Here is a 57,056-nt window from a genome sequence, read left to right as displayed (position 1 = left end):
AACGTTCGAAAGGAGAAATCAACATTTAATCGAGAAGAATTAACGTTCAAAAGAATAAATCAACACTTAATCGAGAAGAATCAACGTTCAAAAGAATAAATCAACACTTAATGAAGAAGAATCGACGTTCAAAAGAAGTTATCGACACTTAATGAAGAAGAATCAACGTTCAAAAGGATAAATCAACACTTAGTGAAGAAGAATCAACGTTTGAAAGAATAAATCAACACTTAATAGAGAAGAATCAACGTTCAAAAGGAAAAATCAACATTTAATAGAGAAGAATCGACGTTCAAAAGGATAAATCAACATTTAATGGAGAAGAATCAACGTTCAAAAGAAGTTATCAACACTTAATGAAGAAGAATCAACGTTCAAAAGAAGTTATCAACACTTAATGAAGAAGAATCAACGTTCAAAAGGATAAATCAACACCTATTAGAGAACAATCAACCCTCATAAGGATAAATCAACACTTAATCCAACTAATCGCCCCGCCCCAACAAAAAGATAAACCTGAACTGCCTCTTCTGGCACTAAAACACGGTGTCTTTCTTTGTTAAAAACTCCCATTGGTTTACCATAGAATTTCGCCTATAATTTTTATTGTATAAGTATATGGCAAAAAGTTTCTGAAAATAATGTATTGTAAGTATGCTTTTACTTCATTGTTAGTTTTTAGTATAGTTATAGTATAAATGTCCGAAATATCGGATTTATTAACAATCAATTGAAGGAGCGAAAATATGGTACAAGATACAGTAGTATATAATGGTAAGATTGAAAAAGTACTTGAAAATATTAATAAAGTCATGATCGGAAAAGAAGAAGTATCTACGTTAAGTTTAGTTGCTTTATTAGCGGAAGGTCATGTGCTCCTAGAAGATGTTCCGGGTGTGGGAAAAACAATGCTTGTTCGTACCCTAGCTAAGTCATTAGATTGTGATTTTAAACGGATTCAGTTCACCCCGGATTTATTACCATCAGATGTTACAGGTATCTCCATCTATAATCCAAAGGAACTAGAATTTGAATTTCGTGGTGGTCCTATTTTAGGGAATATTGTTCTAGCCGATGAGATTAATCGTACTTCTCCAAAGACACAATCATCACTTCTTGAAGGAATGGAAGAACACAGTGTCACTGTCGATGGAAGAACCATCCAATTACAAAAACCATTCTTTGTAATGGCTACACAAAATCCTATTGAATACGAAGGTACGTACCCGTTACCAGAAGCCCAATTAGACCGATTTATTCTTAAACTTAATATGGGATATCCTTCGATGGATGAAGAATTAATTATGTTAGATCGTACGTCAAAGGAACATCCAATTGAAACCATTGAACCAGTCATGACAAAAGAAGAATTGGTTAACATACAACAGGATGTAAAAGAGGTTTATATTGATCAAAATGTTCAACAATATATTGTGAATCTAGTAAGAGAAACAAGAAATCATGAATCTATCTTTCTAGGAGTTAGTCCTCGTGGATCGATTGCGCTAATGAAGGCTGCTAAATCATTTGCATTTATTAAAGGACGGGATTATGTTTTACCAGATGATGTGAAGTACCTGGCACCATATGTCCTTTCACATCGGGTTATTTTAAACTCTGAAGCTAGGTATGATGGAATGACGAGTCGTGAGCTGATTGATTCTATTGTGAAAAACACCTACATCCCCATTCGAAAGGAATTTCGTTAATGAAAGAAGTAATGCGATTTTTAGGTAAATTCATTTTCATATTTACCTTGCTTGCACTCCTTTTTTCCTATGCAATGTTTCAAGGTGGTTTCACAAGTTGGTTTTTATTCTATAGCTTTCTACCAATCTTTCTTTATACGTTAGGTTTGCTATTATATCCGATAAAGAACTGGAAGGTTTCCAGACAGCTTTCCCATCATGTGATGCGTGCGGGAGATGGTGTTTCCATAACAATTATGATTGATCGTAAAACAGCGTTTCCTCTCTATTATTGCGTTGTGGAGGAGGCTTTTCCTAAAACATTAAATAAAGTAGATAATCGTCAGGGTAAATACAAATATCTAGATCAACCGAATAAATTACATGTCAATCGTGGGATTAAAAAGATTGTTTTTCCTGGATTTAAACGTTCGATTCAAATTCCTTATCGGATGGAAAATATTCCACGAGGGGAGCATCAATTACGTGCGATTCGTATTCGTACGAGCGATGTATTTGGATTAATAAAAAAGGAGCATATTTTTCAAGTTTCAAGTGAGCTAATTGCGTATCCGAGTGAACGACCAATTCATTTAGAAGAAAAAAGTAGCAGTTTTGAGCAAGGGTCTGTTTCTTCTTTTTCGATGAATTTGAAAAATACAAATGTTGCTTCAGGAATTAGAGAATACATGCCTGGAGATCGATTCTCTTGGATTGACTGGAAGCAAACCGCTAAAAAAAATGATGTGATGACAAAGGAATTTGAACAAGAAAAAAGTACAGATACGTTGATTGTGCTAGACGCATGTTATGTTGATGGGTTAAATGTATTAGCATTTGAGGCATTAATCGAAGTTGGAGTTTCTATGATGGAAACATTACGTAGGCATGCTTCACAAGTAGGCTTATTGTCGATTGGGGAGGAAGTTACCTGGTTTCCTGTTCAACATGATCCAACGAAACATGAATGGGTACGGAAACATCTAACTAGATTACAACCTACTAAAACACAGCCTTTTTCTCTGAAGTTAAAAGAGGAAATGTTAAAAGTGACGAATAACTTTTTCGTTTTGTTAATTGTTAATCGATTCGATGAACCATTAAAGGATACGGTTCAACAGATTAAACTGCGAAAAAAGCATGTTTCGATCCTTTTTATTCAAGCTGAGAAGCGAATTTCTAAAGAAGAACATCAATTATTAAGGCAATTACAACAAGAAGGAGTCGGAATAACCGTACTAACAGAAAAAGAGCTAATTAAAAATCCTATTGAGGTGAGTGGACTGTGAGGCGATCGAAACAAAATCAAATACCAATAATCTATACCTCAATATTGTATATTCTTGGCTTGCTCTTGTTTTTGGAATGGCTCTATCCAATCGAGGAAGTTACCGATACAACAAATCTAAGTGTTTTCATTATTTATACGATGTTTTGTTTTATTATTACCTTGTTAAAAGTAAATTGGTGGATTTCCTTTTCATTAAAGGGATTTGGTTTACTATTTATTATTAATGGATTGTTTTCCGAGTATAGCATATTTAGCAAGCTATGGATCCAACAACTAGTTGCAGAAGTCAATATTAATATCCAAGCACTGCTATCGCAGCAATGGGATGATTTATCCGGAATGTTCCGAAGTATCCTATTTTTATTCATTATTTGGTTAATGAGCTATTTAATTCATTACTGGTTTGTACAAATGAAGCGAATCTTTGCATTTGTCATCCTAACATTTATATATCTTACGGTGTTAGACACGTTTACGGTATATGACGGTAGTTTTCCAATCATACGTACATTCGCAATGGCTTTTATTGGGTTGGGTATGGCGAACTTCTTTAAGGAAATCCAAATGGAACGAATAACCTTTACATGGGCTAGGCAAAATCCGATATGGATTATCCCGTTAATCCTAATTGTTTTGTTCTCCACTGCAGTAGGATATGCTGCACCAAAGTTTGAACCACAATGGCCAGATCCGGTTCCTTTTATTCAGAGTGCTACTGGAGGTTCTGGTGGTTCAGGAGGCATACGGAAAGTTGGATATGGTGAAGATGATTCAAGGCTAGGAGGGTCATTTGTCCAAGACGATACAACGGTCTTTCAGGCAGCATCCCAAGAAAAGCATTACTGGCGTATTGAGTCAAAAGACGTATATACCGGTAAGGGATGGATAAACTCTGATGACGAGGATTATGCTATGCAGCAGCCAGATGAATTAGGATTACAGCCTTATGCCGATTACAATGAAACCGAGGAGCTAGAGACATTTCTTGAGTTTCAAGGGAATTCACAAATTCCTAAGCTAGTTTATCCTTATGGTACAAAAAAAGTAGACACGAATGAACAGGCACAGTTCCTCTTATATCCAATTAGTGGAGCAGTGCGAACGGAGTGGAATGGGGATGACGTTTCTTTGAGTGAATACAGTCTTACCTATGATTATCCATCATTTTCACTAGATAAGATGCGAGAGGCTGAAACGATTCGTTCAGGAGAATTCTTAGATCATTACACACAACTACCATCAGATTTGCCTGAAAGGGTGAACGAATTAGCTGATGAAATAACCGAATCATTTGATTCACAGTATGACAAAGTAAAAGCGGTGGAAAGTTATTTTGCTCGTAATGGATTTGAATACCAAACAAGTAATGTGCCTACCCCTGGGGAAGAGCAAGATTATGTCGATCAATTTTTGTTTGATTCGAAGATCGGATATTGTGATAACTTTTCCACATCCATGGTAGTGTTGCTACGTTCATTAGATATTCCTGCTAGGTGGGTTAAAGGTTTCACAAGTGGTGAACCAATGGAAGAGAGCTTTGATGGTGATAGTTCCTATACGATGTATGAGGTCACCAATTCGAACGCTCACTCTTGGGTGGAGGTATATTTTGAAGAGATAGGATGGGTTCCATTTGAGCCAACTCAAGGATTTACGAACTTAACAGATTTCTATACAGAAACAGACAGCGATTCAGAACGTGATGAATTAGAAGCACCTGAACGAGAACTAGAAGATACGGAGGAACCAGATCCGTTAGAACAAGAAGAGGATGAGGAAGCAGTAGATGCAATGCAACCTGCTGATCCATCCAATGGTTCAACTGGATTTGAGTTAAAGTGGTGGCATATCACAATAGGGGGAGTAATTCTATTAATCGCATTAGTGCTACTATATTTAAGGAGATTTCAAATGCAAACGTATCTCTTAGAAAGAAAATGGGATAAAAATAAAGACTCACAAACCTACCAAGATGCCTATCATTTTGTATTGAAAGTCTTGAAACATCAAGGATTTACGAAAGACCGAGATCAAACGTTACGAGAGTATGCCACTCGGGTGGATACGTGGTACCATACCGATACAATGGGACGACTTACGGCTGCATATGAAAAAATGATTTATAAGAACGATCCAACGGCATTTTCTGTTTCAGAAATGAGAGATTTGTGGAAAAATTTAATCAAACAGATTTTGGGTTGACCAAGGTGTTATTCACTAGTAAAATAAGCTTAACTTATACAAATAAATTAAATAAAATAACGTACTTCGTATATCCTCGATAATATGGTTCGAAAGTTTCTACCGGAGCACCGTAAATGCTCTGACTATGAAGGCGGATTATCTTTGATGTTTTATTAAAAACCTGGATTTTCTGCCTTTTTGTAGTTTATATACGAAAAGCAGAGGTCTAGGTTTTTTTCTTTTTCGTATATGTCCTGAGCGTAACTGGATTAAAGTCTCGCTTAGACCAGTGAAGAGCCCGAAGTAATACAAATAGCAACCACAGTTAGGAGCGTACACATGAATAATAGTGAAATGATTTTAGTGCTAGATTTCGGAAGCCAATACAATCAGTTAATTACGAGACGAATTCGTGAATTTGGAGTATACAGTGAACTTCATTCTCATAAACTATCTGTTGAAGAAATTAAGCAGATGAATCCTAAAGGAATCATATTATCAGGCGGCCCGCATAGTGTTTATGATGAAAATAGCTTTCGTCCAAACGAGGAAATCTTTGATTTAGGTATTCCAGTATTAGGGATTTGTTATGGGATGCAGCTAATGGCACTGCATTTTGGTGGAAAAGTGGAGAAAGCAAAGAACCGTGAATATGGAAAAGCAATGATTAACATAAAAGATAACCCAGCTTTATTCCAAGAATCACCGGATCATCAGACCGTTTGGATGAGTCATGGCGATAAAGTTGTGGAGGCTCCGAAAGAATTCCAAGTGGATGCAACAAGTGCTTCCACACCAATTGCTGCAATGAGTAATGATGAAGCCCAATTATACGGTGTACAGTACCATCCAGAAGTACGTCATTCAGAGTATGGGAATCAGTTATTAAAGCAGTTTGTTTTCAAAGTTTGTTCTTGTACAGGTGATTGGACCATTGAAAACTTTATTGATATGGAAGTAGAAAAGATTCAAAACCAAGTTGGCGACAAGAAGGTTCTTTGTGCCTTGAGTGGGGGAGTTGATTCCTCTGTAGTTGCTGCTTTAATTCATAAAGCAATTGGGGATCAATTAACATGTATTTTTGTTGATCATGGCTTGCTTCGGAAAAATGAAGCGGATGATGTGATGAAAGTATTTGCTGATGATTTTAACATGAATATTATTAAAATCGATGCAGCGGAACGTTTTCTTACGAAGCTAAAAGGGGTAGATGACCCAGAGAAAAAGCGGAAAATAATCGGCAATGAATTCATCTATGTATTTGACGATGAAGCTGCAAAATTAAAAGAGATTGATTATTTAGCACAAGGAACGCTTTATACAGATATTATTGAAAGTGGAACGGAGACAGCACAAACGATTAAGTCACATCATAATGTCGGTGGGTTGCCGGAGAATATGCAGTTTGAATTAATCGAACCATTAAATACTTTATTTAAAGATGAGGTTCGTGAGCTAGGAACACAGCTTGGTTTACCAGATCGAGTTGTATGGCGCCAACCATTCCCGGGACCGGGGCTGGCTATACGCGTGTTAGGAGAAGTAACCGAGGAAAAATTAGCGATTGTTCGTGAGTCTGATGCAATATTACGTGAAGAGATTGCTGCAGCCGGATTGGATCGTGATATTTGGCAATACTTTACGGTACTTCCTGATATACGTAGTGTTGGTGTGATGGGAGATGCACGCACGTATGATTATACAATAGGAATACGAGCGGTAACTTCAATCGACGGGATGACCTCGGATTGGGCACGTATCCCATGGGATGTGCTAGAAAAGATCTCCACACGTATTGTGAATGATGTCGCACATATCAATCGTGTAGTGTATGATGTTACAAGTAAACCACCTGCAACAATTGAGTGGGAATAAACAAAGGCGAACCTTTAGACGAGAAAAATAACAATTGTTCGGCTTTTGTTGACAACTATCTAAGAATATAGTATTCTATTCCTAGAAATCATTTAAAAACTTTATATTTTATTGCGTATAATTTAGGGGATATGGCCCAAAGTCTCTACCAGACTACCGTAAATGGTCTGACTACGCAGGTGAAGTAATTCTTTTATGGAAAGCTCTTTTAATAATGAAGTGTTTTCTATCTCATTACTTTTTCTTGCATAGTTATTGGTAGCACTCTTGGGAATCAAGAGTGCTTTTCTTATTCTCTATAAAAACAGGGAGGAAATAACGTGAAGAAGTATTTTCAATTTGAAGAATTAGGAACGAATTACCGTACCGAATTTACAGCAGGTTTAACAACATTTTTAGCGATGGCTTATATCCTGTTTGTTAATCCAGATTTATTAGGTGCAACCGGAATGGATGAGGGTGCTGTATTTGCAGCTACCGCAATTGCCGCGGCAGTTGGTTCGTTATTTATGGGGATCATTGCAAAATATCCAATCGCACTTGCACCGGGAATGGGCTTGAATGCATTTTTTGCTTTTTCTGTTGTTATTGGAAGTGGTATTCCATGGGAAACAGCACTAGCTGGTGTGTTAGCTTCTGGACTTATTTTTATTGTTTTAACACTTACTGGGGTTCGTGAAAAAATTATAAATGCCATTCCAGCTAATTTGAAAAAAGCGGTTGGAGCAGGTATCGGGCTATTTATCGCATTTATTGGACTTCAAAGTGCGGGAATTGTTGTAGGTGACCCAGACACACTGCTAGCATTAGGGAATCTTACTTCAGCAGGTGTATTGTTAGCTATATTTGGCCTTGTAGTATCGGTTGTTTTGCTAACGCTTGGCATACGGGCTGGTATTTTTTACGGAATGATCTTAACAACCATTGCAGGAATTATATTTGGATTTACGGAATTGAATGGGGTAGTAGGTAGTATCCCAAGCGTAGCACCAACTTTCGGTCAGGCGTTTGCGCATTTTGGTGAAATATTTACATTAGAAATGCTTGTCGTTATCTTGACGTTTTTATTTGTTGACTTTTTCGATACAGCTGGAACTCTTGTGGCAGTGGCGTCACAGGCTGGTCTGGTTAAAAATAATAAACTACCACGTGCTGGGAAGGCATTGTTTGCTGATTCAGCTGCGACAGTAGTTGGTGCGGCTGTTGGTACATCGACTACTACTTCATATGTTGAGTCTACAGCAGGTGTAGGTGTAGGCGGTCGCTCTGGTTTCACTGCCGTGGTAACTGCAGGATTCTTTATTTTAGCTCTGTTTTTCTCACCATTACTAAGTGTGGTAACTTCGGAAGTAACGGCTCCGGCATTAATTATTGTAGGTGTGTTGATGGCAAGCGCATTAAAAGATATTGAATGGGATCAATTTGAGATTGCAGTTCCTGCCTTTTTAACGGTTTTAACAATGCCGTTAACATACAGCATTGCCACAGGTATTGCGATAGGATTTATTTTCTATCCGATTACGATGGTGATCAAAGGACGTGCGAAAGAAATTCATCCTATAATGTATGGATTGTTTGTTATCTTTGTTTTATATTTTATGTTCTTAAGTTAAAGACAAGCGAAGCCACCTTCGGGATGACTTCGCTTTTTCTTTTATTGTTGGGAAATGATAAGCCACGTGAATTTTCAATGAAGTTGGCTTTTGGAAATATTGTAGAGATATATGATTAAACTAATAACTTGTATTCTAGTATTCGGCTGACGTTGAACACTAATCCGTCATTGAAAAAAACAAGTTTCATCGAACAACCATTGGGTCCGAATAGCGGAATGAGTGATCCTGATCAATTGCGAAGTGGAACCTCATTCCGCTAAATGGCTGAAATAAGACACCAGATGCATGTTTTTGGAACCTCATTCCTTTATTTAGCTTTTCCAGTAAAATTTTCACTGATTTATGTCTAATAGAGGAATGAGAATCCTCGAACTGCTTGTTTGAGTCGTTTTTTGGTCATTTAAAGGAACCACGATCCTCATCAATTACAAAGTGGAACCTCATTCCTTTATTTCCTTGGCTGAGGCCGTGCCCTCGGAAAGCGTAGCATTCTGCGTAGCGTATATCCATTAGATCTGGAAAGTCGAAATAAAAAGTTACCTCGCATTTATATACATAACGATGCGAATGCGGTGTATCGTGATCAAATAGTTATGCGAATTATTCACCAGGTTGTGTGGTTTTTTTCCCGTACGGCAATACATGATAAATCGTCATACTAATTGTTCCAATGACAGCCATGCAACCCATTACGAAATAAAGTGTTCCTCCACCATAAGAATCCATTAATGCACCACCCATTAATGAACCAATAATGCCGGAGACGCCAAAGAAGGTTGCGAAAAATACAAGATGCCCTGTAGACTGCAACAGTTTTGGAATTAGTCGAGAAACATAGTCGAAGGCTGCTAGATAAAACACACCAAATGTTAAGCCATGCAAAAATTGAAGCGCAATGACATACATAGGATCGTTCGCATATGCGTATAGGAACCACCGCATACTATAAAGCACACCAGCAATAATGACAAAAACTAATGGATGAAACTTTTTAAACCAACGACCAGCAAAAAAGAACACAGCTGCCTCACTAATCACCCCGACAAACCAAGCGACGCCAACTAACCTCTCATTTCCGCCAAGTTGTTCAATGTATAAACCAATGAAACTATCACTTGTTCGATGTGTAATGGTAATAAACAACATTAGAACTAAAAAGATAAGAAATGGCTTATTTTGGATAAGCTTTTTTAAGTCTTGAAGCTTAACCGGGTCCGATTCCACTTTTACATCCTTTAAACGAAAGACAATGAGTAAAGCAATTGTTCCAAAAAATAAGTATGGCCAGATCATGTATTGAACACCGTATTCAGTTAGTAATGCACCAATCGCTAATGAGGAAGTAGCGAAGCCGATGGATCCCCATGTTCGAATGGAACCAAAGGAGGCGCCTATTTCCTCTGCTCGTCGTTGCGCTAAGCTATCACCAAGTGCGCCAATGGGAGTTGCAAAAAAGTAAAACACAGCCCCCATGAGCAGAATGGTGGATAATGTATCCATCTGAAAAAAGATTGTACTTCCAATTAATAACCCTAAAATACAAACGATTAATATTTTCTTTACGGTTTTATATTTATCACTTAAATACCCCCATATTGGTTGAGCAAAAATCGATGCAAGAGGTCCGATTGCAAGTACATACCCTATCTCTGAACCTTCTAATCCTTTGTATTTTAAATACAGTGGGAGGTAACTCAATATAATGGTATTTGTTGCATGAAAGCTAAATAATAGCATCTTCAATGGTACTAATGATTCTGTTTTTGACAAGATGTCCGCTCCTAATCTGTTTCATAATGTAAAGGCAATTATACTACTATCCTTGTAAAAGAAAAAGGGGATAGAATGATAGGGAATCCCATATCATTCTATCCACCAAAAGAAAAACACCCATAAGCGGGTGTTTATTTCCAGGTTTCTTCAATAAATTCGTCGCGACCAGACTTTGCTCGGTCTTCCTGGTATTCTTCTTCATTTTTTTTATAAAAATCCTGGTGGTAATCTTCTGCTGGATAAAATGTAGTCGCAGGTAAGATTTCGGTAACAATTGGTTTGGAAAATTTTCCACTATTACCGAGCTCTTGCTTGGAATCTTCAGCTTGTTCTTTCTGCTTTTCATCATGGTAAAATATCGCCGTTCGATATTGGTCACCACGATCATGGAACTGACCACCATCATCTGTAGGGTCAATTTGTCTCCAATAGAGATCCAGTATTGTTTGATAGTCAATGATGTTTGGGTCATAAGTGATCTCTACAGCCTCATAATGACCAGTTGTTCCTGTTTTTACATCTTCGTAACTAGGTTTTTCAACATGTCCGCCTGTATATCCAGATATCACACTGTGAACTCCATCCCACTGATCGAATGGTTTTACCATACACCAAAAACAGCCGCCAGCAAACGTTGCTTTACTATGTTTATTTGTCATAAGGAATCCCCCTATTAGGTATCTTAAATTCTGAAAATAACAACAAAAGTGTTATAATGATAGATATTTAATTACTATACCATAAATTACTGGAAGTGATCATATGAAAAGACCACAGATACATAAACTACTAACAGGGAAAGTAAAACAGGTTGGCAATCCAAATGCCGAAAAACCAATGGAGAAGCAGTGGGAAAGTGGAATGTTTAAAAATGAGCGAAGTGGTAGTGTTTGGCTCGGTAAGACAGGATTACAGGGGGATGAAGTAGCTGATAAAAAGAACCATGGTGGCCCGGAGAAAGCGGTATTTACCTATCCTGTTCACCACTATGAATACTGGAAAAAGGATTTAGCTCTCGAGACGATTGGGATTGGCGCAAATGGAGAGAACTTAGCGGTATTCCATATGGATGAATCATCTGTATGTATTGGCGACATATATAAACTAGGAGATGCTATGATTCAAGTATCTCAACCAAGGCAACCATGCTGGAAGCCAGCCAGGCGATTTGGAGTGATGGAATTTGCATTACGGATTCAAAAAACAGGTAGAACTGGTTGGTATTTTCGTGTGCTTCAAGAAGGGAATATTGAGTCTGGACTTGAGCTGGAATTGGTTGAACGCCCATTTCCACAGTGGACAATTTCTGCTTGTAATGAAGTCATGCATGTACAAAAAGACGATCTAGAGCCAGCGAAGGAATTAGTCTCATGTGACTTGCTCGCTGAAAGTTGGAAGAAAACGTTATACAAAAGGTTAAATGGGACAACATCTTCTATTGAAAAACGGGTATTTGGTCCAAATAAATAAAGGATTCCCCTCGCTTCCCTATCCGTAATGGTAAGGGAAAGGGGGACCCATTCCTATTCATCCTCCAACAATCGAACATTGACTCGATTCTTTCGACCAGAATCAGAAATAAATCGGTGTAGTTGAATATATACAAGGCCATTTTTATACGTGGCTTTGATTTTATCCGAACGCACTGGGAATGGTAAAGACACACTTCGGTCAAATACGCCTTGTAGAATTTCATCTTTTAGAACGGTTCCCCCTTCATGGCCAATGTCGATTACACCTCTTAATTCTAATGTTGCATAATCTACATAAATATCTAATTTGTCCAGATCCTGCAATCCAGGAACATTAACAATACATAAAAGTTCGTGGTCTGTTTGGTAAATATTGATTTGGGGAATATTAGGTTTAACAATACCTTCAAATTGATCCCAGAATTTTTCACCAAAAAATTGATCCATGTTATTTTTCCATTCGTTCATATGCTGAAATGGATCCATGAGTAACACCCCATTTGGAATAATAGATGCTACTATTTTATGCATTCAATAAGATATAGGTGATTCGCCTAAGCGTGTAGGGTTTCATATCATGATCATTTGTTGTATTCTAGATGGGCAAGAATGAGGAGGTTTTATGTTTGCTAAGTAATATATTTGTCATGGTGACAATCATTTTTATTATAAATGTTGTCTATGTATCCTTCCTAACCATTCGTATGATCCTAACCTTGAAGGGGCGACGTTATATTGCCGGATTGGTAGGAATGGTTGAAATTGTCGTGTATGTCATTGGTCTAGGACTTGTATTAGATAATCTTGACCAAATCCAAAATGTAATTGCCTATGCATTAGGTTACGGAGTTGGTGTCGTCGTTGGTTCGATTATTGAAGAAAAGCTAGCACTTGGTTACATAACCGTAAATGTCATTTCTGGTAATCCAGATCTTGATTTTACCAAAAAACTTCGGCAAAAAGGCTATGGGGTCACTAGTTGGTCTGCATATGGTATGGACGGTGATCGCTTAACCATGCAAATTTTAACACCGCGAAAATATGAACTAAAACTATATGAAGAAATTAAAACAATCGACCCTAAGGCATTTATTATTTCATATGAGCCTAAACAGATTCATGGAGGCTTCTGGGTAAAGCAGGTTAGAAAAGGTCGCTTACTCAACCCTAAGAAAAAAAGCGGTGCAGATCCAAAAACGAATCCACCAACAGAAACGAATCAAAACTTCCCAAGCTCCAAGCCACCAAAATAAAATCTGAAACCGTGTGCGGAAATTTGAGGGAGGGAAGCGGAGTAGAATGTCGATGTTCAGACAGAGAAATCAACTTTTGACACCAGGGAATCGACGTTCAACCGTAGAAATCAACGTTCGGCGCGAGGGAATCGACGTTCAAACGCATAAATCAACGTTCGCCCCCAGGGAATCGACGTTCAACGGTAGGAATCAACGTTCGGCGCAAGGAATCGACGCTCAACCGTAGAAATCAACGTTCGCCCCCGGGGAATCGACGCTTGAACGTAGGAATCAACGTTCGGCGCGAGGGAATCGACGTTCAACCGTAGAAATCAACGTTCGGCGCCAAGAAATCGACGTTCAAAAGCAGAAATCAACGTTCGACGCGAGGAAATCGACGCTCAACCGTAGAAATCAACGTTCAGCACGAGGGAATCGACGCTTGAACGTAGAAATCAACGTTCGACCCTAGGAAATCAACGTTCAAACGCATAAATCAACGTTCGCCCCCAGGGAATCAACGTTCAGCCCAGATAAATCAACGTTCATCCCTAAGGAACCCTCATCCTACCAATAGCTTTAATAAATGAGGATCCGACTATGTACACTCAACGTATGATCAACGGAAAGAGGAACCAATTATCCTTGGATATGGTTTTTCTTTCCGTTATTAATTTTTCTAGATGATGTGCCAACCTCTATTTTCCACACCATGTTACCGAAACGATGCAGTTATCCCCAAATCTGAACATTTCCCCATAGTCACGAATATAGTGCCATATATGTGTTATTTCCAACTAGAGGGGGTAAGAACATGTATTATCAAAGAAATCATCAAATGGATTATACGCATGAATTGGAAAACATTCCACCGCAGCATCAGCCGCAGCAACCGGGAATTGAACCCTTAATGGTTCCTAGACCTATGGTTGAAGATCCGAATTATAAAGGATCAGGAAAGCTTAAAAATAAAGTTGCTATTATTTCTGGTGGAGATAGTGGAATTGGCGCAGCTACGGCTATTGCGTTTGCTAAGGAGGGCGCAGATGTCGTTATCCCTTATTATTATGAATATGAAAATGAAGATGCCTTTCGGACGAAGCATCGAATAGAATCCCTTGGACGTCGCTGTCTTTTAATCGTAGGTGACTTAAAAGACCCCAAGCATTGCCAAAACGTTGTGGAACAAACAATGAACCACTTTGGTAAATTAAATATATTAGTAAATAACCATGCTGTTCAATTTGTTCAAGATAGCCTAATGGATATTTCCTTGGAACAATGGGATGTGACATTTCAGACCAACATTTACTCGTTCTTTTACATGACTAAAGCTGCATTGCCTTATTTGGGAGAGGGAGATACGATTATTAATACAGCTTCGATTGTGGCATATGAAGGTAATGAAAAATTAATTGATTATAGTGCAACAAAAGGAGCGATTGTTGGGTTCACTCGTGCTCTGTCACAGAATTTAATGGAGGAAGGAATCCGAGTGAATGCAGTTGCGCCAGGGCCAATATGGACGCCGCTTATTCCAGCGAGCTTTTCATCAGACTATATAAGTGAGAAATTTGGCAAGGATGTTCCGATGAAGCGAGCAGGTCAACCATATGAACTGGCTCCTGCGTATGTTTATTTAGCTTCCGAGGACTCCTCATATGTATCTGGTCAGGTCATCCATGTGAATGGAGGGAAAATGGTAAGTTCATAAAAATGAGTGAAAACCGAACGTTTGTAAAAATATATATAATAACGTTCGATATTTTATTGCATTTTGGCTTTTCTTTTGTTATGCTTAAATCGTCAATTAAATACGGATCCTCATATATTTCTTGGGATATGGCCTTGAAGTCTCTACCTGGCACCGTAAATGCTGGACTATGAGGGAAGATGAATCATTGTGGAGAACAATGATCTATTTTTCGATACGTTAGAAAGGGGAAATCCTTTCTAATAGGTATGAAAATATCGGTTTTTGAAAGCTGAAATTTTCGAATGCATGTTAGTGGTCTATTCATCTTCTCTCAATCAATCTTTGAGGGAGACGAGTAGACTTTTTTGTTTTTATTTTAATGGAAGGGGGAGGATTCCATGGCTAAAGTTGGCGTTATAATGGGAAGTATTTCGGATTGGGAAACAATGCAGCATACCTGTAATGTATTGGATGAACTGCAAATTGCTTATGAAAAAGAAGTTATTTCCGCGCACCGGGCCCCAGATGAAATGTTTACCTATGCCAAAGAGGCACGGGGAAAAGGGATTAAAATAATCATTGCAGGTGCTGGTGGGGCTGCCCATCTACCAGGGATGGTAGCTTCTCAAACAACGTTACCTATAATAGGGGTGCCTGTTCAAAGTAAAGCACTTAACGGAATGGATTCCTTATTATCGATTGTGCAGATGCCAGGTGGTGTTCCAACTGCAACAGTTGCAATCGGAAAATCCGGAGCAACAAATGCGGGTATACTGGCTGCTGAAATGATAGGGGCTTTTGATGATTTTATAGCGGCGAAACTGGATACATATCGAGAACAAATGAAAGAAAAAGTAAAAGAAATGAGGGAAGAACTTGCAAACAAGTAAAACCATCCTTCCAAACCAGACAATTGGAATTATTGGTGGCGGTCAATTGGGAAGAATGATGGCCATTGCTGCAAAATATATGGGATATCGAGTAGTGGTCTTGGATCCAACACCGAATGGTCCGGCGGCTCAAGTTTCTGACCAACAACTCACGGCAGCTTATCATGACATGGAGGCCATAGAAGCGTTAACAGAGGCTAGTGATGTCGTTACCTACGAATTTGAAAATGTTGATTTAAAAGCAGCATCCTATATAGAACAGCAAGGGAAATTGCCTCAAGGGTCCTATGCTTTAGAAGTAACCCAAAACCGTGAAAAAGAAAAGCAACTGATGCGTAAGTTGAATTTGCCCATTCCAAATTTTCAGATTGTAAAAAGTGGCGAGGAGTGTAGGCAGGCGATCCAAAACGTTTCATTCCCGGCAGTGATTAAGACATGTCGAGGTGGTTACGACGGAAAGGGACAATTAAAGCTCCCTTCGCGTAACGCGATTCCTGCCGCAATAGATTTTGCTGAAAAGCATTCCTACTGCATTATCGAAGAATGGATTCCGTTTGAGAAAGAAATATCTGTAATTTTTACTAGATCACAAGCAGGGGGAATGGAATTTTTTCCAATTGCAGAAAATGAGCATAAGGACCATATTTTATATCGGTCAATTGTTCCGGCACGAACCTCCGATCAAGTAGAAAAACAGGCATTGGAGGCTGCTGCTCTGATTGCCGAGGAGATGAATATTGTTGGTACATTTGCTATTGAAATGTTTGTAGATGGAGATTCCATTTTCATTAATGAAATGGCGCCACGACCTCATAATTCAGGACATTATACGATAGAGGCATGCTCCGTTTCTCAATTTTCGCAGCATATTCGAGCGATATGTGGTCTTCCGTTTATTCCGGTTCAGTTGTGGGAGCATGCGACAATGGTTAATATTTTAGGAGAAGATATCGAAACAATACAAAAAACAATAGCTACATCTTCCCAAGGGTTTATTCATTTATACGGCAAAGATGAAGCGAAACCAAAACGGAAAATGGGGCATATTACTTATGTCGGTAATAAAATAACCAAACAGTTGGAACAACTTGAGGAGGCAAAACAATGATTGATCGTTACACCAGAGAAGAAATGGGATCCATTTGGACAGAGGAAAATAAATTTAATGCTTGGCTAGAGGTGGAAATTTTAGCATGTGAGGCCTGGAGTGAGCTTGGAGTTATTCCGAAAGAGGATGTAACAAAAATCCGTGAAAGGGCATCATTCGATATCAACCGAATTTACGAGATTGAACAACAAACAAGGCATGATGTTGTCGCATTCACACGTGCTGTTTCGGAAACACTTGGTGAGGAAAGGAAATGGGTGCACTATGGATTAACGTCTACAGATGTTGTGGATACGGCACTTTCCTATTTATTAAAGCAAGCAAATGAAATAATCCGTAAAGATCTTTTAAATTTTATTGAAATCCTAAAAGATAAAGCAAACGAACATAAACATACGGTGATGATGGGGAGAACGCATGGTGTTCATGCAGAACCAACTACATTTGGGTTAAAGCTTGCCTTATGGTATGAAGAAATGAAGCGGAATGTAGAACGTTTTGAACTGGCAGCAGACAATATTGAATTTGGTAAGCTGTCTGGAGCTGTCGGTACATATGCCAATATTGATCCATTTGTAGAAAGCTATGTTTGTAAAAATTTAGGGCTTTCACCAGCACCGGTTTCGACACAAACCTTACAACGCGACCGCCATGCTGCATATGTATCAACGCTTGCACTAATTGCAACATCCATTGAGAAAATGGCAACAGAAATTCGTGGACTGCAAAAGACGGAAACACGTGAAGTAGAGGAATTTTTTGCAAAAGGACAAAAAGGTTCTTCAGCGATGCCGCATAAGCGAAATCCAATTGGCTCGGAAAATATGACTGGTATGGCACGGGTGATCCGAGGACATATGGTAACTGCTTATGAAAATGTTTCCTTATGGCATGAACGTGACATTTCCCATTCTTCTGCAGAACGGGTTATCTTGCCAGATGCGACAATTGCACTAAATTATATGCTTAACCGATTTGCAAGCATCGTAAAAAATCTCACGGTATTCCCAGAAAATATGAAACGAAATATCGACAAAACGCACGGGGTTATCTTCTCGCAGCGTGTCCTACTAACATTAATTGATAAAGGGATGTCAAGAGAAACCGCGTATGACATCGTCCAACCAAAAGCAATGCGAGCATGGGAGACAGAAACCCATTTTAAACAATTAGTTGAAGCAGATGAGCAAATTACCAATCTGCTAACAAAAGAAGAGATAGATGATTGTTTCGATTACACGTACCACTTAAAAAATGTTGATGCTATCTTTGACCGCATTGGCTTAAGCTGAGGTGAAATGGATGAAAGCAGAGCTATTGTATGAGGGCAAGGCGAAGAAAGTATATCGTGCAGAAACAGCATCGAATCAACTTGTATTATCTTACAAAAATGATGCTACCGCCTTTAATGGGAAAAAGAAGGAAAGTTTTAAGGGAAAAGGACGCTTAAATAATGAAATTTCTGCACGGATTTTTCCTTACTTGCAACAAAACAGGATTCCTAGCCATTTTATTGAACGATTAAATGAAACCGAGCAACTCGTATATGAGACCGAAATAATCCCGCTTGAAGTTGTCGTGCGAAATGTAGCGACTGGTAGTATTGTCAAACGGCTTGGTTTTCAGGAAAAAGTAGCTTTTCGTGCCCCATTGATTGAGTTGTTTTTGAAAAATGACGACTTGGATGATCCGTTAATCAATGATGACCATGCTCTGCTTTTAACGGATCTCTCCTATGCTGAATTAAACGAAATAAAGGCTAAAGCATTGGAAATAAATACTGCTCTACTGGAGTTGTTTGAATCTATTGATCTTGACTTGATAGATTTCAAACTGGAATTTGGGCGTTTGGTTGATGGGACGATTGTGTTGTCAGATGAAATTTCACCAGATACATGTCGGTTATGGGATAGACAATCCGGTGAGAAAATGGATAAAGATGTTTTCCGGCAGGGGACTGGAGATTTACTGAAAGTTTATGAGGAAATATTACAACGACTGGAGGCAAGATCATGAGAAACGTAACAGTTTACATTACATTGAAGCAAGGTGTATTGGATCCGCAAGGGAAAGCAATTCAAGAGTCATTAAATTCCTTAGGCTATGATGAGGTGAAGGACGCACGTGTTGGGAAGTATTTGGAACTGCAAGTGGAAGATGGGCCGAATCTAGAAGAACGTGTGAAAGTGATGTGTGACAAATTGTTAGCTAATCCAGTCATTGAGGATTACCGCTTTGATGTAGAGGAGGCTGTTCGCTCGTGAAGTTTGCCGTCATTGTTTTTCCAGGATCAAACTGTGACCGTGATATGTACCACGCCGTTAAGGAAGTGCTAGGAGAAGAAGCAGAACTCGTTTGGTATGAAAATAGCAATCTAGCAGATTATGATGGAATATTATTACCTGGAGGATTTTCCTATGGGGATTACCTCCGTTCTGGCGCTGTTGCTGCGACGTCCACTGTCATTCAACAAGTTGTTGAGCATGCTGCAAAAGGAAAACCTGTATTAGGTGTGTGTAATGGATTCCAAGTGTTAACCGAAGCAGGGTTATTACCTGGCGCATTAATGCGCAATGAAAAGTTATCGTTTATGTGCCATCAAGAAGATATAGTTGTCGACAATAATCAAACCATGTTCACCACCAATTATTTGCAAGGGGAAGTTGTTCGGTTTCCCATTGCACATGGTGAGGGGAATTATTTTTGTGATGAAGAGACATTAGCGAACCTAAAAACGAATAACCAAATCGTTTTTACATATAAAGATAATCCCAATGGTTCGGTTGCCAACATTGCCGGGATTATCAACAAGGAAGGTAATGTCTTAGGGATGATGCCACATCCAGAACGCGCGGTAGAATCATTGCTTGGAAGTGATGATGGAGTAAAGTTATTTCAGTCAATCATCCAGAACTGGAGGGAAGCCTACGATGTTGCAAGCGTATGAAATTAGTCCAGAAGAAATTGAGCGTACCAAGATATATCAAGAGATGGGATTAAGTGACCAGGAATTTCAAGCGATCGAGAGAATTCTAGGGCGGCTCCCAAATTTCACCGAGACAGGAATATTCTCTGTCATGTGGTCGGAGCACTGTAGTTACAAAACATCCAAGCCACTACTAAAAAAATTCCCAACCAAAGCACCACATGTGTTACAAGGTCCTGGGGAAGGTGCTGGAATTATTGATATTGGAGACAATCAAGCAGTTGTATTTAAAATCGAGAGTCATAACCATCCTTCTGCAGTTGAACCATACCAAGGTGCCGCAACAGGTGTAGGTGGAATTATACGTGACGTGTTTTCAATGGGGGCTCGTCCAATTGCTTTAATGAATTCATTACGGTTTGGAAATTTAACGAACGAGCGTGTGAAATATTTATTTTCTGAAGTGGTAAATGGAATTGCTGGCTACGGGAACTGTGTTGGCGTCCCAACAGTGGGTGGAGAAGTACAGTTTGATGAGAGCTATGAGGATAATCCACTTGTCAATGCAATGTGTATTGGCTTGATTAACCATGATGAGATTCAAAAAGGAATCGCATCTGGAATTGGGAATACCGTATTGTATGCTGGAGCTCCAACAGGGCGAGATGGGATTCACGGTGCCACGTTTGCTTCGGATGATTTAGCTGAGGATTCCGATAAGGACCGTCCTGCGGTGCAAGTCGGTGATCCGTTTATGGAAAAACTTTTAATAGAAGCTTGCTTAGAAGTAATTCATTCCGATGCTTTAGTAGGGATGCAAGATATGGGAGCTGCTGGTTTAACGTCATCCGCTAGTGAAATGGCAAGTAAAGCAGGTACAGGTATGGAAATGGATTTAGATAGCGTTCCACAACGGGAACAGAATATGAATGCCTACGAATTAATGCTATCCGAATCCCAAGAACGGATGCTAATGGTCGTTAAAAAAGGTCGTGAACAAGAGATTATCGATGTGTTTGAAAAATATGGCCTCCAAGCAGTAGCGGTAGGGCAGGTTGTCGAGGAAAAGTTTTTTCGCATTAAACAGCATGGAGAAGTTCAGGCGGAAATTCCCGTTGATGCGTTAGCTGAAGAGGCACCAGTGTACCATATGCCATCCGTCGAGGCACGTTACTTCCAGGAATTTCAGAGCCTGGAAACGGAAATTCCATACGTAGAAAACCATGCGGATATGCTGAAACGGCTTTTACAGCAACCAACCATTGCAAGTAAGGAATGGGTTTATGATCAGTACGATTCCATGGTACAAACGAATACAATTGTCACACCAGGATCTGATGCAGCGGTATTGCGGGTTAAAGGAACCGATAAAGCATTGGCGATTACAACGGATTGTAATTCGCGTTACATTTATTTAGATCCGGAAACAGGTGGAAAAATAGCTGTTGCTGAAGCGGCACGTAATCTAGTTTGCTCTGGTGCGCGTCCCTTAGGACTGACAGATGGTCTTAACTTTGGTAATCCAACGAATCCAGAAGTGTTTTGGCAAATGGAAAAAAGCATCGAAGGAATGCGTGCAGCATGTACTGCACTGGGTACGCCTGTCATTAGTGGGAATGTTTCATTGTATAACCAATCGAAAGGAAAGGCGATTTTTCCAACACCAATTGTCGGGATGGTAGGACTACATGAATCAGTAGAGCATATTACACCAAGTCACTTCCAGCAAGCTGGTGATTGCATCTATGTCATTGGGGAGACAAAGGCAGAATTTGCAGGAAGTGAATTGCAAAACATCACCGAAGGAACGTATCGAGGAAAAGCGCCAGCGATAGATTTAGAAGTTGAGGCGACACGACAACAGCAATTATTAGAAGCGATTCAACGTGGGCTTGTTTCATCAGCACATGATGTAGCAGAGGGTGGATTAGCTGTTGCGCTAGCAGAGAGTGTATTCAATGGAAAAGGTCTTGGTATAGATGTGGAGGTTCAAGGTGATAGAACGGTAGCGTTGTTTAGTGAAACGCAATCTCGCTTTCTAGTATCTGTGAAACCGGAACATAGCGTAGCATTTGAAGAATTAGTAACAGATGCAGTTCCAATTGGAATGGTTACAGAGGATGATAGGTTAAGCCTAAAAGCTTCAGGTACTCGTGTCATAGAAGAAAAAGTGGAAGACTTACGCAAACTTTGGAAAGGGGCTATCCCATGCTTGCTGAAATCAGAGGCTTAAACGAAGAATGTGGTGTGTTTGGTATTTGGGGGCACGAGAAAGCAGCGGAAATAACCTATTACGGTCTTCATGCACTTCAGCATCGTGGTCAAGAAGGTGCTGGTGTCGTAACAACAGATGGGAATACATTAAAGCTTCATAAAAAGCAAGGTCTTGTAAATGACGTGTTTAAAAATGTCGATTTCTCGACCTTAAGGGGGCATGCCGCCATCGGTCATGTTCGCTACGCAACGCAAGGGGAAAGGTCAATTGACAATGTGCAACCACTTTTGTTTCGTTCCCAAAAAGGAAGCATGGCACTAGCACATAATGGAAATATCATGAATGCCTATTCGTTACGTGGGGAGCTAGAATCAGCTGGTAGTATACTACAAACTTCTTCCGATACAGAAGTATTGGCGCATTTAATTAAACGAAGTGAGAAAAACAATATCGAAGTAGCATTGAAGGATGCCTTAAAACGATTAGTAGGGGCTTATGCCTTTATTCTACTAGATGAGCATAAAATGTATGTTGCTTTAGATCCAAGGGGATTACGTCCGCTATCTATTGGTAGGTTAGGAAGTGCCTATGTCGTTGCTTCGGAAACATGTGCGTTTGATATTATTGGTGCCACTTATGAACGAGAGGTATATCCAGGGGAATTAATTACAATTAGCGAGCAAGGTATGGATACAACAAGGTTTGCGGAATTAGAACAACGAAATCTTTGTGCAATGGAATATGTTTACTTCTCCAGACCAGACAGTGATTTAAATCATGTGAATGTTCATGCTTCACGTAAAAAAATGGGAATTGAATTGGCGAAAGAGGCGCCAGTAAATGCAGATATTGTTACGGGTGTTCCAGATTCTAGTATATCCGCTGCCATTGGCTATGCCGAGCAAAGTGGGATTCCTTATGAAATTGGACTTATAAAAAATAGATATACCGGTAGAACATTTATTCAACCCTCACAGGAGCTGCGTGAACAAGGGGTGAAAATGAAACTATCTCCAGTACGAGGGATTGTCGAGGGGAAGCGTGTCATTATGATTGACGACTCAATCGTAAGGGGGACAACGAGCCGTCGAATTGTACGGATGCTAAAGGACGCTGGGGCAAAAGAGGTTCATGTACGTATTGCTTCACCAGCTATCCAGAACCCATGTTTTTACGGGATTGATATGTCCACCAAGCAAGAATTGATCGCAGCAAACCACTCCATTGATGAAATATGTGCATTAGTTGGAGCAGATAGTGTAGCTTATTTATCTGCTTCAGGACTGGAGCACGCGATCGTGAAGGAAGAATCGATGAACCAAGGAGTTTGTATGGCATGCATGACTGGAAAGTATCCAGTGACCGAAAAAGACCAAACGGAAATTGCCTATACTAGATGTTAAAAAGAGGGTGTCAACGTGTCAAACGTGTATAAAGAAGCCGGAGTAGATGTTGAAAAAGGCTATGAAGCAGTAGAACGTATGAAAAAGCATATTGCCAAAACGGGTCGTTCCGAGGTGTTAGGTGGCATTGGTGCGTTTGCTGGGTTATTTGAGTTATCTTCGTTTAACTATAAAGAGCCTGTTTTAGTATCAGGAACAGATGGTGTTGGTACAAAGCTGCGGTTGGCTTTCGAGTTAGGAAAACATGATTCAGTAGGCATCGATCTTGTTGCTATGTGTGTCAATGATATTGTAGCCCAAGGTGCTCAACCCTTGTTTTTTCTTGACTATATCGCCTGCGGAAAAAATGACCCAGCGATGATTGAACAGGTTGTTGCAGGAATTTCGAATGGGTGTGTGGAAGCCGGCACTGCTTTAATCGGTGGAGAAACAGCTGAAATGCCTGGTATGTATGAGGAAAATGAGTATGACCTTGCCGGTTTTGTGGTTGGTATCGCGGAAAAATCTAATCTGATAACAGGTGAAACGATTCAGGCCGGAGATGTCGTGATTGGATTGCCTTCAAGTGGGATTCATTCTAATGGATACTCGCTAGTACGAAAACTAGTAAAAGGGTATGATTTAGGCCATAGCTATGCTCGTTTATCTAGGCCGCTTGGTGAAGCGTTACTAGCGCCAACTAGAATATACGCCAAACCTATTGGCGCTGCTCTAAAAAAAGTACATGTAAAGGGGATCGCGCATATTACTGGTGGTGGTTTCTATGAAAATATTCCACGGATGTTGCCAAACGGATTAGGAGTGGATATCGATCGGTCGGCTTGGAAGGTACCAGAGATTTTTACTTTTTTACAAGAATTGGGTGAGATTCCTGATGATGAAATGTACGGTGTTTTTAATATGGGAATTGGGATGACGCTTGTTGTTTCCGAAGCGGATGCAGAATTAACGCAAATAGTATTACGTCAGAATGGAGAGCATCCGGTGCAAATAGGAAAAGTAGTAGCTGATGAAGGAGTGCATTTCTAACCATGAGTAAAATAAGAGTTGCCGTATTTGCTTCCGGGGATGGAAGTAATTTTCAAGCATTGTTAGATAATGAGGATCTCGTTTGTGAGATTGTATTATTGGTTTGTGATAATCCCGGAGCCAAAGTGATCGAGCGGGCTGAAAATGCTGGAATACCAACCTATGTATTTGATCCAAACGAATATAAATCGAAACTAGAATATGAACTCCATTTATTAAAGGCTTTAGTTAATGCAGAAGTAAGGTGGATGTTTTTAGCTGGATATATGCGGATTCTTAGCCCTTTGCTGGTGGAAGTAGGAGAGGATCGGATTCTGAACATACATCCTTCCTTATTACCTGCGTTTCCAGGGAAAGACGCGATTAAACAAGCATTGGAAGCAGGAGTAGAAAAAACTGGAGTGACAGTTCATTATGTTGATGAAGGAATTGATACGGGGAGGATTGTTGCACAAGAAGAAGTAGAGATTCTACCAAACGATACGGAAAAAACGTTAAAGGAACGGATTCAACGAGTAGAACATCGTTTGTATCCACAGGTTATTAATGACGTTTTAATAGAGTTTAGCAAGTACGATAAAGGAATCTAGTAGAGTTAATGGATGAAGTTAGAGAGTATCGGGGGGAGAGAAGGGGAATCGGTGAGAGCCAGAAAACAACAGACGATAGCACGAATACATCGGAAGTGAATCCGAAAACATCAGACAAAATCTCTAAACATAGCCACTGCTCTTACAGATTCGTATATGTAACACATAATAATATAGTAAGGAGTCATGACATGCATAAACGAGCGTTAATCAGTGTTTCAGATAAACAGAATATTGTAGCGTTTGCTCAAGGCCTTGTGGAACTAGATTATGAAGTGGTTTCTACGGGAGGAACCTTGAAAAAACTAAAGGAAGCAGGTGTGCCTGCCGTTGCGATTGATCATGTTACCGGATTTCCAGAAATACTAGACGGGCGTGTGAAGACGTTACATCCATCGGTTCATGGAGGACTGCTGGCGAAGCGGGATAAAGAAGAACATCAAAAACAACTAGTTGAAAATAACATCGCTCCAATAGATGTTGTTGTTGTCAATTTGTATCCGTTTAAGCAAACCTTGGAAAAACAAGATGCTTCCCATGAGGATATTATCGAGAATATTGATATTGGCGGACCTACCATGCTACGTGCAGCCGCCAAGAACTATAAAGATGTTACCGTTGTTGTTGATCCTGCAGATTATCCAACGATTTTACAGGCATTACGTTCCGGTGACCTTGATGAAACAACTAGAAAGGAATTAGCTGCTAAGGTATTCCGTCATACAGCTCATTATGATGCGCTGATTGCTAGTTATTTTACCGAGCAAACAGAAGAAGCTTTTCCAGAAAATTATACAATTACATATGAAAAGGTCCAATCCCTTCGTTATGGGGAAAATCCACACCAGGAAGCGGCATTCTATAAAAATCCACTGGAAAAAGGATTGAGTTTGGCTACAGCCAAGCAATTACATGGAAAAGAACTTTCGTATAACAATATTCAAGATGCTAATGCTGCATTAGAAATTTTATCAGAGTATAACGAACCGACTGCGGTTGCGGTTAAACATATGAATCCCTGTGGCATCGGCGTAAGGGATACGATAGAGGAAGCTTTCCAAACAGCATTTGACGCGGATCCAGTCTCTATCTTTGGTGGAATTGTTGCACTGAATAGAGAAATTGATGCTTCTACAGCGGAAAAATTAAGTGGGATCTTTTTGGAGATTATTATTGCACCACGTTTTTCAGAGCAAGCACTTGAAATTTTAACGAAAAAGAAAAATATTCGTTTGCTCGAGCTACAGATGGAAGGGAAAGATCATCCGCATCATAAAATTACAACGGTTGGTGGGGGAGCATTAATTCAAAGCAATGACCGTGGAAGCATACGTGAAACGGAGGTAACAGTTGCAACTGAGAGAGCGCCTTCTGAGCAAGAAATAAGAGATTTATTGTTTGCATGGAAGGCTGTCAAACATGTGAAATCAAACGCAATCGTACTAGCTAAGCATAGTCAAACCATAGGGGTGGGGGCAGGTCAGATGAATCGAGTAGGTGCCGCTCAAATCGCAATTGAACAGGCAGGCGATAAAACCCACAACGCGGTTATGGCATCGGATGCATTCTTTCCAATGCCAGACACAGTTGAGGCTGCTGCTAAAGCTGGGATTACGGCAATTATTCAACCAGGTGGATCGAAGCGAGATCAGGATTCCATTGATATGTGTAATAAACATGGGATTGCGATGGTATTTACAGAAATGCGTCATTTTAAACATTAAGGGGGCTTGCAAATGAACGTCTTAGTGATCGGACGTGGTGGTCGTGAGCATAGTATGGTGTTGAAATTGGCTGGAAGTGAACAAATCAATCAATTGTATGTTGCTCCTGGTAATGGAGGGATGGAGGAGGTTGCAACCTGCCTACCTATTGAAGAAACGGATATCGATCGTCTGGTTGATTTTGTAACGGAAAATGCGATTGATTTTACCGTGGTTGGCCCAGAAAACCCTTTACTAGAGGGAATTGCTAACCGATTTCATGAAGAAGGACTGGACATCTTTGCTCCGACAAAAGAAGCTGCATTAATTGAAGGGAGTAAGCAGTTTTCAAAGGCGTTTATGGAACGACATCATATTCCAACAGCAGCCTATGAATCGTTCACTAACGCGGAAGATGCGAAAAGCTACTTAGAGCAAAGAGGAGTCCCGATCGTTATCAAAGCGGATGGCCTCGCAGCTGGAAAAGGTGTAATTGTAGCCGAAACGAAGGAAGAAGCAATGCGAGCGATTGATGAGATGCTGGTTACAGGAACTTTTGCCGAAGCTGGCAAGTCAATTGTTATTGAAGAGTTTTTACAAGGGAGAGAATTTTCCCTGATGGCTTTTGTGAATGGAAAGAATGTGTACCCAATGATCCCTGCACGCGACCATAAACGAGCCTTTGAAAATGATGAAGGTCCGAACACTGGTGGGATGGGAGCATATGCCCCGGTGTCTGATATTACAGATGATGTATTAGCGTTTGCGACAGAAGCAATATTGCAAAAGGCAGCGGATGGATTAGTAGAGGAGAATCGATCCTTTACTGGAATTCTATATGCTGGATTAATGATGACTGAATCCGGACCAAAAGTTATTGAATTTAATGCACGGTTTGGGGATCCTGAAACACAGGTCGTATTGCCGTTATTGAAAAATGACTTGTTACAGGTGATGGTTGATGTCATGAATGGTAATGATCCTAGACTAGATTGGGAGTCCAAGTCATGTTTTGGAGTTGTGCTTGCATCTAAAGGGTATCCGGGAGCTTATCTTAAGAATGTTCCGGTTCCGGTCGTTGCACCTGACGATAAATCTTTTCCAGTTTATGCTGGTGTGAAAAATGGACCAAATGGTTATCTATCAGACGGCGGGAGAGTTTTGTTAATTGGGGCAAAGTCAGAAATGTTATCTGATGCTTCAGATGCTGTCTATCGTTCCTTGTCAAAAATGAGTGGAACAGATGAATTTTTTTACCGAAAAGATATAGGGAAGGTTGCAAAAGACACGTAGTAGGGCGTGTCTTTTTGCTTGGACAAAACCTCCTATATGATGTCAAAAAAAGTTCACTTTAATTAACGAAAACTTTACAGTAATAAAGGCGGAAATATGATACAATTAAGAAAATTAATCGCTACTGGAGAGTTTGCTTATGTTGGATAATGGACAATGGAGAAATTACATATTGCGAAAGCATGTAAAAGTTGTTGACGGGGAAATTGCACCAACACGTTTATTGAAAAATACAACCTACTTAAATGTATTTACGAAAAGATGGTTATCCGCACATATTTGGATCTATAAAGACCGTATTGTATATGTTGGAGAGAAGTTGCCAAGGATTGATTCAGATACAGAAGTAATTGACTGTAAAGGGAAATTTCTAGTTCCTGGATATATGGAGCCACATGCACATCCTTTTCAATTGTACAATCCAGAAGAGTTGGCAAATCATGCCGCAAAGTTTGGAACTACGACATTGATTAACGACAACATAACCTGGCTTTTTTTATTGAACAAAAAGAAAGCGTTTTCTATTCTGGAGGATTTTAATAAACACCCAGTTTCTATGTATTGGTGGTCCCGCTATGATCCGCAAACGGCATTGAAAGATGAAGGGAAATTATTTAATACAAGGGATATGCTGGACTGGTTATCTCATCCATCTGTGATGCAAGGAGGAGAATTAACGGCTTGGCCAAATTTACTCCATGGAGATGATCGATTATTATATTGGATACAAGAAACAAAACGCCAAGGAAAACCAGTCGAAGGCCATCTTCCAGGTGCTTCAGAAAGTACGTTAACAAAAATGAAATTATTAGGTGTTAGCGCTGATCATGAATCACTTTCTGGAGAAGATGTGATGCAGCGATTGCAACTGGGGTATCAGGTTGCATTAAGGTATTCATCCATTCGGCCAGATTTACCTGATCTATTAGATGATTTATTAAAAGCAGAACTAGCTACTTTCGATAATCTTACAATGACTACAGATGGAGGGACTCCTGGATTTTATAAAAAAGGATTGATGAATGTTTGTGTAGAAATTGCGATTGAAAAAGGAGTTCCAATCATCGAAGCTTATCGAATGGTTACCTACAATGTAGCGAAACATTTTCACTTAGATGAACAATTAGGAAGTATAGCACCAGGGAGATTAGCAAATATTAATATATTACAAGAAGCGGATAATCCTCACCCGGAAAGTGTCTTAGCAAAAGGGAATTGGATTGTAAAGGATGGAGTAGAGCAAGAGATTCCATCTGTAATTGATTGGGAGCAATTTGATATTAAACCCCTATCATTTGAGAGTGAATTAACAATGGGTGATTTACAGTTTTCCATTCCAATTGGTTTAGAAATGATTAATGATGTGATCATGAAACCATATGCTATCGAAACAGATATTACACCTGATGTATTACCCGGTAATCGGCAAGACGCTTTTCTCGTATTACTTGACCGAAATGGAAACTGGAGAGTCAATACAACGATTAAAGGATTCACCAATGGTCTTGGAGCCTTAGCTAGTTCTTTTTCACAGACAGGTGATCTGGTGTTAATCGGTAAGTCTAAACATGATATGCTATTGGCATGGAAGCGAATGAAAGAGCTTGGCGGTGGGATCGTCATTGTCCATCAAGGGGAAATTCTGTTAGAAATTCCACTTGCACTTAGTGGCAAGATGTTTTACGGTTCCATGGATGATCTGATTACAAAAGAAACACAATTAAAAGGTATATTACGTACCTTTGGTTATCCATTTCAAGATCCAATTTATAGCATATTGTTTTTATCTTCAACACATCTACCATATACTAGAATCACGCAAGAAGGGATAATTGATGTGAAGAAACGAGAAGTACTCTTCCCAGCTACCATGCGTTAGCTTATAATAGAACTAGCTGTAGTGGGAGTGGGGTTTCTAGTAATCGCCCTTCGATCATAGACTTATTAATAAAGGTGTTGGGAGAATTGAGACAGATTTTTATCCTGTTTCTAACTGGTATACTATTATTACTTGTCGCTTGTTCAGAGGATGTAGAGAACGCAAAGGAAGAGGAACAAGCGGAAAATGTAGTAGAGGAAGAAACAGAGGAAGCTGAAGAAGAAAAGGAAGCGGAAGTGTATGAAAATGTATATCCATTAACAGGGATTAAGACAAATGATGCAATCGATAATCGTATTGTTAGTGTGATGGTTAATAACCACACGAAAGCAAGACCACAAACTGGGCTATCTCAAGCAGATATTGTGTTTGAAATGTTAGCAGAAGGACCGATTACGCGTTTTCTAGCCTTATATCATAGTGAACAGCCTGAAGTAGTAGGGCCTGTTCGTAGTGCTCGTGAGTATTATTTTGATTTAGCGAATCGTTATAATGCTCTGTATATTTATCATGGAGCTGCAGGATTTATTGATGACATGATTGTGAACCGGGGAATCGACTTTTTGAATGGTGCCATATATGATAATGATGGACATTTATTTAAACGAGAGGATTTCCGTGTAGCACCACATAATTCTTATTTGTTATTTGATTCCGTGTATGAAGTTGCAGAAGGTAAAGGATATGAAGTAACGGCTGATTATGAAGCATTGCCATTTGTTACGGAAGAAGAAGCTGAAAATCTACCTGGTAATGATGCAACACATGTAAGTATTACTTATTCCAAAACTCCAATGGAGAAGGTCGAATATGAATACGATCCAACTACAGAAGCATACACAAGGTATAATGATGAAGAAAAAACAGTTGAGTTGGAAACAGAGGAACCAATTCAGGTTGATAATTTATTTATTGTAGAAACCGATCACGAAGTAATTGATGATGCTGGACGTCGCGCGATAGATTTCTATCAAGGTGGAAATGCTTATTTAATACAAAAAGGAAAGATCCAACAAGTCGAATGGGAAAATCGGGATGGTAAAATCATTCCAGTTAAAGATGGAGAAGTGATAGGGTTTGTTCCAGGTAAAACTTGGATTAATGTCGTGCCAACAAACCCTGGAATGGAAGAATCGGTTATTGTAACCAATCAATAGGGAGTGGAGGATGCATCGTGCAAATTGATAAATTACGGGGAAAACAATTAGATCAATTATTTGATGCAATTTTATCGTTAAAAGACCGTGAAGAATGTTATCGTTTCTTTGACGATATTGCGACAATGGGTGAAATTCAATCCTTAGCACAACGTTTACAGGTTGCCAAAATGTTAACAGAAGGGCAAACGTACAGTGCCATTGAAAAGGAAACGAAAGCATCAACAGCAACAATTTCACGTGTGCGTAGATGCATTAATTATGGAAGCGACGGTTATAATACCGTCCTTGAAAGAATGCTAAATAGCGAAGAAGCATAATGAAAGTCGTCATCTACTGAGGTGACGGCTTTTGCTTGTTAGTTGAGAAGAAGGTAGAATCAAGGTAACGTAATTAGCCATCTCTCGAGAGCAATCGTAATTTATATGAAGCGAGAGCATCAGACTAGAACCCTTGAATATTGGACGAGAGCCCCCAATCACCAAACAAAATTCCCCAGCCAACAATCATATTTTAACTTCACTTAAATCCCATTTAAAAATTTCACCATATAACTAAATTCATTCACCGATTTTTGCTATAATAGACTAATGGATTATGATAATGGAGGATTACTACCTTGTATACGAATTTTAAAGAATGGAAGCACATATTTAAACTAGATCCAGCCAAGGAAATATCCGATGAAGATCTTGAAAAAATTTGTGAATCGGGAACGGATGCAGTAATTGTTGGGGGAACGGATAACGTAACCTTAGATGGTGTATTGGATTTATTATCTCGCATTCGTCGGTATACGGTTCCTTGTATATTAGAAATATCAAACATGGATGCCATCACACCGGGCTTTGATTACTATTATATTCCAATGGTGATGAACAGTGCGGAGAAGAAATGGGTCATGGATGTTCAGCACGAAGCAATTAAGGAATTTAAAGATATAATGAATTGGAGCGAGATATTTTTCGAGGGGTATTGCATTGTAAATGAAGAAGCAAAAGCCTTTGAAAAGACGAACTGTACGTTACCTAGTGATGAGGATGTATTGGCATATGCTTATATGGCGGAGCGTGTTTTTCACCTGCCAATCTTTTATTTAGAATATAGTGGGAAATATGGCGATCCAGAGCTAGTAAAGCAAGTAAAGCAAGAGCTAAATGACACCGTCTTTTTCTATGGTGGTGGGATAGAGAACAGTTTTCAAGCTAGTGAAATGAAACAACATGCAGATGTTATTATTGTTGGCAACAGCATTTATACGGATATTAAAAAAGCATTAAAAACGGTAAAAGCAGTACAAGATAAATGATTTTAGGATGGTGTTTTATATGAGTCAAACGATGGGTGACTTAATAAAAGGATTGAATAAAGAGCAGCAAGAGGCAGTTAAACATACGGAAGGCCCGCTTTTAATCATGGCAGGTGCAGGAAGTGGAAAAACCCGCGTACTTACCCACCGAATCGCCTATTTAATGGATGAAAAAGAAGTGTCTCCAAGAAGTATCCTCGCCATTACATTTACAAATAAAGCAGCCAGAGAAATGAAGGAACGTGTTAGCCGATTGGTTGGTCCCGAGGGGCAATACATGTGGGTATCTACGTTCCACTCCATGTGCGTTCGGATCTTAAGAAGAGATATCGATCGCATTGGCTATAATAGCAATTTCAGTATTTTGGACAGTAGTGATCAGCTATCCGTCATCAAACAAATTTTAAAAGAATTTAACATTGATCCGAAAAAGTTTGACCCACGTGCCATGCTAGGGCAAATTAGTGCTGCTAAAAACGAGCTAATCACTCCAGAAAAATATAGCGAAAATGTTGCAGACTACTATAGTAGACAAGTATCACAGGTTTATACGGAATACCAAAAACGACTGCGGAAAAATCAATCATTGGACTTTGACGATTTAATCATGCAAACCATTCATTTATTCCAGCGTGTTCCGGAAGTATTGGAATATTATCAGCGTAGATTTCAATATATTCACGTGGATGAGTATCAGGATACCAACCATGCTCAATACTATTTAGTTAAGCAGCTAGCTAGTAGATTCCAAAACCTATGTGTGGTAGGAGATTCGGATCAGTCAATTTATCGTTGGCGTGGTGCAGATATTTCGAATATCCTGTCATTTGAAAAGGATTATCCAACAGCACGTACGGTATTTTTAGAGCAAAATTACCGTTCAACAAAATCAATATTAGAAGCAGCTAATAAAGTAATTGCACGCAACTCGGGTCGCAAGCCAAAAAATTTATGGACCGATAATCCAGATGGTCAAAAAATTAATTATTATCAAGGGTCTACCGAACAGGATGAGGCACTTTATGTAACCGATAAGATCCAAGAGTTAACACGTGATGGTTTTAATCTTGGAGATATCGCCATCTTATATCGTACAAATGCGCAGTCTCGTGCTGTCGAGGATACGTTAATGAAATCAAATATTGGCTACCAAATGGTCGGAGGAACGAAATTCTATGACCGTAAAGAAATAAAAGATATGGTTGCCTATTTACGACTAATTACGAACCCAGATGATGATTTAAGCTTTGAACGGGTTGTAAATGAGCCGAAACGTGGAATTGGAAAAACATCGGTAGACAAACTTAGAGCCTATGCAGCCAGTCATGATATATCTTTTTATCAAGCTGTAAAAGAAGTAGATTTTACAGGTGTATCCAAAAAAGCAGCCAATGCTTTAGCTGCATTTGGTGATTTAATAAAAACACTAAACCAACAGCAGGAGTTCCTAACCGCTACGGATATGGTTGAAGCGATTTTAGAGCGAACCGGCTATGAGCAAATGTTGAAAAATGAGCGCACAATTGAAGCACAGAGTCGTTTGGAAAACTTAGAAGAGTTTATGACGGTTACGCAAGATTTTGAAAAAACAAGTGAGGACAAAACATTACTTGCCTTTTTAACGGACTTAGCGTTAATCGCAGATATAGATAAAGTAGACGAGGAAGATCCAGAGAATGATGAAAAGGTTACGCTCATGACATTGCATGCAGCGAAAGGATTAGAATTTCCGGTCGTCTTTTTAATTGGTATGGAGGAAAATGTATTTCCACACAGCAGGTCTATGATGGATGATGAAGAGATGGAAGAAGAACGTCGACTTGCATATGTGGGGATCACACGTGCCGAAAAACAACTATATTTAACACATGCAAAGATGCGTACGTTATTTGGTAAAACCAATATGAACCCGATTAGCCGATTCATCAATGAAATTCCGGAAGAATTGGTTGAAGGCATGGAGCAGGCAAAGCAGTCCATGTTTGGAGCCACTCCATTTGGCCAACCAATAAGACAAGCGCAGACGCCAAGCCAACCGGCACCGAAAAAACGGAAAGCAGAGCGAATGCAGCAAACATCTGGTGCTGAAAATGAAATGTGGAAGCCTGGTGATAAGGCAAGTCATAAAAAATGGGGAGTCGGCACGGTTGTGAAGGTTCAAGGAGAAGGTGAAGCGTTAGAACTTGATGTTGCCTTCCCAGCCCCAACAGGAGTAAAACGATTACTAGCGAAATTTGCACCAATTACGAAAGAATAAGGAGTGCTTACGGTGGATAAAAATCAAGCACAAGAAAAAGTGAATGAATTACGAGAAATTTTAAATAAATATGCGCATGAATATTATGTTTTAGATAAACCCTCTGTACCTGATTCGGAGTACGATCAAAAGCTTCAGGAACTTAGAAAATTAGAAGAAGCATATCCAGAGTTAATCACGGCTGATTCCCCTACCCAACGTGTAGGGGGAGAGCCATTAGAGGGATTTACGAAAGTACAACATGAAATTCCAATGCTTAGTTTATCCAATGCTTTTAATGAACAAGATCTACGGGACTTTGCGCGTCGTGCCAGTCAAGGAACAGATAAGCCGTTAGCATTTGTGTGCGAATTAAAAATAGATGGTCTGGCGATCTCCTTGACCTATGAGAATGGTAAGTTTGTTCGAGGAGCAACTCGTGGAGATGGTACTACTGGTGAAGATATAACTAGCAACTTGCGAACCATTCGAAGCATTCCTTTATCGATAAAAGAACAGCGGAAAATTGAAGTTCGTGGGGAAGCGTTCATGCCACATAAATCATTTCTTGCTTTAAATGAGCAGAAAGAAAAAAATGGGGAAGAGCCTTTTGCCAATCCGCGAAACGCAGCAGCAGGATCATTAAGACAACTTGATCCAAGAATTGCGGCATCACGTAACCTAGATGTATTTTTATATGGAGTTGGTGAATGGGAAGCGGAAGAAATTAATTCCCATAGTGGGCGATTGGAATATATGAAAGAACAAGGCTTTAAAACGAATCCAGAATGGAAAAGATGCGATTCAATTGAAGAAGTATTGGAATATGTTGAATACTGGACAACAGAACGCCCAAACTTACGTTATGAAATAGATGGAATTGTTATTAAAGTCGATGATTTGGACATTCAGGAAGAATTAGGGTATACAGCGAAGAGTCCGCGTTGGGCGATTGCGTATAAATTCCCTGCAGAAGAAGTAGTAACAACCTTAACAGATATTGAATTAAGTGTTGGGAGAACTGGAGTTATTACACCGACAGCAATTTTAGATCCAGTTCGAGTTGCTGGCACTACTGTTCAGCGCGCTTCCCTACATAACGAAGACTTGATTCGTTCGAAGGATATACGAATTGGAGATACAGTTGTGATTAAAAAGGCAGGAGATATCATACCAGAAGTTGTCCGTGTGATTACCGAGAAGCGAACCGGCCATGAGGAAGAATTTTTCATGCCTGAGGAATGCCCTGCCTGTGGTAGTGAATTGGTTCGTTTGGAAGAGGAAGTTGCTTTACGATGTATGAACCCGAATTGTCCTGCACAATTGCAGGAAGGGTTGATTCACTTTGTTTCTCGTAATGCAATGAACATAGATGGGCTCGGGGAAAAAGTGATCAATCAACTATTCCGAGAAAAACTGATCCATACGATTGCCGACCTGTATCGCTTACAGCGAGACGATTTATTAAAGCTAGAACGAATGGGAGAAAAGTCAGTTGATAACCTATTACAGGCCATTGAAGTGTCGAAGGAAAATTCTTTGGAAAAATTATTATTTGGATTAGGAATTCGTTTTATCGGTTCCAAAGCTGCCAAGACGATTGCTTACGAATTTGAAACAATGGAAAACTTACAGAATGCATCCTATGATGAACTAATTGCGATTGATGAAATCGGTGATAAAATGGCTGATGCAATTGTACAGTATTTTTCGGAAGAGAAAGTAATCGATTTGCTTAACGAGCTTCGAGAACTAGGCATTAACATGGAATATAAAGGATCAAAACGGACGGAAGCAACCAGTGTGGAAAGCCCATTTGCTGATAAGACAGTGGTGTTAACTGGTAAAATGGAGAAATTCACACGTAACGAAGCGAAAGAGCAAATTGAAGCCTTGGGTGGAAAGATAACCGGTAGTGTTAGTAAAAAAACAGATATTTTAATCGCTGGAGAAGATGCTGGCTCCAAATATGATAAAGCTGTGAAGCTCGGAATTACAATTTGGGATGAAGATAAGCTAGTAGAAACATTGGCGAAATAAGGGGTGATAGCATGAAAAGAGTTGCATTGTTGTTCGTCTGCACCCTCCTGGTCATGACAAGCTGTACACCAAAATTAAGCGAGGACGAGGAGGTGCTGCCAAATGATGAAGAGTCACAAGGGCAGCCATCGATCGTACCAAGCAATAGCCTTTCAGATCAAAATTATCGTATCATTTTACCTTACCGTACGAGTGAGGCACGGGGAGTTATTGTTAACCAAATAGCGAACCGTTTGGATATTGATGAGATGGAAGTTGGTTTACGGAGGCATTCCAAGGAATATTTTGATCCTAAAAAATATTTTTTCGAGGAAGGTCAGTACTTAGATGAAGATACCGTTTATGATTGGCTTGGAAGAGATTTAACAGATGAGCAATTAGAACAAGCAGTGGAAGATCGAATTGCTGAGTTAGAGTACCATGGAATGACAGTGAATGAAGACCGAATTCGTGAAGAGCTTACATTAGGTCTAAACCCTGCCATTGAGGATGATGAAGATGAAGATCAATTACGGGAGAAACCACGCTATCTATCTCATATTCTAGAGCATAATTTTCTCGTGAAGAACGAAGATAAGACGGTTGATTTAAGAGGTGTATCCATAGGAGTTGCCTTAAAGTCTGTTTATCGTTTTAAAGCTGATCCAGATGGGCCAGATTATTACGAAGATATTCCCGAAAGTGAAATGGTAGAAAAAGGGAAGGAAATCGCACAAACGATTCTAGAGCGTGCGCGTGAGATTGAAGGATTAGAAGAAGTGCCGATTATGATTGCTTTGTATCGAGAAGAGGCACAAGGCTCAACTATTCCTGGAAACTTTGTCACCAAGACACTCGTTCCCAAGGGAGAAAACACGATTAAGGAATGGAATGATATTAATGAAGAATACATCCTATTTCCTTCAAATGAAGCAGAGAAAAAATATTATGATGATGCTCAAATTGTAAAAAGTTTCGGGAATGATATAGCCAAATTCTTTCCAAATTATGTTGGTGTAATCGGTGAAGGATTCTACGTTAATGAGGAAATGCAAAAGCTAACATTAGAGGTACCAATTGAGTTTCATGGTGAAGGGGAAGTGTTAGGTTTTGCTCAATACGCATATGATCTCGTCAAAGAAATGTTTCCAGATTACTATGATCTGGAAGTAAAAATTACATCAAGTGATCAAATAGAAGGTGTCATTTATCGTGAGGCAGGTCAAAGTGACCCCGATGTACGTATTTTTCATTAAATAAATCAAGAATGTTTGAAGACTTGTCGCTTTTAAGTTAGAATAGGGGGTGGATATATTCCACTCCGTTTTTTTTATGGGGAATTTTTATAAAATTTATACGATTAAATCATTTGTTGCGAGGTAGGAAACAAATACGTTCTTATCTTGCATGGAGAACGAAGGTAACAGAAGTTCTCTACTATTTTCCTTAGAAATTAAAGCGGATACATGGAATAAATTGGAATATTTAAGGAGGTTTTATCATGGTAGTACCATACAAGCATGAACCATTTACTGACTTTACTGTAGAGGAAAACAGACAGTTAATGCAGGAAGCGTTAAAAAAGGTGGAAGCAGATCTTGGAAAAGAGTACCCACTAATTATTGGTGGCGAAAGGATTACAACAGAGGAAAAGATTGTTTCTGTTAATCCAGCTGATAGAAATGAAGTAATCGGATATGTGTCAAAAGCAAATAAAGAGCTTGCTGAAAAGGCAATGAAGGTTGCAGATGAAACCTTTGAAACGTATTGGAGAAAATCAGACCCGAAATTTCGTGCTGACATCTTGTTCCGCGCTGCAGCAATTGTAAGACGTCGTAAGCATGAGTTTTCTGCACACTTGGTAAAAGAAGGCGGTAAGCCTTGGAAGGAAGCAGATGCTGATACGGCAGAAGCGATTGATTTCCTTGAATATTATGGACGTCAAATGCTTAAAATCAAAGATGGTGCTGAAGTAAATAGCCGTCCAATTGAGTATAATCAATTTAATTACATACCATTGGGTGTGGGCTTGGTTATTTCACCATGGAACTTCTTATTTGCGATTATGGCAGGAACAACCGTAGCAGCGATGGTTACCGGTAACACGGTTTTACTAAAACCAGCAAGTGCTACACCGGTTATTGCATATAAATTTATGGAAGTATTAGAAGAAGCTGGACTTCCAGCTGGAGTGATCAACTATATTCCTGGACCAGGAAGTGAAGTAGGGGACTACTTAGTAGACCATCCACGCACTCGTTTTGTAAGCTTCACTGGGTCACGTGAAGTCGGTACACGTATATTTGAACGTGCAGCAGTTGTTCAAGAAGGACAAAAATGGTTAAAACGTACGATTATTGAAATGGGTGGTAAGGATACGATCGTTGTTGATAATGAATCTGACTTAGAATTAGCTGCTCAATCGATCGTACAATCTGCATTTGGTTTTTCTGGACAAAAATGTTCTGCTTGTTCACGCGCAGTAATCCATGAAGATGTTTATGATCAAGTAAAAGATCGTGTTGTAGAGTTAACAAATGAATTATCTGCTGGTGATCCAAAAGATAACTCCCACTTCATGGGGCCTGTAATTGACCAAGGTGCATATGATAAGATCATGAATTATATTGAAATTGGTAAACAAGAAGGAGAATTACTAGCTGGTGGAACTGGTGACGACTCAACTGGTTGGTTCGTAAATCCAACGGTATTCGGTGACGTCGATCCGGATGCGCGACTAATGCAAGAAGAGATCTTTGGTCCAGTTGTTGGTCTAACGAAAGCAAAAGATTTTGATCATGCAATCGAAATTGCGAACAACACGGAATACGGCTTGACAGGTGCTGTTATTACAAATAACCGTACTCATCTAGAGCAAGCACGTAGAGACTTCCATGTTGGTAACCTTTACTTCAACCGAGGATGTACAGCAGCAATCGTTGGATATCAACCATTTGGTGGATTTAATATGTCTGGAACTGATTCCAAAGCAGGAGGACCAGATTACTTAATCCAGCATATGCAAGGTAAAACAACATCTGAAATGCTATAAAAATTGAAAAAAACCTCTTTCGATGGAAAGGGGTTTTTCTTATGATGAAAGTTAGGAAAATATGATAGATTTATAGTTGAATTTTGTAGGGACAACAGACAACCTATACTAATTTCTGTAAAAACTTTCCCACTTTCATCAATTTAGGAAAGTAGGAAAGTTTTTATGGGGTTAAACGGTACTTTTCTACTACAACTTTCCCAATATGAATATTCAAAATATATGTTATTATATAAATAAGCAAATAGTAATAGAAACAAGTGAACGGGAGGAGTACTAATGGAAATTGGTTCCTTTATCAAATTGCAACGCGTCAAACAAGGAATGACACAAGAAGAACTAGCCGACGGAATTGTTTCTATGTCCTATTTGTCCAAGATTGAAAATCAGCGAACGGAAGCGAGTCCAGAAGTCATTAGCATGTTGTGTACACGACTCGGCATCGAATTAGATGGTGAAAAAGATATCACGATCAAAGAGAAATGCGAAAACTGGTTCAACATGTTATTTGAAGTAAACGACAAAGAAGAGATTATCGAAGCTTATAAGGAACTAAGTGAATTATTAGCGATAGTCCGTTCTGATAGTTTAATGATGTTCGAGATTCATAAGATAAGATATTTTCTTATTTTAGGTGAATACGACAACGCATTAGAGCAGATTAATAAGTTAAATGAAGTCTCTGGCTCGTTTGATAGCTTGCATTTGTTTTATTGGTATAAGTTTAAGGGGAATTATAGTACAGCTAATAATGAATTCAACCAAGCAATGAGAATGTATAAAGTTGCTGAAGATAAACTAAACCAAATTAAACTAAAAGATGAACAAGTTGCTGATCTTCAATATACTATTGCAGTTACGCATAGTAAACTTCGAAACACACTGGAATCTATAGAATACTCAAACAAGGCAATTGATACATTCCAAAGAGAGTACAATTTTATTCGATGTGCACAATGTCATATTTTATTAGGCATATCTTATAGAAGAATTAAGATGTATGAAAAAGCAATAAAGCATTACAATTTAGCTAGACGTTTAGGTGAACTTAATAAAAATAAACAAGTAATTCAGTTAACTAATCAGAACCTTGGATATTTATATTCTTCAATAGGTGATTCAAAAGAAGCCATTAAGCATTTTGTTGAAGTTGTTGAAGATGAAATGTTACAAATAAACGAAAGATTGCTTGGGATTACCAATTTAATTAAAGAATATTATAAAATACATAATTTTGAAAAGGCACATCAAGCAATCGAAAAAGCGAATGAATTACTAGAATTATCAAAAGAAAATGTTAATTATAGTTTATATAACTATATTATTCATACTTTTAAATTCGCTATAAATGAGCAAAGTGATCAATTTATTTCATTAGTAAAGGAGGAATTCATACCTTACCTACAAAAGCGTAAAGATTATGGCAATTTGATAGAATACTCAAATATGTTAGCTAAGCATTTTGAAAAACTAGGTAGGTATAAGGACTCCGTTAAATACTATAAACTTGCTAACCTCACATATGAGGAAGTAGTTAATTTATAAAGGAGGGGAGACGATGAAAAAAATGATTGCAGCTGTAGCATTAGGTACTCTTTTAGTAGGTGGATTTTTATTCACGCAAGATAACCAACCAACTGATTTAGCTACTGGAGAGTCTGAACCAAGTGTATTTAGTAAAATGAGTTTAACTAGTTTAAAGTTTTAATTTAATCAAGTGTGAATTTTGTCTTTAAATCTTAATTTTTACCCTATTACTTATATGATAGATTGCCTGAAATAGCGTGGAACCTATTTCGGGCTTTTTTTATTATAAAACAGTTCACAATGGACAATTTCGATAAAAGACCGAAAAAATGTATTGGAAAACAATATTATTGCCAAGTTTTCTAAGTAGTAATGATGAGATCTATACTAGTGAAAAAAAGCGTGAATTTGCGATTTTTCCATGAAAAAATGAGGTATAGTAAATTAATAGATTAACATTACCGAATTTTTTATGCAAGAATTTACGGTTATTCGGAAAATGCGGTGGATATTTAAATTCAGTATGTTATGCTAATAACAGGAAAGGCGAATTCTTAATTTTTAAAATATTTACATTAAATAATTTAGATTGGATTTCGCTTTTTCGAGTTTGGTTTGGGCAGAAATAGAGATAGAGAGGGGTTCATGTATGGAGATAGAAGGAATTACGTGGTTTTGGCTGTTCGTACCAATGCCGTTGTTGATTATTTTAGCGGCTGCATCACTGATTAAAAATAGGGGGAATTAACAAGTAATGGATACAACTGTATTAATAACATTTATTTTCTATCTAGTTGCCATGCTAGCAATTGGACTATTCATGTATTACCGAACGAGTAATTTATCGGATTATGTATTAGGTGGACGTAAACTTGGACCAGGTGTCGCAGCATTAAGTGCTGGTGCGTCAGATATGAGTGGTTGGTTACTACTAGGTTTACCTGGTGCTGTATATGCTTCTGGTTTTGGTGGAGCATATGGAGGTTGGATGGCTATTGGTTTAGCCGTTGGTGCTTATTTAAACTGGCAGTTCGTTGCCAAGCGACTGCGTATTTATACGGAGGTATCGAACAATTCGATTACCATCCCAGATTTCTTAGAAAATCGATTTAAAGACAATTCACATGTTCTACGTGTCATTTCTGCATTAGTGATCTTACTATTTTTCACCTTTTATACTTCATCAGGAATGGTTGCCGGAGCAACACTGTTTGAAGCTTCATTTGGATTTTCCTATCAAACAGCACTATGGATTGGTGCACTCGTCGTTGTTTCCTACACGTTTCTTGGAGGATTTCTTGCCGTTGTATGGACGGACTTTTTCCAAGGAGTACTAATGCTACTCGCATTAATCGTTGTACCTATTGTGGCAATCAATGAACTTGGTGGCTGGAATGCTGCCGTTCAAGCAGTAGGAGAAATTAATCCTGAGCACTTAGATATGTTAGCAGGTGTTGGTACCTTTGCTGGTACAATTGCCATTATCTCAGGAGCAGCGTGGGGCTTGGGATATTTCGGTCAACCCCATATTATTGTTCGCTTTATGGCATTACGCTCACCGAAGGATGTTCCGAAAGCTCGTTTTATTGGAACAACTTGGATGATTCTAGGTTTATATGGAGCAATGTTTACCGGTTTTGTCGGACTAGCATACATTAGTTCACAAGATGTATCGATTTTAAGTAATGTTGGCATAGACGTCGTTACGGAGAATGGTGTGCAAATGCTTGATAACTCAGAAGTAATCTTTATTGCATTTTCACAGCTGCTTTTCCATCCAATAATTGCCGGTATTCTATTAGCAGCTATTTTATCCGCAATCATGAGTACGGTTGACTCACAGTTGCTTGTATCATCTTCAGCAGTTGCAGAGGATTTCTATAAAGCTATTTTCCGTAGAGAAGCAACGGATAAAGAGCTAGTGTGGGTTGGTCGTATTGCAACGATAATAATTGCCTTAGTTGCTACAATTATTGCAATGGATCCAGAAGCATCTGTACTAGAGTTAGTAAGTTATGCTTGGGCAGGTTTTGGTGCGGCGTTTGGACCGATCATCATTCTATCGCTATTTTGGAAGCGAATCACCCGCGCCGGTGCCGTAATGGGTATCCTGGTTGGTGCTGCAACAGTTGTTGTATGGGGTGAATTCTTATCTGGAGGAATCTTTGATTTGTATGAAATTGTTCCAGGGTTCGCACTTAACTTAGTTGTTACGATTCTAGTTAGTTTACTTGGTAGACCAACAAATGAAATGGAAAACGAATTTGATGAAACTATTTCCAAATTAAACGAATAATAACCTGAAAGTCACTCCTCTTTTTGAAAGAGCGAGTGACTTTTTCTTCCTCAATACCCTGTTTTTGTTGATTTCTTGATTATCACTGCTAAATTCTGCTATGATCAATAGTATTGTAGCAGTTTTTATTGGTTAAAATTAGCAAGTTATGACTAAAATTTAAGATATAATAGGATAAATGTGGAGGTGCAGGAAATGGCTGAAATATCAAAGGATCAAGTAAAGCACGTAGCAAACCTTGCTAGACTTGAAATGAATGATCAAGAGGCAGAGATGTTCACCGAACAATTAAGTTCCATTATTACCTTTGCTGAACAATTAAATGAGCTTGATACAGAAGGGGTAGACCCGACGACACATGTACTAGAATTGAAAAATGTCATGAGAAAAGATGAGCCAAGAAAGTGGATTACAAAAGAAGAAGCAATGAAAAATGCCCCAGACCAAGAAAATGGTCAATACCGGGTGCCATCGATTCTATCGGATGGTAAGGAATAAGTATATAACTGGTTATTGCCTACAAAGCTTGGCAAATAGACTTTACCCAAGAATATGGAGGAGGGTTCCCAACGATGTCATTATTTGATCATTCTATAAAAGAGATAGAAGAGAAATTACATAATAACGAAATAACCGTAGCAGAACTTGTTGAAACTTCTTACAACCGTATAAAAGAAGTGGATGACGAAGTTCACGCATTTTTAACATTAGATGAAGAAAATGCAATCGAAAAAGCAAGAGAATTGGATCGTGAAACAAATAAAAGCAACAAACTGTTTGGAATTCCAAGTGGTATTAAAGATAATATTGTAACAAAAGCATTGCGCACAACATGTGGTAGTCAATTTTTACGAAACTTTGAAGATCCACTGTATAACGCAACCGTTGTTGAAAAATTAAACGCAGAAAATGCTGTTACGATTGGAAAATTAAACATGGATGAATTTGCAATGGGTTCTTCTAATGAAAATTCTAGCTATACACCAACTCGTAATCCATGGAACACGGACTATGTTCCAGGTGGATCCAGTGGTGGTTCTGCAGCAGCAGTTGCGGCAGGAGAAGTTTTATTTTCATTAGGTTCAGATACGGGGGGATCGATTCGCCAACCAGCAGCCTTTTGTGGTGTTGTCGGTTTGAAACCAACTTACGGGCTAGTATCTCGTTTTGGTTTAGTTGCCTTTGCTTCATCCCTCGATCAGATTGGACCACTAACTCGTAGTGTAGAGGATAATGCGCGTGTATTAGAAGTAATCGCGGGACATGACAAAATGGACTCTACTAGTGCGAATGTAGATATTCCTGAATATACCAAATCCCTAACAGGTGATGTGAAAGGCTTAAAAATAGCTGTACCAAAGGAATATCTTGCAGAGGGGGTTAACCCTGAGGTAAGAGAAGCAGTCATGCGTGCATTAAAGGTATATGAATCATTAGGTGCAACATGGGAGGAAGTTTCCTTGCCACATTCAAAATATGCCGTTGCTACCTATTATTTAATTTCTTCATCCGAAGCATCCGCAAACCTAGCACGTTTTGATGGGGTACGATATGGTGTTCGCTCGGAGAATGCGGATAACATGATGGACATGTTTAAGAAGTCTCGTAGCGAAGGCTTTGGTGAAGAAGTGAAGCGTCGTATTATGCTCGGAACCTTTGCATTAAGCTCTGGTTACTATGATGCCTATTATAAAAAAGCACAACAAGTACGTACATTGATTAAAAATGATTTCGATAAAATCTTTGAAAACTACGATGTTGTTATTGGACCAACAACACCTACTCCAGCATTTAAAGTAGGAGAGAAAATTGATGATCCATTAACAATGTATGCGAATGATATTTTAACAATCCCAGTTAACTTAGCTGGTGTACCAGGAATTTCCGTGCCTTGTGGTCTTTCTGAAGAAGGGCTACCAATTGGCTTACAAATCATCGGAAAACATTTTGATGAAGGAACAGTATATCGTACTGCTCATGCTTTTGAACAAGCAACCGATCATCATACGAAAAAACCTCAACTTGGAGGTGCGAAATAATGAATTTTGAAACAATAATTGGTCTTGAAGTCCATGTCGAACTAAAAACCCAATCTAAAATATTTAGTCCAAGTCCAAATGCGTTTGGAAATGAACCAAACACAAATGTAAACCCTATTGATTTAGGGTATCCAGGTGTATTACCGGTCTTAAATGAAGAAGCGGTTAACTTCGCAATGAAAGCAGCAATGGCCTTAAATTGCGAAATTGCTACGGATACGAAATTTGATCGTAAGAATTATTTCTATCCAGATAATCCAAAGGCATATCAAATTTCTCAATTCGATAAACCAATTGGCGAGAATGGCTGGATTGAAATTGAAGTAAATGGCAAGAAAAAACGAATCGGTATTACTCGACTACACTTAGAGGAAGATGCCGGGAAATTAACCCATGGTGATGATGGCTATTCCTATGTTGATTTTAACCGTCAAGGCACGCCATTAATCGAAATTGTTTCGGAGCCAGATATGCGTTCTCCAGAAGAGGCATATGCTTATCTTGAGAAATTAAAAACGATTATTCAATACACTGGTGTATCTGATGTGAAAATGCAGGAAGGATCCCTTCGCTGTGACGCCAACATTTCCCTTCGTCCAATTGGACAGGAGAAGTTTGGTACAAAAGCAGAATTAAAGAATTTAAACTCCTTTACGTTTGTCCAAAAAGGATTAGAGTTTGAGGAAAAGCGTCAGGAAAAAGTCTTGCTATCTGGTGGAGAAATTTTACAAGAGACTCGCAGGTATGATGAAAAGTCAAAAGAGACAATCTTAATGCGTGTTAAAGAAGGATCGGATGATTATCGTTACTTCCCTGAACCAGACTTAGTACCACTATATATAGATGAAGCATGGAAAGAACGGATTCGTAATGAGATCCCTGAATTACCTGGGGCTAGAAAACAGCGCTATATTAGTGAATTGGAACTTCCAGAGTATGATGCAGAAGTATTAACGAGCTCAAAAGAAATGAGTGATTTCTTCGAGGAAACCATCGCGAACGGGGCAGATATGAAACAAGCTTCGAATTGGTTAATGGGAGAAGTTTCTGCATACATGAATAAGCATTATAAGGAACTTAGCGATTTAGCGATCACTCCTGAAGCATTAGGGAAAATGATTAAACTAATTGAAGATGGAACAATATCCTCCAAAATTGCAAAAAAAGTTTTCGCGGAGTTAGTCGAAAACGGAGGCGATCCGGAAAAGATCGTAAAAGAAAAAGGACTAGTACAAATTTCTGATGAAGGTCAATTAAAAGAAATCATTGGAAAAATCCTTGATGAAAACGAGCAGTCCATTATTGATTATAAGAACGGGAAAGGCCGTGCGCTTGGCTTCTTAGTTGGGCAAGTAATGAAAGCAACCAAAGGTCAAGCAAATCCACCAATGGTTAATAAAATCTTAAAAGAAGAAATGGATAACCGTTAGTACAAAAGGCTAGACTACTCCTAAAGGCCGTAGTCTAGCCTTTTAATATGAAATACTTCTCAAATGAGTGAAAAAGCGCTATGATAGGGATTGAGTTATAAACGAGGGAAATATATCCAGTATACAAATAGATTGCTTGCATATTGTTATCAATGGGAGGGGACAGAATGAAGAGGGCCCGAATCATTTATAATCCAACATCTGGTCGGGAGGCATTTAAACGAGAGCTTCCGACAGTTTTAGAACGGCTTGAAATAGCAGGATATGAGACATCTGCCCATGCGACAACTGGTGAAGGAGATGCGATTGAGGCAGCACGGACGGCTGTCGAACGAAAGTATGATATCGTTATTGCTGCTGGTGGAGATGGAACGATTAATGAAGTAATCAATGGACTAGCAGAACAAGATTATCGTCCGAAGTTAGGGATAATTCCGGTTGGAACGACCAATGATTTTGCGAGAGCACTTCGAATCCCAAAAGGAATTCAGAAAGCAGTAGATGTTATTTTGGAGGATCATGCATCACCACTTGATATTGGAAAAGTAAATGACCATTATTTTATCAACATTGCTGGTGGTGGGAAGTTAACCGAGTTAACCTATGATGTACCTAGTAAATTAAAAACGATGATTGGTCAGTTGGCATATTACATGAAAGGCATCGAGATGTTACCTTCCTTAAAACCAGCCAGAGCCAAAATAGAATATGATGGCAATATAATAGATGAAGATATTATGTTATTTCTCGTATCCAATTCAAATTCTGTTGGTGGATTTGAAAAATTAGTTCCAGATGCCAAAATGGATGATGGATATTTTGATCTGGTTGTATTACGGAAAACAAATTTAGCTGAGTTTATTCGGATTGTGACATTAGCATCTCGAGGGGCGCACTTAGATGATGATTCTGTTATTTATGTAAAAGCCAAGGAAATTACGGTAACCCCAGATGACAAAATGCAATTAAATATAGACGGTGAATATGGTGGTATGTTGCCAGGCGAATTTAAAAATCTTAAACAGCACATTAATTTTTTTGTTCCAGAATCATATGTTCATGAAGAAGAGGAAGATTACGAATAAGAAGTAGTCTTTCTTTTTCTTTTGTTATACGATTTGCTAAGATGAGTTATGATAAGTGAATGAATCAGAATAGAGCGTAAAGGAAGATACATAATGGCGAAACAATCTGCACCAGTAAAGAAAAATGAAACCATCACATTGACTTTTGAGGATCTGACACATGAAGGAAATGGGGTTGGAAAAATAGATGGCTATCCATTATTCGTACCGTATGGCCTTCCGGGAGAGGAAGCGAAGGTAAAGGTAGTCAAAGTAAATAAGAAGTTCGGTTTTGGAAAATTGCTTGAAATAAAGAACCCTAGTCCAGATCGTGTCGAACCTCCGTGTGATGTTTTCTATAAATGTGGTGGCTGTCAAATACAGCATATGAGCTATAAAATGCAATTAGAAATGAAACAAAATCAAGTCAAAAATGTCATGCGCAAAATCGCTCATTTAGCACACGTACCTGTTCATCCTACGATTGGAATGGAAGATCCATGGCGTTACCGGAATAAAGTTGCTATTCCTGTTGGTGAGAAAAAAGGTGAATTAATTACGGGGTTCTATCAAATGCGTAGCCACCAAATTATTGAAGATATGGATACATGTGTTGTACAAGACGATGCCAACGATCGAATCGTGGAAGGTGTACGGAGAATTGCGAATCGCCTTGGGATAAGAGCTTATGATGAAAAGAGTCATCGAGGTGTTCTTCGTCATATTATGGTCCGTACCGGTCATGAAACGAAGGAAGCTATGGTGGTGCTCATTACCCGAACAAAGGATTTACCGCATAAAGAAGAACTAATTCGTGAACTGACGGAAACGTATCCTCATATTAAATCCATCGTACATAATGTGAATTCGAAGCGTACGAATGTCATTATGGGAGATAAAACGACCGTATTATGGGGAGAAGAATATATTTATGATTCGATTGGAAATATACGATTTGCTATTTCTGCGAAGTCATTTTATCAAATTAACCCACCCCAAACGAGAAAGCTATACGAACAAGCATTAGAATATGCCGATACGGATGAGGATGACACAGTAATCGATGCGTACTGTGGGATCGGTACAATTTCCTTGTTTTTAGCACAAAAGGCAAAGAAAGTGTATGGTGTTGAGATTGTTCCAGAAGCAATTCAAGATGCTAAAATAAATGCTAAGATAAACGGGATTACCAATGTAGAATTTGCCGTTGGAGAAGCAGAAAAGGTTATGCCAAACTGGAAGGATGAGGGGTTAAATCCAGATGTTGTTGTCGTTGATCCACCACGTAAAGGCTGTGATGAAAGCTTATTACAAGCGATGATTGAAATGGATCCAAACCGAATTGTTTATGTATCCTGTAACCCATCCACTTTAGCTAGAGACCTGCGAATACTAGAAGATGGTGGGTATGAAACAAAAGAAGTACAGCCGGTGGATATGTTTCCGCAAAGTATGCATGTGGAGGCCGTTTGTTGGTTGGAGAGGAAAGTGTCTAATTAAAAAATACATTTATTTTAGATCCGGTTTTCGTAAAAATAAACTTTTCCGATTTCCGGGTCTTTTTCATGTTCATAAATTGCACATATAGGTTTGTCCGAGTTTCTTCATGCAAGGCTTCCTCCTATATTAGGGATTATTTTAAGAACAAATAAATACGAAAGAAACTAAAATGATATCAACCTTTTTGAGGGATAATAGAATAAAAGGGAAAAGTATTGTTGACTCGACACCGATAAGTGTCTTATAATTATGTCACTGATTGGTGTCGCATTTATAAGGAGATGGGATTGTGAATAACACGGATCAAAAACGAGATGTTTTTGTAGCTATTGCAGATCCAACAAGACGGAAATTAATACGTTTATTAGCAGATGCAGAAGAGTTACCACTGCACGAAATAACGGGTCAATTTAAAATGGGGCGTACAGCGGTTTCTAAACATTTAACTATACTTAAAGAAGCAGATTTAGTATTGAATCGTAAATTGGGTAGAGAAACAAGGTATCGATTAAATCCAGGTCCCTTACAGGAGGTGAAAGATTGGTTATCCTTTTATGAGAAGTTTTGGAATGAAAGAGCGATCTTACTTAAAAATATATTGGAGGAATAATAATGGCGGATATATCACTAGATTTTCAATTTAAGAGTCCAATTAATAAGGTGTGGGATGCATTAACAGATTCTGACACACTTGCACAATGGGTTATGGATAATAATTTTAAACCGATTGTTGGGTACAAATGTCAATTTCGCGATGAAAAAATCAATTTGGTTGTAGATAGTGAAGTATTGGTAGTGGACAAGCCTTATACGTTGTCTTACACATGGGTAGGTGGACCAATCAACACAATAATCACGTGGACGCTAAAGCAAGAGGGAGATACCACGCATTTACATCTTGAGCATACTGGATTTGATCAAGAAGATTATGCGTTCAATGGTGCGAAACATGGTTGGGCGGATAAGATTGAAGTACTAAAAAAAGTGTTATAGTACTTCGGGTTAGTCCGATTGTTCAACTTTTTAACATTGAAACATGAAGGAGGTAGAAACATGGGTTTTTTTCAAGATATGAAATCAGTATTTACAAAGAAGGAACTGGTATTCTTAGAGAGTTACAAAGAAGTAGACGGAGTATTTAGCTTCCTATTTGAGAAGGAGAAGGATTTAGCTTGGAAAGCAGGACAACATGCTCTATTTACTATTACCCATAGAAAAGTGAAAAATGCAACTAAACCATTTAGTGTGGCTTCAGCTCCTGCAGAGAATGTAATTAAAATAACAACGAGAATTAGTGAAAACCCGAGTGAATTTAAAAAAGCAATGTTAGAGCTTGATAAAGGAATGAACATAACGATGAGTGGAGCGCTTGGTTCTTTTTATCTAGACGATGACAGTCCTTCACTCTTGATTGCGGGTGGAATAGGAATCACCCCATTTAGATCGATGTTAAAACAGCTAGAAGCTGAAGGTAGTAGTGATGGGAAACAAATAAAACTACTCTATTTAGATCGTAATAACAAGCATATATACAATGCGGAACTTGATGAAATTGCGAAAAATACTTCAATAACTGTAACTTATCTTGATTCAAGGGATAATCTACATAAGGAAATGGATGATTATACGAATCATTATAAGAACGAGACTAAATACTATATAGGACCGAAGTCGATGGTAGATTCTGTTTCTGTTTATTTGAAGAACAAAGGAATTCCTAAAAAAAATATCAGAAGAGATGTTTTAACAGGGTATTAGAGAAAAAGATATCAAATGATACTTCTATCAATAGGAGAAAAAATAAGGAGGAAATTATATGACAGAGAGTGATGCTATACATAATAAGGAGCTGTCAATTGAGGAACGTGAAGAAATACTCCAACTATTGAAAGTGCGTTTTGCGGAAAACAAGCACCGTCATAAGGATCTTGAATGGGATAAAGTCCAAGCAAAATTGGAAGCTAATCCGGAAAAGCTATGGTCGCTCAATGAAATGGAAAGGACGGACGGCGAACCGGATGTTGTTGCTTATGATGAAGAGAAAGGCGAATTTATCTTTTGCGATTGTTCAAAGGAAAGTCCTAAAGGTAGAAGAAGTGTGTGCTATGATCGTGAAGCATTAGAATCAAGGAAAAAAAATAAACCAGAAAATAACGCGATCGATATGGCAACTGCCATGGGTATTGAAATATTAACAGAAGAACAATATCGTGAGTTGCAGAAACTGGAAAATGTAGATAGGAAAACTTCGAGTTGGATACAAACGCCTTCTGATATTAGAGAACTCGGTGGTGCCATTTTTTGCGACTATCGGTATGGAAAAGTTTTCGTGTATCATAACGGAGCAGAATCCTATTATAGTGCCAGAGGGTTCCGAGGGTCGCTAAGAGTTTAATTTTCTATTTACACTACACATTTTTTATTTGTAAGAAGGATGAGTAACAGTCAATAGACTGTAGTTTAAAAATGAATAATTAATCAATAGCAAATCAAATAATTAATATTTTTGTACTCACCGTGATTTTATGCCCATTTTCTACTTAACATGTTTCTTATATGAACACAATTCCGGACTGGATCCTATAATGGTTCAGTCTTTTTGTTTGACCATTATTACCTGCTCTTTTATTAATTCATTCGCAACAACCTGAGATACTAAATTTATCTTTAATACATATTTTAAAAAATCAGAATTTACTATTGCAATTTGGGAATCCAAATCGTATAATGTTAATTAATAATTAATTTGGATTTACAAATCGATTTACAAATATAAATTATTTAAAATAATATTGGAAGGTGATTAAATGGACTGGAATCATAAGAGTGGCAAAGAAATGATGGAAATTAATTGGGAGCAACAAAAGGTGCTATCCAATCCCCTAAGGTCAAGATTGGTAGCTTTGCTTTATGAACAACCCATGACACCCAAACAAGTGGCCGATTTATTAGGTAAAAACCCTGGTACGGTTTACTATCATATTCAGCAGCTTGTAAAGCACGATATTCTTGAAGTGGAAAGCATTAACACCGAGAAGGGAATTGTAGAAAAATATTACAAAGCTAAAGCTAATTTATTTAAGAATCCAGAGCAAGTATCTCCACCAGGGCACGTTGACGGTAGAACTACTAATATTTATTTGTCTAAAAAACTTGTGAATCAGTTAAGCGGAGAGTTGGAGGAGCTTTTCTTTAAATATGGACATTTATCTTATAAAGAAAAGGATAGTGAGGAACAATTTCCATACTCTATAGAATTTCTTATAAAAGAATTTAATGAGGAGGAGAATTAAATGATGAAAAATATAAAACCATTTATGTTGGAAAGAAACTTTTTGATATTAATGTTCGGTGTTTTTGTTAATGGATTAGGAAGTGGTATTTACTTAGTTGCGGGGATGTTGCTTGTATTAAATTTAAGTGGAAGTGTTTTTTATTCTGGACTTGCAATGTTTGCAATATCTTCAGCGAGTGTACTGTCGTTTTTAATTGCTCCATTAGCTAACTATGCTAAATATAAACATGGGCTGGTATATAGTAACCTTGCAAAAGCAGCCATTTTATTTACAATTCCAATATTAAACTACACGGTTGGATTACATGTTTGGTATGTCATTAGTTTGTTATTTATCGTTGCTTTATTTACGCAATATACGTATCCAATTGAATCAACCATACTACCTATAATTGTAGGTGAAGATAATGTGCTTGAGGCGAATTCGTGTTTACAAACAATTCGAGAAGCTATGGACATAGCTTTTATTGCCGGAGCAGGGATTATCGTAACAATTATTGGTACAGTTCCAGCTATCTCCATTTTTGCAATCTGTATACTACTCGTGAGCCTCTTATATGCATTTTTCAATTTCCAACAACCAGATATCACCAAAGAAAAGGGTCAGTCTATTGGTTCTGCTTCTAAAAAATATTTTATAGATCTTAAAGCGGGTTTTAACTATATTAAAAATTCATTAATTCCTAAAATGATTTATTCTATCGTCTTTATTAACATTGCCATGGTTATCATGACAACAAATTTACCTGCATTTTCTCTTATTAAAAGTAATGGTGTAGAAGCTGTATATGGATTTTACCTAGCTTCCCTGTCACTTGGAATAATGATTGGTACAATTATTACTCCTAAATTAAAGCACTTAGATTTTGGTAAGATAATTATAGTTTCATATATAGGCACAGGTATTATGTGGATTGGTACTGCAACGTTACCTTTAGTTCCATCAATCATATTATATTCTACCGGTGCAATTTCTATTGGAATACTTAACATTCTTGTCTTTTCATCCATACAGAAACAGGTAGAGACAGCGTATGTAGGAAGAGTGATTACTTTGTTAACTAGTGCTGCAGCTCTAGGAATGCCCGTAGGTTCTCTAATTGGTGGTATATTAGGCGAAACATTTGCAGCTGAAATCTCTGTTTTGATCTGTGGTATTTCGATGATTATCTTCAGCATTTTTTGGTTAAGTAGTTCTGTTTTACGTAAACTTCCTGAAATTGATCGTGTAAAACTGTTTCGTGATCGAAGGGTTAGGGTGTAATGTGATAATAAATTAATGGTAATTAGAGAATTGTAACCAAACGCTAGAGGAGATTTTGAAAGGAGTAATTTGATTTCACAAAAGTGTTTAAGGCTTGAATTATAATCAGAAAATTGTTGTTTTTTGTTGAAGGGTGATATAACATAGTATTCGTAGAGGATACATAATAGGGAAGCTAGATGTTTAGCGGAAATTATATCTCCCCATAAAAACATATACTCAGATTCAATTTTGGTTCAAGTTGTTTAGTAGTCCCACGTTAACTATAGTTAAGTTAAATCATCATATCACGAAACAGGAGGGAAATAAGAAATGAGAATTACACCAGACAATACCCAGTTTGCAGCATATAGTCGTTTAACAATTTCAGCTCATTTACGAAATCAATTACAAAATGGAGAAAGCTTAGGAGGTCAACCAAAAGATATTTCTTTTGCTGAATTTCAACAATATCTTAAGGAGGACAAAGTAGTTGATCAAGAAAAGGCTAGAGAAATGTCTGCTTTCCACCGAAATGCTCTAGAAGCTCAATTGCATTATACGAGCAACCCACAGCGCACCTTAGAAGTAAAAGAAATAATGGAAAAAGCATTTTCTTTAGGATTAGTAGATGAGGACGAAACGTTAATAAATCAATCGGATCAATAAATAAAATATCTAAAGATGTTCACATCTTTCAAAGGACATAAGGTCAATATATAACGATAAGACTCTGATTTCGTGAAGAAGTATCCGAATTTAGGGTCTTTTCCAGTTAATCTCTATTGCATGAAGTAATGAAAATGAATGATTGTAGTTTATACCACTTATTATTAAGTCAACAGTGTCCGTTCCGATAATTTCAACTGGTTGCAATATTGAATATAAATTTATCTGTTGGTTTACAATATTTCACATGATAAAATAACACAGGATAGTTTACAAAGATAGAAAAACTCTCCGTATGAAATCATCTACTTAATATACACTAAAAATGCTATTGTTAAAAAGGAGAGAGAAGTATGGCAGACGAAAATGTAGTAGAAGAAAACAAGGCTCCGGTTAATAAGGCTGACGAAGGAGATATAATCGAGGTAGTTAAAGGTGAATACAAGGGTGAATTAGGTAAGGTTTTAATGGTTCGTGAAAATTCGGTTATTATTAATATCGGAGAGAACAAAAAAACCGGAGAACCAATCAAGACTGTTGTTAACCATAAAAATTACAAACAAGTTAAGTAGGTATTTAGGTGAGAGGAGCAAGTAATTTCCTCTCACCTTTTTTATTAGGAAAATTATGGATTTCCCATACAAGGACTACCTAACTTATATTCCATGCTCTTCACAGTAGTCTTCGACAAGTTCCTCAATTTTAGCTGGTTCGGGATATTTTCCTGAGAAAGAGAATGTGACTTCTTCCACAAATGCCCCTTTGTGATAAACATGGATTGCTCCGTTTTGTTGAATCACACTATACTCGGGTTCAAATCGATAACCATTTCGTTCAATGGCACCCATTTTCATCAACTCCATCATTCGACTTTTTTTATTAGTATGACACCAAAGTGAAAAAATACCCAACACTCCGGTTGTTCTTTTTTAGGAACAAATAACTATAAATTTTATAGTGCAATGGATGTGGAATTTTATGGTTTCGCTTATATTTGTAGTTAAAATGATGCTATTTAACAAATGATAAGTACTATTTTGACAAAAAGTGATGTTTTTTTCACACTATTCCGTTATAATGTTAATGTTCTTAATCAAGTACGAAGAGGTGTGGGTATTGTCAGAAGGAAATAATGAAAATTTCTATCTTCCGAGGTCAAAGCGACATAAGAGGCAGAGGAATAACTTCATGATCTTTTTGCTCTTCTTGTTGATTGCTTTGCTTGGAATAGTGCTTTGGTATGTGATACAAATGGATGAAATAGGGCGGTCATTACCAAGTCACGCAGAAAGCTCCATAAAAGAGCCAAAGAAAAAACAAGGAATACTAGAGGAAGTGGAGACATTAAATCTTACTACTATTTCAGATCAAAAGCGAAAGGAAGAAAACGGAAAAAAGGAAGCTAATTCTAGTGAGAAAAATGAAGAAGTTACGGAACAACAACAAACTACTCCAATTGATAAAGAAATTTCAGCCGATTATGTTTTAGAGCATACGGTAAAGGAAGGCGAGACGTTATACAGTATTACGATGTTGTATTTTTCGGATAGTAGCTATCAGGAACAGATTAAGCTTTATAATAATATTACAAATCCTGCTAAAGAGATCCAAGTAGGAATGCAGCTGAATATACCAGATCCTGACTATATGATCGAGCATACCATCAAGCAGGGAGAGTCTCTAATAGGAATCAGTAGAAAATATTACAATACAGATGCCTATACGGGAGCTTTAGCAAAATATAATGACCTTCAGAATCCGGATCATTTGCCATTTGGCACTGCTATACATATCCCTAGTCCTTCCTTGTTAGAAAAAGATGTACCTGTCCAAGGATCACGCAAATCTAGCGAAGCATCGGTGGAAACATCATCCTTTTCTATTCGTATAAATAAAAAAACAAATCAGCTAACGGTATTTCAAAATGGGGATGAGGTTAGGAGTTTCTCTGTTGGAACAGGGAAGGATGTTTCCATGACGCCAGAAGGGGACTTTAATGTCGTCAATAAAATTGAGGAACCGTGGTACAGTTCCAAAGGGATTCCAGGAGGTCATCCTGATAATCCATTAGGAAGTAGATGGATTGGACTTAATGTCCCTGGAACAGACGGAACGGTATATGGAATCCATGGCACAAATGATCCTACATCCATTGGTGGGCATGTTAGTTTAGGTTGTATTCGAATGCTCAACGAAGATGTCGAATGGCTTTATAATCAAATCCCAATCGGAACCCCAGTCACAATCGAATAAAAAAGGTGCCAGGCACTTGTCAATTTTTGACAAGTGCCTGGCACCTTTATAGACTTTTTAGTAGTAGTTTTTTTAGTAGTGGTGCGAAGTGTTCGGGTAAT

50 protein-coding genes and 3 riboswitches (1 of these 53 only partly in view) are annotated in these 57,056 nt (G+C 38.4%); of the genes, 45 read left to right on the top strand and 5 right to left on the bottom strand.

The window, feature by feature from the left end; translation table 11 throughout:
* Nucleotides 1–746 precede the first annotated feature (746 nt).
* The 5 genes from BMX40_RS12020 (at nt 747) to BMX40_RS12000 (ending at nt 8,651) form a co-directional block, all read left to right on the top strand.
* Nucleotides 747–1,709, top strand: coding sequence for an AAA family ATPase (locus BMX40_RS12020; RefSeq protein ID WP_090870214.1), 963 nt, complete (start codon nt 747–749; stop codon nt 1,707–1,709).
* The gene (locus BMX40_RS12015) at nt 1,709–2,977 is read left to right on the top strand and encodes a DUF58 domain-containing protein (RefSeq protein WP_090870212.1); all 1,269 of its coding nucleotides are present in this window, start codon (nt 1,709–1,711) and stop codon (nt 2,975–2,977) included. Before BMX40_RS12020 ends, BMX40_RS12015 begins: the two co-directional genes overlap by 1 nt.
* Nucleotides 2,974–5,181 (top strand): DUF4129 domain-containing transglutaminase family protein, encoded by a 2,208-nt coding sequence (locus BMX40_RS12010; protein ID WP_170840770.1) that lies wholly within the window; start codon nt 2,974–2,976, stop codon nt 5,179–5,181. The genes BMX40_RS12015 and BMX40_RS12010 overlap by 4 nt, the downstream gene beginning before the upstream one ends.
* Before the next feature lie 46 nt (nt 5,182–5,227).
* Nucleotides 5,228–5,329, top strand: a riboswitch (purine riboswitch).
* A 173-nt stretch (nt 5,330–5,502) separates the two neighbouring features.
* Nucleotides 5,503–7,038, top strand: coding sequence for a glutamine-hydrolyzing GMP synthase (gene guaA / locus BMX40_RS12005; protein WP_090870210.1), 1,536 nt, complete (start codon nt 5,503–5,505; stop codon nt 7,036–7,038).
* Between the two features lie 93 nt (nt 7,039–7,131).
* Nucleotides 7,132–7,232, top strand: a riboswitch (purine riboswitch).
* 126 nt (nt 7,233–7,358) lie between these two features.
* Nucleotides 7,359–8,651, top strand: coding sequence for an NCS2 family permease (locus BMX40_RS12000; protein ID WP_090870208.1), 1,293 nt, complete (start codon nt 7,359–7,361; stop codon nt 8,649–8,651).
* A 603-nt stretch (nt 8,652–9,254) separates the two neighbouring features.
* On the opposite strand, the gene BMX40_RS11995 is transcribed toward BMX40_RS12000, so the two are convergent.
* Together BMX40_RS11995 and msrA are read right to left on the bottom strand one after the other, a co-directional pair.
* Complete coding sequence (locus BMX40_RS11995) at nt 9,255–10,424, bottom strand: MFS transporter (protein WP_090870206.1); 1,170 nt, start codon at nt 10,422–10,424, stop codon at nt 9,255–9,257.
* Nucleotides 10,425–10,558: 134 nt separating this feature from the next.
* On the bottom strand, nt 10,559–11,086 hold the full coding sequence (gene msrA / locus BMX40_RS11990) for a peptide-methionine (S)-S-oxide reductase MsrA (RefSeq protein ID WP_090870204.1): 528 nt from the start codon (nt 11,084–11,086) through the stop codon (nt 10,559–10,561).
* Between the two features lie 103 nt (nt 11,087–11,189).
* On the opposite strand from msrA, the gene BMX40_RS11985 reads away from it, so the two are divergent.
* Nucleotides 11,190–11,897, top strand: coding sequence for an MOSC domain-containing protein (locus BMX40_RS11985; RefSeq protein WP_090870202.1), 708 nt, complete (start codon nt 11,190–11,192; stop codon nt 11,895–11,897).
* Between the two features lie 53 nt (nt 11,898–11,950).
* Here the strand turns inward: BMX40_RS11985 and BMX40_RS11980 are convergent, their stop codons facing one another.
* Entirely contained in the window at nt 11,951–12,430 is a 480-nt protein-coding gene (locus BMX40_RS11980) for an Hsp20/alpha crystallin family protein (protein ID WP_244513508.1), read from the bottom strand.
* Nucleotides 12,431–12,525: 95 nt separating this feature from the next.
* Between BMX40_RS11980 and BMX40_RS11975 the strand changes: the two genes are divergently transcribed.
* The 38 genes from BMX40_RS11975 to BMX40_RS11795 all read left to right on the top strand — a co-directional run bounded on the left by BMX40_RS11975 (nt 12,526) and on the right by BMX40_RS11795 (nt 55,274).
* Complete coding sequence (locus BMX40_RS11975; protein ID WP_090870198.1) at nt 12,526–13,152, top strand: DUF2179 domain-containing protein; 627 nt, start codon at nt 12,526–12,528, stop codon at nt 13,150–13,152.
* A gap of 796 nt (nt 13,153–13,948) precedes the next feature.
* A complete protein-coding gene (locus BMX40_RS11970; RefSeq protein WP_090870196.1) occupies nt 13,949–14,848 on the top strand; it encodes an SDR family oxidoreductase in 900 nt (299 codons plus the stop codon).
* A 90-nt stretch (nt 14,849–14,938) separates the two neighbouring features.
* A riboswitch (purine riboswitch) is annotated at nt 14,939–15,038 on the top strand.
* A gap of 190 nt (nt 15,039–15,228) precedes the next feature.
* Nucleotides 15,229–15,720 carry a 5-(carboxyamino)imidazole ribonucleotide mutase gene (gene purE / locus BMX40_RS11965; protein WP_090870194.1) on the top strand — a complete coding sequence of 164 codons (492 nt, stop codon included), beginning with the start codon at nt 15,229–15,231 and terminating at the stop codon, nt 15,718–15,720.
* Complete coding sequence (gene purK / locus BMX40_RS11960) at nt 15,707–16,828, top strand: 5-(carboxyamino)imidazole ribonucleotide synthase (RefSeq protein ID WP_090870192.1); 1,122 nt, start codon at nt 15,707–15,709, stop codon at nt 16,826–16,828. The genes purE and purK overlap by 14 nt, the downstream gene beginning before the upstream one ends.
* Nucleotides 16,825–18,120 carry an adenylosuccinate lyase gene (purB, locus tag BMX40_RS11955; RefSeq protein ID WP_090870190.1) on the top strand — a complete coding sequence of 432 codons (1,296 nt, stop codon included), beginning with the start codon at nt 16,825–16,827 and terminating at the stop codon, nt 18,118–18,120. The genes purK and purB overlap by 4 nt, the downstream gene beginning before the upstream one ends.
* Before the next feature lie 10 nt (nt 18,121–18,130).
* A complete protein-coding gene (gene purC / locus BMX40_RS11950; protein ID WP_090870188.1) occupies nt 18,131–18,844 on the top strand; it encodes a phosphoribosylaminoimidazolesuccinocarboxamide synthase in 714 nt (237 codons plus the stop codon).
* Complete coding sequence (purS, locus tag BMX40_RS11945; RefSeq protein WP_090870187.1) at nt 18,841–19,092, top strand: phosphoribosylformylglycinamidine synthase subunit PurS; 252 nt, start codon at nt 18,841–18,843, stop codon at nt 19,090–19,092. The genes purC and purS overlap by 4 nt, the downstream gene beginning before the upstream one ends.
* Nucleotides 19,089–19,775, top strand: coding sequence for a phosphoribosylformylglycinamidine synthase subunit PurQ (gene purQ, locus BMX40_RS11940; protein WP_090870185.1), 687 nt, complete (start codon nt 19,089–19,091; stop codon nt 19,773–19,775). Before purS ends, purQ begins: the two co-directional genes overlap by 4 nt.
* Nucleotides 19,759–21,987: a phosphoribosylformylglycinamidine synthase subunit PurL gene (gene purL, locus BMX40_RS11935; protein ID WP_090870183.1), complete on the top strand. Its 2,229-nt coding sequence runs from the start codon at nt 19,759–19,761 to the stop codon at nt 21,985–21,987. Before purQ ends, purL begins: the two co-directional genes overlap by 17 nt.
* On the top strand, nt 21,963–23,372 hold the full coding sequence (gene purF / locus BMX40_RS11930) for an amidophosphoribosyltransferase (protein ID WP_090870181.1): 1,410 nt from the start codon (nt 21,963–21,965) through the stop codon (nt 23,370–23,372). Before purL ends, purF begins: the two co-directional genes overlap by 25 nt.
* Before the next feature lie 15 nt (nt 23,373–23,387).
* Nucleotides 23,388–24,401, top strand: a complete 1,014-nt coding sequence (purM, locus tag BMX40_RS11925) for a phosphoribosylformylglycinamidine cyclo-ligase (RefSeq protein WP_090870179.1) — start codon at nt 23,388–23,390, stop codon at nt 24,399–24,401.
* Nucleotides 24,402–24,403: 2 nt separating this feature from the next.
* Nucleotides 24,404–24,991 carry a phosphoribosylglycinamide formyltransferase gene (gene purN / locus BMX40_RS11920; RefSeq protein WP_090870177.1) on the top strand — a complete coding sequence of 196 codons (588 nt, stop codon included), beginning with the start codon at nt 24,404–24,406 and terminating at the stop codon, nt 24,989–24,991.
* Between the two features lie 191 nt (nt 24,992–25,182).
* A complete protein-coding gene (purH, locus tag BMX40_RS11915; RefSeq protein ID WP_090870175.1) occupies nt 25,183–26,715 on the top strand; it encodes a bifunctional phosphoribosylaminoimidazolecarboxamide formyltransferase/IMP cyclohydrolase in 1,533 nt (510 codons plus the stop codon).
* Between the two features lie 12 nt (nt 26,716–26,727).
* Nucleotides 26,728–27,987 carry a phosphoribosylamine--glycine ligase gene (purD, locus tag BMX40_RS11910; protein ID WP_090870173.1) on the top strand — a complete coding sequence of 420 codons (1,260 nt, stop codon included), beginning with the start codon at nt 26,728–26,730 and terminating at the stop codon, nt 27,985–27,987.
* Between the two features lie 139 nt (nt 27,988–28,126).
* Nucleotides 28,127–29,866 carry an adenine deaminase C-terminal domain-containing protein gene (locus tag BMX40_RS11905; protein ID WP_170840769.1) on the top strand — a complete coding sequence of 580 codons (1,740 nt, stop codon included), beginning with the start codon at nt 28,127–28,129 and terminating at the stop codon, nt 29,864–29,866.
* A gap of 86 nt (nt 29,867–29,952) precedes the next feature.
* Nucleotides 29,953–31,023: a DUF3048 domain-containing protein gene (locus tag BMX40_RS11900; protein WP_090870172.1), complete on the top strand. Its 1,071-nt coding sequence runs from the start codon at nt 29,953–29,955 to the stop codon at nt 31,021–31,023.
* A gap of 17 nt (nt 31,024–31,040) precedes the next feature.
* A complete protein-coding gene (locus tag BMX40_RS11895; RefSeq protein ID WP_090870169.1) occupies nt 31,041–31,343 on the top strand; it encodes a YerC/YecD family TrpR-related protein in 303 nt (100 codons plus the stop codon).
* A 299-nt stretch (nt 31,344–31,642) separates the two neighbouring features.
* Entirely contained in the window at nt 31,643–32,332 is a 690-nt protein-coding gene (gene pcrB / locus BMX40_RS11890) for a heptaprenylglyceryl phosphate synthase (RefSeq protein WP_090870167.1), read from the top strand.
* Nucleotides 32,333–32,351: 19 nt separating this feature from the next.
* The gene (pcrA, locus tag BMX40_RS11885) at nt 32,352–34,589 is read left to right on the top strand and encodes a DNA helicase PcrA (RefSeq protein WP_090870165.1); all 2,238 of its coding nucleotides are present in this window, start codon (nt 32,352–32,354) and stop codon (nt 34,587–34,589) included.
* A 12-nt stretch (nt 34,590–34,601) separates the two neighbouring features.
* Nucleotides 34,602–36,608, top strand: a complete 2,007-nt coding sequence (gene ligA, locus BMX40_RS11880) for an NAD-dependent DNA ligase LigA (protein WP_090870163.1) — start codon at nt 34,602–34,604, stop codon at nt 36,606–36,608.
* Between the two features lie 11 nt (nt 36,609–36,619).
* Nucleotides 36,620–37,843, top strand: a complete 1,224-nt coding sequence (locus BMX40_RS11875; protein WP_090870160.1) for a CamS family sex pheromone protein — start codon at nt 36,620–36,622, stop codon at nt 37,841–37,843.
* A gap of 245 nt (nt 37,844–38,088) precedes the next feature.
* Nucleotides 38,089–39,639 (top strand): L-glutamate gamma-semialdehyde dehydrogenase, encoded by a 1,551-nt coding sequence (pruA, locus tag BMX40_RS11870; RefSeq protein ID WP_090870158.1) that lies wholly within the window; start codon nt 38,089–38,091, stop codon nt 39,637–39,639.
* 279 nt (nt 39,640–39,918) lie between these two features.
* Entirely contained in the window at nt 39,919–41,184 is a 1,266-nt protein-coding gene (locus BMX40_RS11865; RefSeq protein WP_090870156.1) for a helix-turn-helix domain-containing protein, read from the top strand.
* Between the two features lie 13 nt (nt 41,185–41,197).
* Complete coding sequence (locus BMX40_RS20280; RefSeq protein WP_170840768.1) at nt 41,198–41,347, top strand: hypothetical protein; 150 nt, start codon at nt 41,198–41,200, stop codon at nt 41,345–41,347.
* A 573-nt stretch (nt 41,348–41,920) separates the two neighbouring features.
* Nucleotides 41,921–43,462, top strand: a complete 1,542-nt coding sequence (putP, locus tag BMX40_RS11860; protein ID WP_090870154.1) for a sodium/proline symporter PutP — start codon at nt 41,921–41,923, stop codon at nt 43,460–43,462.
* 195 nt (nt 43,463–43,657) lie between these two features.
* Entirely contained in the window at nt 43,658–43,960 is a 303-nt protein-coding gene (gatC, locus tag BMX40_RS11855; RefSeq protein ID WP_090870152.1) for an Asp-tRNA(Asn)/Glu-tRNA(Gln) amidotransferase subunit GatC, read from the top strand.
* Nucleotides 43,961–44,034: 74 nt separating this feature from the next.
* Nucleotides 44,035–45,501: an Asp-tRNA(Asn)/Glu-tRNA(Gln) amidotransferase subunit GatA gene (gene gatA / locus BMX40_RS11850; protein ID WP_090870150.1), complete on the top strand. Its 1,467-nt coding sequence runs from the start codon at nt 44,035–44,037 to the stop codon at nt 45,499–45,501.
* A complete protein-coding gene (gene gatB, locus BMX40_RS11845) occupies nt 45,501–46,931 on the top strand; it encodes an Asp-tRNA(Asn)/Glu-tRNA(Gln) amidotransferase subunit GatB (protein ID WP_090870147.1) in 1,431 nt (476 codons plus the stop codon). The genes gatA and gatB overlap by 1 nt, the downstream gene beginning before the upstream one ends.
* A gap of 167 nt (nt 46,932–47,098) precedes the next feature.
* Complete coding sequence (locus BMX40_RS11840) at nt 47,099–48,016, top strand: diacylglycerol kinase (RefSeq protein ID WP_090870145.1); 918 nt, start codon at nt 47,099–47,101, stop codon at nt 48,014–48,016.
* Between the two features lie 93 nt (nt 48,017–48,109).
* A complete protein-coding gene (gene rlmD / locus BMX40_RS11835; RefSeq protein ID WP_090870143.1) occupies nt 48,110–49,495 on the top strand; it encodes a 23S rRNA (uracil(1939)-C(5))-methyltransferase RlmD in 1,386 nt (461 codons plus the stop codon).
* 289 nt (nt 49,496–49,784) lie between these two features.
* Complete coding sequence (locus BMX40_RS11830; protein ID WP_090870141.1) at nt 49,785–50,105, top strand: ArsR/SmtB family transcription factor; 321 nt, start codon at nt 49,785–49,787, stop codon at nt 50,103–50,105.
* A gap of 2 nt (nt 50,106–50,107) precedes the next feature.
* A complete protein-coding gene (locus BMX40_RS11825) occupies nt 50,108–50,488 on the top strand; it encodes an SRPBCC family protein (RefSeq protein WP_090870139.1) in 381 nt (126 codons plus the stop codon).
* A 60-nt stretch (nt 50,489–50,548) separates the two neighbouring features.
* Complete coding sequence (locus tag BMX40_RS11820; RefSeq protein WP_090870137.1) at nt 50,549–51,253, top strand: FAD-dependent oxidoreductase; 705 nt, start codon at nt 50,549–50,551, stop codon at nt 51,251–51,253.
* A 58-nt stretch (nt 51,254–51,311) separates the two neighbouring features.
* Complete coding sequence (locus BMX40_RS11815) at nt 51,312–51,890, top strand: DUF4256 domain-containing protein (protein ID WP_090870135.1); 579 nt, start codon at nt 51,312–51,314, stop codon at nt 51,888–51,890.
* Nucleotides 51,891–52,302: 412 nt separating this feature from the next.
* The gene (locus BMX40_RS11810) at nt 52,303–52,788 is read left to right on the top strand and encodes an ArsR/SmtB family transcription factor (RefSeq protein ID WP_090870133.1); all 486 of its coding nucleotides are present in this window, start codon (nt 52,303–52,305) and stop codon (nt 52,786–52,788) included.
* Nucleotides 52,789–54,054, top strand: a complete 1,266-nt coding sequence (locus BMX40_RS11805) for an MFS transporter (protein WP_244513507.1) — start codon at nt 52,789–52,791, stop codon at nt 54,052–54,054.
* 312 nt (nt 54,055–54,366) lie between these two features.
* Nucleotides 54,367–54,702, top strand: a complete 336-nt coding sequence (locus BMX40_RS11800) for a hypothetical protein (RefSeq protein WP_090870131.1) — start codon at nt 54,367–54,369, stop codon at nt 54,700–54,702.
* A gap of 353 nt (nt 54,703–55,055) precedes the next feature.
* Nucleotides 55,056–55,274: a DUF2187 family protein gene (locus BMX40_RS11795; RefSeq protein ID WP_090870129.1), complete on the top strand. Its 219-nt coding sequence runs from the start codon at nt 55,056–55,058 to the stop codon at nt 55,272–55,274.
* An 84-nt stretch (nt 55,275–55,358) separates the two neighbouring features.
* Here BMX40_RS11795 and BMX40_RS11790 read toward each other — a convergent pair whose 3' ends face one another.
* On the bottom strand, nt 55,359–55,550 hold the full coding sequence (locus tag BMX40_RS11790; RefSeq protein WP_090870127.1) for a YbxH family protein: 192 nt from the start codon (nt 55,548–55,550) through the stop codon (nt 55,359–55,361).
* Between the two features lie 268 nt (nt 55,551–55,818).
* On the opposite strand from BMX40_RS11790, the gene BMX40_RS11785 reads away from it, so the two are divergent.
* Nucleotides 55,819–56,955 carry a L,D-transpeptidase family protein gene (locus tag BMX40_RS11785; RefSeq protein WP_170840767.1) on the top strand — a complete coding sequence of 379 codons (1,137 nt, stop codon included), beginning with the start codon at nt 55,819–55,821 and terminating at the stop codon, nt 56,953–56,955.
* 46 nt (nt 56,956–57,001) lie between these two features.
* Here BMX40_RS11785 and BMX40_RS11780 read toward each other — a convergent pair whose 3' ends face one another.
* On the bottom strand, nt 57,002–57,056 hold the final stretch of the coding sequence (locus BMX40_RS11780; protein WP_090870123.1) for a vWA domain-containing protein. Its footprint extends 1,862 nt past the window's final position; 55 of the gene's 1,917 nt are visible here — the last part of the coding sequence; its start codon lies off the right edge, out of view; its stop codon occupies nt 57,002–57,004.

Source organism: Oceanobacillus limi, from assembly GCF_900111445.1.
Classification (GTDB): domain Bacteria; phylum Bacillota; class Bacilli; order Bacillales; family Amphibacillaceae; genus Ornithinibacillus; species Ornithinibacillus limi.
The sequence above is the reverse complement of the archived record's forward strand: the minus strand, read 5'-3'. Positions and strand labels throughout refer to the sequence as shown.

Coding starts and splice junctions, on each gene's coding strand:
- BMX40_RS12020 (WP_090870214.1), top strand. CDS start 747: ATGGTACAAGATACAGTAGTATATAATGGTAAGATTGAAAAAGTACTT.
- BMX40_RS12015 (WP_090870212.1), top strand. CDS start 1,709: ATGAAAGAAGTAATGCGATTTTTAGGTAAATTCATTTTCATATTTACC.
- guaA (WP_090870210.1), top strand. CDS start 5,503: ATGAATAATAGTGAAATGATTTTAGTGCTAGATTTCGGAAGCCAATAC.
- msrA (WP_090870204.1), bottom strand. CDS start 11,086: ATGACAAATAAACATAGTAAAGCAACGTTTGCTGGCGGCTGTTTTTGG.
- BMX40_RS11985 (WP_090870202.1), top strand. CDS start 11,190: ATGAAAAGACCACAGATACATAAACTACTAACAGGGAAAGTAAAACAG.
- BMX40_RS11980 (WP_244513508.1), bottom strand. CDS start 12,430: ATGCATAAAATAGTAGCATCTATTATTCCAAATGGGGTGTTACTCATG.
- BMX40_RS11970 (WP_090870196.1), top strand. CDS start 13,949: ATGTATTATCAAAGAAATCATCAAATGGATTATACGCATGAATTGGAA.
- purE (WP_090870194.1), top strand. CDS start 15,229: ATGGCTAAAGTTGGCGTTATAATGGGAAGTATTTCGGATTGGGAAACA.
- purB (WP_090870190.1), top strand. CDS start 16,825: ATGATTGATCGTTACACCAGAGAAGAAATGGGATCCATTTGGACAGAG.
- purC (WP_090870188.1), top strand. CDS start 18,131: ATGAAAGCAGAGCTATTGTATGAGGGCAAGGCGAAGAAAGTATATCGT.
- purS (WP_090870187.1), top strand. CDS start 18,841: ATGAGAAACGTAACAGTTTACATTACATTGAAGCAAGGTGTATTGGAT.
- purL (WP_090870183.1), top strand. CDS start 19,759: ATGTTGCAAGCGTATGAAATTAGTCCAGAAGAAATTGAGCGTACCAAG.
- purF (WP_090870181.1), top strand. CDS start 21,963: ATGCTTGCTGAAATCAGAGGCTTAAACGAAGAATGTGGTGTGTTTGGT.
- purN (WP_090870177.1), top strand. CDS start 24,404: ATGAGTAAAATAAGAGTTGCCGTATTTGCTTCCGGGGATGGAAGTAAT.
- purH (WP_090870175.1), top strand. CDS start 25,183: ATGCATAAACGAGCGTTAATCAGTGTTTCAGATAAACAGAATATTGTA.
- purD (WP_090870173.1), top strand. CDS start 26,728: ATGAACGTCTTAGTGATCGGACGTGGTGGTCGTGAGCATAGTATGGTG.
- BMX40_RS11905 (WP_170840769.1), top strand. CDS start 28,127: ATGTTGGATAATGGACAATGGAGAAATTACATATTGCGAAAGCATGTA.
- pcrA (WP_090870165.1), top strand. CDS start 32,352: ATGAGTCAAACGATGGGTGACTTAATAAAAGGATTGAATAAAGAGCAG.
- BMX40_RS11875 (WP_090870160.1), top strand. CDS start 36,620: ATGAAAAGAGTTGCATTGTTGTTCGTCTGCACCCTCCTGGTCATGACA.
- pruA (WP_090870158.1), top strand. CDS start 38,089: ATGGTAGTACCATACAAGCATGAACCATTTACTGACTTTACTGTAGAG.
- BMX40_RS11865 (WP_090870156.1), top strand. CDS start 39,919: ATGGAAATTGGTTCCTTTATCAAATTGCAACGCGTCAAACAAGGAATG.
- BMX40_RS20280 (WP_170840768.1), top strand. CDS start 41,198: ATGAAAAAAATGATTGCAGCTGTAGCATTAGGTACTCTTTTAGTAGGT.
- putP (WP_090870154.1), top strand. CDS start 41,921: ATGGATACAACTGTATTAATAACATTTATTTTCTATCTAGTTGCCATG.
- gatC (WP_090870152.1), top strand. CDS start 43,658: ATGGCTGAAATATCAAAGGATCAAGTAAAGCACGTAGCAAACCTTGCT.
- gatA (WP_090870150.1), top strand. CDS start 44,035: ATGTCATTATTTGATCATTCTATAAAAGAGATAGAAGAGAAATTACAT.
- gatB (WP_090870147.1), top strand. CDS start 45,501: ATGAATTTTGAAACAATAATTGGTCTTGAAGTCCATGTCGAACTAAAA.
- BMX40_RS11840 (WP_090870145.1), top strand. CDS start 47,099: ATGAAGAGGGCCCGAATCATTTATAATCCAACATCTGGTCGGGAGGCA.
- rlmD (WP_090870143.1), top strand. CDS start 48,110: ATGGCGAAACAATCTGCACCAGTAAAGAAAAATGAAACCATCACATTG.
- BMX40_RS11825 (WP_090870139.1), top strand. CDS start 50,108: ATGGCGGATATATCACTAGATTTTCAATTTAAGAGTCCAATTAATAAG.
- BMX40_RS11820 (WP_090870137.1), top strand. CDS start 50,549: ATGGGTTTTTTTCAAGATATGAAATCAGTATTTACAAAGAAGGAACTG.
- BMX40_RS11815 (WP_090870135.1), top strand. CDS start 51,312: ATGACAGAGAGTGATGCTATACATAATAAGGAGCTGTCAATTGAGGAA.
- BMX40_RS11810 (WP_090870133.1), top strand. CDS start 52,303: ATGGACTGGAATCATAAGAGTGGCAAAGAAATGATGGAAATTAATTGG.
- BMX40_RS11805 (WP_244513507.1), top strand. CDS start 52,789: ATGATGAAAAATATAAAACCATTTATGTTGGAAAGAAACTTTTTGATA.
- BMX40_RS11800 (WP_090870131.1), top strand. CDS start 54,367: ATGAGAATTACACCAGACAATACCCAGTTTGCAGCATATAGTCGTTTA.
- BMX40_RS11795 (WP_090870129.1), top strand. CDS start 55,056: ATGGCAGACGAAAATGTAGTAGAAGAAAACAAGGCTCCGGTTAATAAG.
- BMX40_RS11790 (WP_090870127.1), bottom strand. CDS start 55,550: ATGGGTGCCATTGAACGAAATGGTTATCGATTTGAACCCGAGTATAGT.